A 57671-nucleotide genomic window follows, 5' to 3' on the forward strand; every position below is an offset into this window, starting at 1 on the left:
ACCAGCGACGCGAGACCTCGCACCCCCCTTTCGCGCCCGGTCTCGGGTGTGCGCGGCCGCGCACACGCGGGCCACAACAGGGCCGCGAACACCCAGCGCCGCAGGCGCTGGAAAACTAGCACCGTGTGATGATGGACGAGTGAATTTCTGGTCAGCGCCCCATGTCGAGGTTCCCGTACACGCGACCGTGACCCTGCCCGGATCGAAATCGATCACGAACCGGGCGCTCATCCTGGCCGCACTGGCCGACGGTCCGTCCACCATCACCGGTGCGCTGCGCAGCCGGGACACTAACCTGATGATCGCCGCGTTGCGCGCGCTCGGTGCGGACATCGAGGGCGCGGGCGACACGTTGACCGTCACCCCGGCGCCGTTTGGCGGCGGCACGGTCGACTGCGGGCTCGCGGGCACGGTGATGCGCTTCCTGCCGCCGGTCGCCGCCCTGGCGTCGGGCGATGTCGCGTTCGACGGTGACGAACAGGCCAGGATCCGACCGCTGCGCACGATCCTGGACGCGCTGCGCTCGCTCGGCGCCGATATCGACGGCGACGCACTGCCGTTCACCGTGCACGGCAAGGGCGCGCTGCGCGGCGGCACCGTGACGATCGACGCGTCCGGATCGTCGCAGTTCGTCTCGGGCCTGCTGCTGTCGGCCGCGCGCTTCGACGAGGGCCTGGTGGTGCACCACGACGGCAAGGCGCTGCCCTCGATGCCGCACATCGAGATGACGGTGGAGATGCTGCGCCGCGCCGACGTGCGGGTGCAGGCGCCCGCGGACAGCTTCAAGGCGCAGACCTGGACCGTGGAGCACGGGCCGATCCGAGCCGTGGACTGGGAGATCGAGCCGGACCTGTCCAACGCCACCCCGTTCCTGGCCGCGGCCGCGATCACGGGCGGCACGGTCAGCATCCCGCACTGGCCGCGGCTGACCACCCAGCCGGGCGACGTCATCCGCGAGATCCTGGTGCGGATGGGCGCGGAAGCGCGGATCTTCGACGGCGTGCTCACCGTGCACGGCCCCGACCGGCTCGCAGGCATCGATATCGACCTGCACGACGTGGGCGAGCTGACGCCGACCGTCGCCGCGCTGGCCGCGCTGGCCGACTCCCCGTCCGTGCTGCGCGGCATCTCCCATCTGCGCGGTCACGAGACCGACCGGCTGGCCGCGCTGTCCACCGAGATCAACCGCCTCGGCGGCAAGGTGACCGAGACCGAGGACGGACTGGAGATCGTGCCCACCGAACTGCACGGCGGCAAGTGGCATTCCTACGCCGACCACCGGATGGCCACGGCCGGAGCCATTCTCGGCCTGCGGGTACCCGGGATCGAGATCGAGGACATCGGGACCACGGCCAAGACCTTGCCGAACTTCGTCGCGTTGTGGGAGCAGATGCTCGACCCCGCGCTATCCGACGAAGGAGCGGCGCACTGAGTCGGGGGCGACGATCAGCGGCCAGCTACGACGAATCCGATGTCCGGGTTCGTCCGGGGCGCAGTTCCCGTCCGCGCACCAAGACCCGTCCGCAGCACAGCGACGCCGAGCAGGCCATGGTGGTGGCGGTCGACCGGGGCCGGTGGGGATGCGTCCTCGGCGGCGATCCGGATCGCCGCATCGTCGCGATGCGCGCCAGGGAACTGGGCCGCACTCCGATCGTGGTCGGTGACCAGGTGGACGTGGTCGGCGACCTGTCCGGGCGACCGGATACCCTCGCGCGCATCGTCCGGGTCGCCGACCGCCGGACGGTACTGCGCCGTACCGCCGACGACACCGATCCGTTCGAGCGCATCGTGGTCGGCAACGCGGAGCGGCTGTTCATCGTGGTCGCGCTCGCCGACCCGCCTCCGCGCACCGGCTTCGTGGAGCGCGCCATGGTCGCCGCGTACGCCGGTGGGCTGCAACCGGTTCTGTGCTTGACCAAACACGATCTGGCGGCCGATTCCGAATTCGCCGCCGCTTTCGACGATCTCGACCTCACCATCGTCTACGGCGGCATCGACGATCCGCTCGATCCGGTACTCGATCTGCTCACCGATCACCTCACCGCGCTGATCGGCCACTCCGGCGTGGGCAAGTCCACTCTGGTGAATCGCCTTGTGCCGGAGGCGGAACGGGCCGTGGGCGAGGTATCCGGGGTGGGCAAGGGAAAGCACACCTCCACTCAGTCGGTCGCGCTCCCGCTACCCGGCGGCGGCTGGGTCATCGACACGCCGGGCGTGCGGTCGTTCGGCCTGGCGCACATCACGCCGGACGACGTGATCGCCGCCTTCACCGACCTCGCCGACGCCATCGAGGACTGCCCGCGGGGCTGCACCCATCTCGGTCCGCCCGCCGATCCCGAATGCGCGCTGGACCAGTTGCCGGGCAAGGAGCACCGGGTGGCCGCCATCCGCCGCCTGCTGGTCGCCCTGAACTCCAACGATCCCTGGTAATCGCCTCGGCCGTCCGAGACTCAGTCGAAAAGCCGACCGATCATCGCGCTCTGCCCACTTTGCAGCACATGCGCGGCGGTCAGCGGAATCCAGAAGCACTCCAACTTCGTCGGCGGGGCCAGGCCGTCGTGGTCCTCCTGACTCGCCCACCGTTCGGGTGTGGTTCGGTGTAATGCGAGCTGGAAGAAGTGACGCCGGTGCGTCTCGAAACGATTTGGGCGGACGTCGAATTGGTCTCTACCGAGTTCGCGGACCACCGTGAACTCGGTCAGCCCCGTCTCCTCACACGCTTCCCGGAGGGCAGCGTCTGCCGGAGACTCGCCCGCCTGGATGCTGCCCGCGGGAACCTGAATCCCGACTTCCTCCCAAGAGAACTCGGTGTGGCGGAACACCAGCAACTTCTCGTCCCGAACGATGTAGCACACAACTTTCTCTCGCCGGACACGCGCAGACACGACGGTAAAATCCCCCTTGCGAAGACGCTTCGGCATACGGAAAACAACGAAGGCGCCCAGGAAAACCCTGAGCGCCTTCGTAATTCAGCGGATCAGTGACGGCGGCGCGACTTCGGGCCGCGACGGCCCTTCGCCTCCGCGCGGGCGGCCTCGCGGCGCTCGCGACGGGTGGGCTGCGGACCACCGTCCACGCCGTACTCCTCGGTGTCGCTGTGCACCGCGGCTCGGCCGCCTTCGTCCGGGCCGGAGTAGCTGAAACCGCGCGGGGCGGTGTCGTCGATACCCCTGGCGCGCAGGGCCGCCGGCGCGGCGTGCCCGTTGGCGACCGGAGCCTCCTCGGTGGGCAGCGGACGCGGGGCGGTCGTCGCTCCGACGGGCGAACGAAGACCCTGGCCGACGGCGACGCCTTCCGGCTGCGGTTGCTGCACCTCGACCTGCAGGTTGAACAGGAAGCCGACCGACTCCTCCTTCAGTCCCTCGAGCATGGCCGAGAACATGTCGAAGCCCTCGCGCTGGTACTCCACCAACGGGTCGCGCTGGGCCATCGCGCGCAGGCCGATGCCCTCCTTGAGGTAGTCCATCTCGTAGAGGTGCTCACGCCACTTGCGGTCGAGCACGGAGAGCAGCACCTGCCGTTCCAGATTGCGCATGCTGCCCTCGCCCGCCAGACCGTCGATCTCGGCCTCGCGGCGCTCGTAGGCGTCGTGCGCGTCGTCCAGCAGCGCCTCGAGCAGCTCGTCGCGCGTCAGCTCGCCCGCCTCACCGATCTCGGTCTCGCCGGTGAGGTCCCGGTAGTCCAGGCTCACCGGGTACAGCGTCTTCAGCGCCGTCCACAGCTTCTCCAGATCCCAGTCCTCGACGTAGCCCTCGGCGGTGGCGCCGTCCACGTAGGCGCTGACCACGTCGGTGATCATGCTCTGGACCTGGCCCTCCATGTCCTCGCCGCGCAGGATCCGATCGCGCTCGCCGTAGATGACGGTGCGCTGCTGGTTCATCACCTCGTCGTACTTGAGGACGTTCTTGCGGATCTCGAAGTTCTGCTGCTCGACCTGCGTCTGCGCGCTCTTGATGGCCTTGGAGACCATCTTCGCCTCGATCGGCACGTCGTCGGGCAGGTTCAGCCGCGTCATGATCGCTTCCAGCGCGGCGCCGTTGAACCGGCGCATCAGCTCGTCGCCCAGCGACAGGTAGAAGCGGGACTCACCCGGGTCGCCCTGCCGGCCGGAGCGGCCGCGCAACTGGTTGTCGATGCGGCGCGACTCGTGCCGCTCGGTGCCCAGCACATAGAGGCCGCCCGCCTCGCGCACCAACTCGGCGTCCTCGGCGGTCTGGGCCTTGACCTGGTCCAGGGTCGGCAGCCAGGCGCGCTCGTACTCCTCCGGCGTGTCGACCGGGTCCAGCCCATGCTTGCGCAGCAGGATGTCGGCGATGATGTCCGGGTTGCCGCCGAGCACGATGTCGGTACCACGACCCGCCATGTTCGTCGCGACGGTCACCGCGCCCGGACGGCCCGCCTCGGCGATGATCTCCGCTTCCTTCTCGTGGAACTTCGCGTTCAGCACGTTGTGCGGAATGCCGCGCTTGGTGAACTGCTTGGACAGGTACTCCGAGCGCTCGACGCTGGTGGTGCCGATCAGCACCGGCTGGCCGTTCTCGTGCCGCTCGGTGACGTCGTCGACCACGGCGGAGAACTTGGCCTCCTCCGTCTTGTAGATCAGGTCGGACTGGTCGGCGCGGATCATCGGCTTGTTCGTCGGGATGGGCACCACGCCGAGGCTGTAGATCTGGTGCAGCTCGGCGGCCTCGGTCTCGGCGGTACCGGTCATGCCGGACAACTTGTCGTAGAGGCGGAAGTAGTTCTGCAGGGTGATCGTGGCCAGGGTCTGGTTCTCCGGCTGGATCTCCACCCCTTCCTTGGCCTCGATCGCCTGGTGCATGCCCTCGTTGTAGCGGCGGCCGACCAGGATGCGGCCGGTGAACTCGTCGACGATGATCACCTCGCCGTCGCGGACGATGTAGTCCTTGTCGCGGGTGTAGAGCTCCTTGGCCTTGACGGCGTTGTTCAGGTAGCTCACCAGCGGCGAGTTGGCGGCCTCGTAGAGGTTGTCGATGCCGAGCTGGTCCTCGACGAACTCGACGCCCGCCTCGTGCACGCCGATCGTGCGCTTCTTGATGTCGACCTCGTAGTGCAGGTCCTTCTTCAGCAGCGGCGCGATCCGCGCGAACTCCGCGTACCACTTCGACGAGGCGTCGGCGGGCCCGGAGATGATCAGCGGGGTGCGCGCCTCGTCGATGAGGATGGAGTCGACCTCGTCGACGATGGCGAAGTTGTGCCCGCGCTGCACCAGGTCGTCGAGCGAGTGCGTCATGTTGTCGCGCAGGTAGTCGAAGCCGAACTCGTTGTTCGTGCCGTAGGTGATGTCGGCGTTGTAGGCCACCCGCCGCTGCGCGGGGCTCATGCCGGACAGGATCACGCCGACCTCGAGGCCGAGGAAGCGGTGCACGCGGCCCATCCACTCCGCGTCGCGCTTGGCCAGGTAGTCGTTCACCGTGACGACGTGCACGCCGTCGCCGCTGATCGCGTTCAGATAGGCGGGCAGCACACAGGTGAGGGTCTTGCCCTCACCGGTCTTCATCTCGGCGATGTTGCCGGTGTGCAGCGCGGCGCCGCCCATGATCTGCACCTTGTAGTGCTTCTGGCTGAGCACCCGCCAGGACGCCTCCCGCGCGACGGCGAACGCCTCGGCCATCAGCTGGCCGAGCGGATCGGGCTCGCCGTCCTCGACCATCTCGGCGTACCGCTCGCGGAACTCGTCGGTTTTGGCCCGTAGCTCCAGGTCGCTGAGGTCCTCGTACTCCGGTTCGAGGGCGAGGACCTGGTCGGCGAAATGCGAGAGCCGCTTGACAATGCGACCCTCACCAATCCGTAGCAACCTCGTCAGTGTCAGCGCAGGCACGGGTCTCGTCAGTCCTCTGGTCGGTGTGTCAAATCGTGTCGTCGGCCCCCGGGCCGGTGCGGCCCACGCGGTTGCGCGGAATCCGCTGCATGCCCCATGGTAATGGTCTGTTGGATGTGCAGCGCCTGCGGCGCTGCGTGGACCTGCCGCGAAGTGATCGCGCCCGGCTGGAGAAGGTGTCCGCCGGGCGACCCGGATGGTTCGGCCATGCGTCCCGCTCCGCCCTGTGATCGAATCGGTTCGCAGAACTCGAGTCGACCAGCGTGTCATGGACCCCCGGCGCGGAAAAACGTGTACGGAGTTCATCAGAAATGCCACAACGGCCGGGCCAACGGTTGATGCGGCAGCACAATGAAGCGGGGGGCGGCATCGGGAAAGGAGTACCGGGCAGCGTGATCACGAGACTGACGCCGCAAGACACGGCCTTCTACCGGCTCGAGTCGAGTAGCAACCCGATCCATATCGGCTCTCTCGCGATCGTGCGGAACACCGATCCCGGCGACAGCTCGGGCAGGCCGATCCTGGATTACGACCGGCTGGTCGATCTGGTCGAGAGCAGGCTCTCGCTGGTACCGAGATACCGGCGCAAAGTGCGGGAGATCCCGCTTTCGCTCGGGCGGCCGGTCTGGGTCGAGGACAGCCGTTTCGACATCACCTACCACATCAGGCGTTCGGCGCTTCCCGGCCCCGGCACCGACGAACAGCTGCACGACCTGGTCGCCCGCCTCGTCTCCCACCCCTTGGACCCGGCCCGGCCGCTGTGGGAGATGTACCTGATCGAACGGCTGTCCGACGGCCGCTGCGCCATCTTCACCAAGACGCATTCCGCCCTGGTGGACGGGGACACCGCGCTCGAGATCGGCCATGTGATCCTCGACGCGGGGCCCGCTCCCCGCGAATTGGCCTGCGACGACTGGATCGCGCCGCGCGAACCCGGTGAAATGGAACTGCTGGTCGGCGCGCTCGCCCACCTCGCCGCACAGCCGCGCAGAGCCCTGGAGGTCGCCCGGGACGCGAGCGCGGGCGCGTTCGCGGTGGTCGGGACGGCGGGCAAGGCGGTCGAGTCGGTGGTCGCCGCCGTGCGCACCGCGGCGACCGGCGCGCCCGCCAGCCCCCTGAACACACGTACCTCGCGGAACCGGCGCTTCGACGTGGTGCGCACCGACCTGGCGGATTACCGGACGATCCGCAAGCGGTTCGGCTGCTCGACCAACGACGCCATCCTCGCCGTGGTCACCGGCGCTCTGCGCAACTGGCTGCTGTCGCGCGGGGAAGCGCTCACCGAGTCCACCACGCTGCGAGCTGTGGTGCCGATGTCGGTGTACGTCGAGGGAAACGAGGGCGATCAGACGCACTCGGCGAGCGAGGTGTCGTCGTTCCTGATCGATCTGCCGGTGGGCGAACCGAACCCGGTGATGCGGTTGTCGCACATCGCGCACGCCTCTGAACTCAACGGTCGTCAGCGGCGCGGCGTCCGCGCGCGTACGCTCGTGCACCTGGCCGGTTTCGCTCCGGCCAGCCTGCATGCGATGAGTGTGCGAGCGGCGAGTACGTTCGCAGAACACACGTTCAATCTGGTGATCACCAACGCGCCGGGTCCGCAGGCGCCGATGTACATCGGCGGCGCGCGGATGCTGGAGATGTACCCGGTGTCGCCACTGCTGCGCAATCAGGCGTCGAGTATCGGGATCACGTCCTACGACGGGCGTGTCTTCTACGGTCTCAACGCCGACCGCGACGCGATGGCCGACATCGGCGTGCTCGCCACGGCGGTGCGCGATTCCATGGAGGAGATGCTCGGTGCCTGCGTCTGATGAGAAGAAGCTGCGGGTCTACATCCCGGCTACGGTGCCGATGCTGCGCGATCTGGTCGGCAACCGTGAGCTGGCCCCCGTCGGCGGGACCGCGTTCGCGGTGACGCCCGCGCTGCGCGAGGCCTACGCCTCCGGCGACGACGAGGAACTCGGCGAAGTCGCCATGAACGAGGCCGCGCGCGCCTCGCTGCGACTGCTGGCCGCCGAACGCGAGGCGATCGGATCGGAGGACTCCGACGACGAGGCCGCGCCGGTGGCGGGCGGTAACCCGGTTTACCGCCGTGCGGTGATCGCCGCCGACGTGACCGGCGCGAAGCTGCGGCCGGACCTCGACGACGCGGTGGTCCGGCTGGCGGGCCCGATCGGCTACCAGCAGATCGCCTCGGTGCACGTCGACCTGGCCGACGCCGAATCGCAGGTGGCCAAGGCCGTCGACGTGGTGGACGCGGCCGATCTCGGCGACACCGACGCCGAGTTCGTCCTCGGCGACGCCGAGGACCACCAATTGGCCTGGTACGCGGCCCAAGAGCTGCCATTTCTGCTCGAGCTCCTCTGAATCGCCGCGGCGGGCCCGCCACCGACCTGCCGCCGTAACCTACGATGCCGTAACCTTGCTGGCGAGGCCTCCGATCGGCGAGACGGCGGCCCGCGCATCCGACGACAGGGAGACCAACGGCAGCGATGGGTTCGAAAATTGGGAGCTCCGTGCGAAGCGTCCGTGCGTGGCTGGAGGCGCCCGCCGCGAGCGTCGCCGAGCGCGGCGGCAAGCTGAACGTGCTGCGCGGAGCCGTTGCGCGCGTGACCACACCTCTGCTGCCCGACGACTATCTGCACCTGGCCAACCCGCTGTGGTCGGCTCGCGAGCTGCGGGGACGCATCGTCGAGGTACGCAAGGAGACCGCCGATTCCGCGACGCTGGTGATCCAGCCGGGATGGGGCTTCGACTTCAAATACCAGCCCGGCCAGTACATCGGCATCGGCATCCTGGTGGACGGCCGCTGGCATTGGCGCTCGTATTCGCTGACCTGTCCGCCGAATTGGTCCGACCCCGGCCACAGCGGCAAGCGGCTGATCTCCATCGCCGTGAAGGCGATGCCGGAAGGCTTCCTGTCCAGCCACCTGGTCAGCGGCGTGCCGGTCGGCACCGTCGTCCGGCTCGCCGCCCCGCAGGGCGGTTTCGTACTGCCGTATCCGCCGCCGGAGAAGGTGCTGTTCCTCACCGCGGGCAGCGGCATCACGCCGGTGATCGCCATGCTGCGCGCGATGGACCGCCGCGAGGTGTTCACCGACGTGGTGGCCCTGCACTCCGCGCGCACTTCCGACGACGTGATGTTCGGCGCGGAGCTGGGCGCGCTGCGCGACCGCAATCCCGGCTTCGACACCCGCCTGCATCTCACCGCCGAGCGGGGCAAGTTCGCCCTCGCCGATCTCGACACCGAGATCCCGGACTGGCGCGAACGCCAGACCTGGGCGTGCGGCCCGGCCGGAATGCTCGATGAGATCGAGAACCACTGGCGCGACGCGGGGCTGTCGGACCGGCTGCACGTGGAGCGCTTCGAGATCGAACGCTCCGCGGTCGGTGCGGGCGGCACGGTCACCTTCGGCAAGACCGGTCGCAGCGTGACGGCCGACGGCGCGACCAGCCTGCTCGAGGCCGGTGAGTCCGCCGGTGTTCAGATGCCGTTCGGCTGCCGGATGGGCATCTGCCAGACCTGCGTGGTCACCTTGAGTTCCGGACACGCGCGCGACCTGCGCAACGGTGAGGAGCGCCGCGAAGGCGACAAGGTGCAGACCTGCATCTCGGCGGCGGCGGGCGACTGCACCCTGGACGTCTAGTCCGGCAGGTACCCTCGAGGTGTATCGAGTAGGGAAAGGACCCCGGTGGCTATCACCGACATCAATGCGTTCGCGCATCTCACGGCGGCCGATATCGAGACACTGGGGCAGGAACTCGATTCCATCCGGCGTTCGGTGGAGCTGTCGCGTGGCGAGCGCGACGCGAAGTACATCCGGCGCACGATCGCGGCGCAACGCGGTCTCGAGGTAGCCGCCCGGGTGGTGCTGTTCGGCAGCCGCAACCGCTGGGCCTGGCTGGCAGGCACCGCGATGCTCTCGGTGGCCAAGATCATCGAGAACATGGAGCTCGGGCACAACGTCAGCCACGGGCAATGGGACTGGATGAACGACCCGGAGATCCACTCCAGTTCGTGGGAGTGGGACATGACCGGCCCCTCCGCGCAGTGGCGCCGGGCGCACAACTACTCCCACCACACCTACACGAATGTCCTCGGCAAGGACGAGGACCTCGGTTTCGGCATCCTCCGGATGACCCGGGACGAGCAGTGGCGGCCGATCCATCTGGTGCAACCGCTGGCGAACCTGCTGCTCGCCGCCACCTTCGAGTGGGGTATCGCGCTGCACGACTGGAGTATCGAGAAGGAGCTGTCGGACACGCCGCGCTGGGAGATCGCCTCCGGGCCGAACGTGGAGTTCGCCCGCAAGATCTGCCGTCAGGTAGCCAAGGACTACCTCATCCATCCCGCGCTGACGGGCCCGGCGTTCAAGCACACGCTGAAGGCCAACGCGATGGCGAACCTGGTGCGCAATCTGTGGGCGTACGCGGTGATCTTCTGCGGGCACTTCCCCGACGGCGCGGAGAAGTTCACCGTCGAGCAGCTGGAGAACGAGACCAGCGGCGAGTGGTATCTGCGCCAGATGCTCGGCAGCGCGAACTTCGAAGCGGGGCCCGCCATGGCGTTCATGAGCGGCAACCTCTGCTACCAGATCGAGCACCATCTGTTCCCCGACCTGCCGAGCAACCGGTATCAGGAGGTCGCGGTACGGGTCCGCGAGCTGTGCGACAAGTACGACCTGCCCTACACCACCGGGTCGCTGGGCAAGCAGTATCTGCTGGCCTTCCGCACGATCCACAAGCTGGCCCTGCCGGACCGGTTCCTCAAGGCCACCGCCGACAACGCGCCGGAGACGTCGTCCGAACGCAAGTTCGCCGGTATCACGCTGCCGTCGCTCGGGGCGGAGTCCACGCACTGGCTGCGCGTCGATCCGGAGACCGGCGAGCGGCGCGGCCTGCGTTCGGCGCTGCACGAGGCGAAAATCGTGCTTCGGGAGAAGGCGCGGCAGGAGAAGGAGATGCTCCGCGAGGCCAAGGCGGCCCTACAGGAGAAGGCCGAACACGAGCGGCAGGTGCTGCGCGAGGCCAAGGTCGCATTCCAGGAACGGGCCCGTCAGGAACAAGCGGCGCTGCGCGAAAAAGCGAAGCGGGACAAGCGTTTTCGCTTCCCGCGCAGGGCGCGCTAACCTACCATTCGACAGCCGGGATCGCAATAAGGTATTTGACACATCCGTGCGGCGCACCTCGCAACCTACGGTTTCGTAACTTACGGTAAAGTAACCCGCATGGCGATCTCGGATGTCAAGGAATATGCGCACCTCACCGAGGCCGACGTGGAAGCACTCGGCGCGGAATTCGACGCGATCCGGCGGGAAATCGAAGCCTCGCGCGGCGCACGCGACGCGAAGTACATCCGCAACGTCATCCGGTTGCAGCGCGTTCTCGAGATCAGCGGCCGCGCGGTGCTCTTCGCGAGCCCGAAGCGCCCCGCGTGGCTGGCAGGCGTCGCACTGCTCGGCACCGCCAAGATCATCGAGAACATGGAGATCGGGCACAACGTCATGCACGGGCAGTGGGACTGGATGAACGATCCGGAGATCCACTCCAGCTCGTGGGAGTGGGACAACACCGGCGCGGCCAAGCACTGGAAGCACACCCACAACTACCTGCATCACAAGTACACCAACGTGCTCGGCATGGACGACGACATCGGCTACGGCCTGCTGCGAGTGACCCGCGACCAGCGCTGGAAGCCGTTCAACCTGGGCAACCCGGTCTACAACCTGCTGTTGCAGCTGTTCTTCGAGTACGGCGTCGCCATCCAGCACCTGGAGCTGGGCAAACTGGTGGCGGGCCGGTACAAGCCCGGCTCCCCCGAACGGGCCGAGTTCGAGCGCAAGCGCGACGAGGCGCTCACCAAGATGGGCAAGCAGGTCCTCAAGGACTACGTGGTCTTCCCCGCCCTCACCGGTCCCGCGTTCTTCTCCACGCTGAAGGCCAACCTGGCCGCGAACGCGATCCGCAACGTCTGGTCCAACGCGGTGATCTTCTGCGGGCACTTCCCCGACGGGGCGGAAAAGTTCACCAAGGCCGACATCGACGGCGAAACGCACGGCCAGTGGTACCTGCGCCAGATGCTCGGCAGCGCCAACATCTCCGGCGGCCCGGTCATGCACTTCATGACCGGCAATCTGAGCCACCAGATCGAACACCACCTGTTCCCCGATCTGCCGAGCAACCGGTACGCCGACATCGCCGTGCGGGTGCGCGAGCTGGCCGACAAGTACGACCTGCCCTACACCACCGGCTCGCTGCCGGTGCAGTACTTCAAGGCGTGGCGCACCATCCTCAAACTGGCGTTGCCGAACAAGTACCTGCGGGCCACCGCCGACGATGCGCCCGAGACCGCCTCGGAACGCAAGTTCGGGGGCCACACCGCCGCCTCCATCGATCCGGTGACGGGCCGCCGCCGCGGTCTGCGCACCGCGCTCGCCGAGGGACGGCGGCGGCTGGCCCAGCGCCGCGTGTCCGCGGCACGCTGACTTCCACTCCCGCCGCGCCGCGGTCGGTCGGCTACGCAGGAGACCACGCCGTGTGCGGTGAGTTCGCCGGGTTTGATTGACTCGGGCGGTGCATGCTGAAGTTCTGAGCGTCTACGAGGCCATCCGGCGCCGTCGTGACGTACGCGCGGAGTTCACCGGTGAACTCGTCGACGATGCGACACTGTGGCGGCTGCTGGATGCCGCGCACCGGGCGCCGAGCGTCGGGAATTCGCAGCCCTGGGATTTCGTAGTGGTCCGCGAGCCGGCGACGCTGCGCGAGTTCGCCGATCACGTGGCACAGAAGCGCATCGAGTTCCGCGACGCGCTGCCACCCGAGCGCGCCGCCGCCTTCGAGCCGATCAAGATCGAGGGCATTTCGGAGAGCGGTACCGGGATCGTGGTCTGCTACGACCACGATCGCGGCGGCCCGCAGGTGCTCGGCCGGGCCACGGTGCCCGAAACCGGTATCTACTCCGCGGTTCTCGCCATCCAGAACCTTTGGCTGGCCGCCACCGCCGAAGGCATCGGCGTGGGGTGGGTGTCGTTCTACGACCCCGGTTTCCTGTCCGATCTGATCGGCCTCCCGGAGGGCGTCCGCACGGTCGCCTGGCTGTGCGTCGGGCCGGTGCGCGAGTTCCAGCGCATTCCCGATCTGGAGCGCTTCGGCTGGCGCGCGGGCAGACCGCTCACGGACGCGGTGCACCGCGAGACCTATCGGGGCTGACCTTCCGCGCATCGTTACCCAAATGTATGGATCGTTCATGCTTCAATCGGATCCCCACTGGGTACGACAAGGGCGAAACTGTCACTTACGCAGTGCGCTTCATCGTGGTTTTCGTCCGTTCCAGGAGGTTTGTGCAATGGCCAATGTCGATGCTGTTCGGCTGTCGAGCGAGCTGGGCATCGATCTGGCACAGGCGACGTTGCGCCTGCGTCGGGAGGGCGTCCCCGGCGAGACCAAGCACCAGACCTGTCTGCGCATCCTCGCGGACGAGGGGCGCAAGCGCCGGGGCTTCCCGGGCAAGGCCTGAGAGAGGCTCCGGCAGGGCCCCTTATACGTCACCTCAAACGCGTTCGAGCACCGCCGATGCGCCGATGCCGCCCGCGGCGCAGATACCGAGCAGGGCCGCGTTCTTGCCCGTGCGAGCCAGTTCGTTGGCCATGGTGGTCACCATCCGCGCCCCGGTGGCGCCGAACGGGTGACCGAGCGAGATCGAGCCGCCGTGCACGTTCAGCTTGTCGGCGTCCACCTCGCCGACGGCGGCATCTCGATCCAGCCTTGTCTTGGCCCATTCGTCGCTGGCCAGTGCGGTGAGCACCGCCAAGGTCTGGGCGGCGAAGGCCTCGTGGATATCCACGAGATCGACGTCGGCCAAGGACATTCCGGCCTTCTCCAGCGCGCGTGGCATCGAGATGGCCGGGCCGATGAGCACCTGATCGGCCGGATCGACGCTCACGTAGCTCCACGACCGGAACGCCGCCAGCGGCCGATATCCGAGGGCGTGCGCTTTCTCTTCGCTCATCAGCAGCACCGCGGCGGCACCGTCGGTGAGCGGGCTGGCGTTGCCCGCCGTCACAGTGCCGTCGGCGGCGAAAACCGGTTTCAGCGCAGCCAGTTTCGCGACGCTGGTGTCGCCGCGCACCAGGCCGTCGCGCCGGATCTCCGTGTCTTCGGGCGTGCGGATCCGCAGCACCTCGTCGTCGAACCGGCCGGACTCGATGGCGGCCGCGGCGCGGTGATGTGAGCGGGCGGCGAACTCGTCCTGGTCCGCGCGGCTGACGCCGTGGATGCGAGCCATCTTCTCGGCCGACTCGCCCATCACCTCGCCGGTGGTGCGCTCGGCGATCCTGGGCCTGCTCGGTAGCAGGTCGGTGAACGGCGCCAAGCGCGCGACCGCGGACAAGTAGTCCTTCGGCTTCGGCTTGCCCAGCGCCAGCGGCGCCGCCGCGTGCACGACCTTTTGCGGCAGCTTGACCTCGGCGTTGGAGGTGGAATCGCTGCCGCCGGCGATCATGACGTCGTATTCGCCCCGCTCGATCGCGGCCGCCGCCGAGGTGACCGCCTGCAGACCGGAGGCGCAGGCCCTGGTCACGGTGTAGCCCTCACAGCCCGCGTCCAGCGGCAGGTCCAACGCGATTTCGCGGGCGATGTTCGGCGCCGCACCCGGCAAGATGACCCCGCCCCACACGATCGCCTCCACTTCCGCGCCGGGCAGCGCGGTGCGCTCCAGCAGTCCCCGGACCGCGGCGTCGGCCAGTGCGATGGAGTCCATCCGGGTGTATCCGGTGAACGCACGCAGGAACGGCGTGCGCGCACCGGACACGATCACAGCACGGCGAGCAGCTCTGGTGGCCATGCGATTTTCTTTCGAAAGCCTCGGACCACCAAACTTACTGCAAAGTAAGTTCACCGTCGACCCCCTTCGCCGACGGTGAACCCCCGACGCAGCGACGATCCCCTCCACCGTCGCTGAACCGGTCCGCCGCGCGCCGTTGCGCGACGAACCGAGACGCCCGTCCCGGCGAACGCCCCTGCCCGTCCCGGAACCGTCGGATGCACTCCGTCATCCGACGCAAAGAACCGTAACAAACTTTCGACTGATTTTCCAAATAGTTTCTATTGGTTTGCCTTCAGCCTCCCATCGGCTTACCATGAGCACACTATGCATAGCCCTTCGGAGCTGTCGCGGCAGAAGAGATTCGGGCGAATCATCAAAGAACGCCGGGACGAGCTCGGCCTCACCCAGCTACAGATCGGCGACCTCGGGGGACCTTCGGCGCCGACCATCAGGAAGATCGAGGACGGCGAGGCGACCATCAGCATGCAGACGCTGAACAAGCTCGACGCGCCGCTGCGATGGCTGCCGGGCAGTGCCGCACGCACCTACGCGGGCGGCGTACCCGCCGCCGACGAACCCGCGAACGCCGCGCGCGGCGCGGGCGACTCGGTGGTGGCGGGGCCGGACGCGATCCGCTTCGAAATCTCCGACCTCACCGGCCTTCTCGCGGCATCGGGCAGTCTCAACGACGCCGTCGAGCACGGCCGCACCACCGACCCGCAGGTGGTCGCCGCGATCGCGGAACTCAACCGGGTGGTCTCCAAGCTGTCGGCGCGATACGCGACCGCCATGCTCGAACGCAACGGTGGGCCGGGCAGGCAGTTGCATCCGCTGGTGGAAATGGCCTTCGCGCACTTGCTCGCGGTCCCCGCGGAGTCCAGCGACCCCGACGAGCTACAGGAACGCCGGTACCGCCGCTGGCTGGCCGGTCGATCGGAGGATATCGATGCAGCGACCGAAGCCCGATTCCGCGCACGCTGGCTGGCGGCCAACCTGGCCACGACAGCGGTTCGAAACGGCGAGTGACGAGGCAGCCATGACCGACCACGGATCGAATCGCCCGGAGCTGACCCTCAGCCACAAGATCAATCGGCTGTTCTCCGTCGTGCATCCGCGCAACGCACCGGAACGCAGCACCGAATCCGTCGCCGAGCAGATCGGCGAATTCCTCGGTCGCACGGTGCCGCCCGGTTACCTGGAGCGCCTGCGCGACGGCGAGTTCGACGACCGGAACGCCGGCGCCACAATGGATGTCGAGATCCTCGCGGCGGTGGCTCGCAGCTTCGGCGTGGCGGCCGACTATCTGCTCACCCGTGGACCGGCGGCGGACGCGATCGACCGGGAACTCGAACTCCTCGCCACCATGCGCGACGCGAACGTCGCCAGCGTCGCGCTGCGCGGTTCGAACATCGATCGGGCCATGCTCGCCAGGATCATCCAGAGCACGGAAGGATCGGTGCCGCCGAGTAGGTAGCATGCTTTCCTACATGGGCCACTGAGCTTTTGTAGGAGACCGATCACATGGCCATCCAGGCCCGGTTCCGGAGCTTGACCCGGGACCTCCCGATACCCCACCCATGGAATCTGCAGACCTACCTCGATGCCGTTGCGGCGCACCGTGGTCGCAGCATCAGCCTGTTGCCGATCGATACCGCGCTGCTCGCGGGCACTGGTTGCGGCACGGGCAGCGGCCTGTGGATCGCGAAGCAGGACAGCGACGTCATCGTCTACGGCGCGGACACCACCGAATGGCACGCCGAGCACATCATCGTGCACGAACTCGGGCACATGCTGCTCGGGCACGGCCCGGAGCAGCACCGACCCGGTGAGCCGCCCGCGGGCACGCCGACGGTGGCGGCGGTCGCCGACCTGCTGCCCTCGATCTCGCCCGAGTCGATCGCCCACGTGCTCGGCCGCACCGACTACGGCACCCTGCGCGAGCGCGACGCGGAGACCTTCGCCGACATGGTGATGCTGCACGCCATGCGTCCACCGCGTCGCGATTCGCTGCTGCACCGCACGTTCTTCCGCGACCGGCGGCGGTGAACTCGCCGATCCCCGCGCCGATCGCGATACCGCTGATCGGGTTCGTCGCGGTGGTCGTCCTCGGGCGGTTGATCGTGCTGCACCACGCCGCTGTCGACCGGCTGCTCAATCGAGCCTTGTTGTGGGGTACGGCCACGCTGGTCCTGCTCGAGCGCGGCGTCGCTCCGGGGATCGGCAGTCTGCTGCACCAGCTTTCGATGGTCACACTGCTGATGGAGGTGGCCGGTCTGTACGGTGCGGCCCGGCTGTGGTCGGGCGCCGACCCGGTCTCCGCATCGGCTCGGCAGCGGGTCTACGACCTCGCCGGACTGGTGGGTGGCGCGATCATCCTTACCGTCGGCACTCCGGCGCGACAGGAGGGCAGGCTGCTGGGGCAAGCATCGGACTGGCCGACGGTCGTGGTCTGGTCGATCCTGTGGCTTCCGCTGCTCGCCGCCGGTCGGCTGGCCTGGCGCGCGGCACTGCGCGAATTGCGCTCGGACGAATCCACCGCCGCCGAACGGATCGTCTACTCGACCTTGCTGGCGACGCTGGTCGTCGGTTCCGCGGGCCTGGTCGTCTCCGCCGTGCGGCTGGCGGCGCCCGGCACGGCCGCTGACCCGGCCATGGTGCGCTGGGCGGCACCGACTTTCGCCGCCTCTACGCTCGGCGCGGCGCTGCTCGCCGTGCCGCTGCTCGCCGGGCTGCGGGCCCGCGCGGGCTGGGACCGCGCCGGACGGCACTGCCGTCGCCTGCGGCCGCTGTGGCGCGATCTCACCGCGGCCGTGCCCGAGGTCGTGCTCGAGCCGGACATCCCCCTCGGATCCGAAGCGCGGCTGATCCGGATGACGGTGGAGATCCGCGATGCCCTCATGCACCTGCGGCACTACCTGCCCGGGGAGACGAGCGAACCGGACTACGTGGAACAGATCGTGCGGGCCATCGCCGCGAAGACGAACGGCGCGGCCGTGACCCCGCGGCAGTCCGGCCTGCCCGTGCGCCTGCCCGTCGGCGACATCGACTCGGATCTGCGGCTGCTGCTCGCGCTGGCCCGCCGCTGGCCCGCCGACGGCGCAGCGATGAAAATCTCCGGGCATCCGGCCGGTGAGCCGAATGCCCGGAGAAGTGGGGACGGGTGGTTTCCGTTTCGTCAGGCCAGGCGGATCAGGCCGTAGTCGAAGGCGTGACGACGGTAGACCACCGAAGGCCGGTCGGTCTCTTTGTCCTGGAACAGGAAGAAGTCGTGGCCGACGAGCTCCATTTGGTACAGGGCGTCATCGACGGACATGGGCGTCGCCGCGTGCTCCTTCGTGCGCACGATGTGGCCGGGACCCTCCTCATAATCCGGTTCCCGCTCTTGGTGCGCGTGGGCCGCGCCGGACTCGGCGAGCCGGTCGAACAGGGAGTCGTCCACCAGATCGGCAGTGGCCTGGGCGACCGACAGCGGCGTCTTGTCGCCGTAGTGCACCCGGCGCCGGTCCTTGGTGCGGCGCAGCCTGCTCTCCATCTTCGCGGTCACCGACTCGAATGCGGCGTAGAAGCTGTCCGCGCAGGCCTCGGCCCGCACGACGGGCCCCTTTCCGCGCGCGGTGATTTCGACGCGCTGACAGTTCTTGCGCTGACGACGGTTGCGCTCGTGGAACAGCTCGACGTCGAAGAGGAAGATCGACGGATCGAAGCGTTCTAATCGGGAGAGTTTTTCCGCGACGTAGATACGAAAATGATCGGGCACCTCGACGTTGCGGCCCTTCACCACGATGTCGCCGCGCGGCGCCCGTGGTCGTTCCGCAGTGGGTTGCTCGAGTGCTTCCTGGGTGCTGGGCTCCAGCACCGAAGCAGCGGGATCTTTCACTGAAGGTCGTGAAGAAGTCGTCACGCGTACCTCCCGGATCTGGCCGCACCGACCGATTCCAGTGCGGCGGGATTGAACCGTGCCGAACGACGATTGCTCGGCACTAGACGTCCGAGGCGCCACCTCCAAACTTGCGGTTCGGGTGTGTGTCCGCGACGCTAGTCCGCCGACGGGCTGATCGCCAGTGTTCACGCAAATTTCCCGGAGTCAAGCAGCGCAAGTAACCAGAACGCCACGTGTCGGCAACCCGGCGCGCTGTAGCGCGCGCACCGACTCGAAGGCCGTCGCACCGGTGGTCAGCACGTCGTCGAGCAGCACTACCTCGGCATTCGCCGGTACTCCCCAGTCCGCGGCGGGGCCGGGCGTCGTGGTCACCCGCCCATTCAGGTTGCGAGCGCGCTCGGCGGGTGTCAAGCCCACCGAATCGCGCACCCCTTGCCCCACTCGCAACACGGGCACCACTCGGCAGTTGGGCAGCCATCGGGTAGCTACCGACGCCGAGCGAAGCACCGGATCGCCGCCCCGGCGCCGTGCCGCCACCCGTCGGCTCGGCGCGGGCACCAGTACCAACGGAACACCCGGCGAACGCAGTTCGGCGAGCGCGCCCGCGAACGCCTCTCCGAGTGGCAGCGCCAGATCCCGCCGCCCCCGTTCCTTGGCGGCGAGCACCGCCCGCCGCGCGGGCCCTGCGTACGGCCCCAGCGCCCAGCACGGAATGCCCGGGTCGTTGCGCGGCCACACCCGCACCGGCGGACCGGCCAACGTGACGGCGCAGTCGGCGCACCAATCGGCTCCGGAACGTCCGCAGCCCGCACAGGCGGCGGGCAACACCAGATCGAGCAGGGTTCGCATCGACCGAGTGTGCGCCCGCCCCCTGACAGAATCGTTCGATCATGTCGACAACGATGCACCTGGCAAAACGTTATGCCCTTGCGGCGAAGTCTTTTACGCTGCGCTCGCGCGCTGCTCGAACCGCCATGCGCGCCCGCGCCGGATTCTTCCGAGTGTGAGCGAGTCTCCGCTGCGACGTGCGGCCAACCTCGCGTACTCGCGACAAGTCGCCGCTCAGCCGGGCAGGACGGGCGTGGCGTTCGCGCCCAGACCCGGCACCTCACGCCAGTAGGGCTGTCCTTGGTCCGGGGCGGAGGTCAGCTCCAGCACCGCGCGTGAGTCGGCGACGTACTGGTGGTCGGGGCTCGCGCTCACGGAGCGCACCGGGGCGGTGAGATTTTGCGACGTCAGCGGGGTCGGCTCCGAGCCGTCCACCGACACCGTGCTCACGGGGTCCACATTCCCCTCGCGCGCGATGATGATCGTGTCCGCGTCCAGCCAGTCCACCGACACCGCGGCCGTGCTGAGTCCGACACCGACGGGTACCGCCGAGGTCAGCGCCAGCTTCCCGTCCGGTTGGGGCGCGACGACCGCGACGTACACCCGGCCGTCGGCGATCATCGCCGCCCGCGCCCCGGTCCGGGAGATCCGGAGTTCGGTGATCGGTAGCCGGGGCGCCGTGGCCGAGGATGCCGCCGTCAACCTCGAGATGTCGACGTTCTGAATCGAGACGTTTCCGGTGCCGCGGTCGTTGACCGCGCGGATGACCCGGTCACCGTCGACCACCGCCCATGCCGCGCTGCCGTCCGCCGTCCACGAGGGCCGGGTGATGGTGAAGCCATCCGCCACCGGAAAAGCGTTGCCGCCGTAGGTGCCGACCATCAGGATCCGCGACGGCGCGCCCGGCGGTCGTCCGGCTTCCGCCACCGCGGCGACGAGCTGACCGTCCGCGGACAGCGTCGCCGACTGCAGGTTGTTCACTCCGCCGAAGTAGCCGGGAGCGGGAGCGATACCGCCGTTGTCGGCGATCTGCACCAGCCCGCCGCCGCGCAGCGCGTGCAGCCCGACCTGGTTGCGCGCGGCGGTCGCCGGATTGAACTGCTGCACGTCCGCCACGCTCCAGCCGTTCGCGGCGAAGCGCTCGTCCAGCGGCTTGCCGTCGGCCAACAGCAAGTACGGCCCGAGGATGTCGGCGCTGGACAAGGTGAGCACCACCTGCGCGGCCAGCAGTTCGCGCTCGCGCGGATTCAGCGCCGACGCGCCCGCGAAGTCGATCCGGACACCGCCGAGCCCGATGCCGACGCCGTCGGGATCACCGTTGGCCTTGGTGATCGCCCCGCGCAGCGCGATCGGCGGGGTCAGCTCACTGTGCAGCACCGACGCCAGCGCGGGCTGCGGCCCCTCCAGCAGCGAGCTGATCAATCGCTGGGTCAGCTGCGCTTTCGGCACCGCGAGCCAGCGCAGGTCCGGCACGGCCATATTGCCGCCCGGATCGATGAAGTACAGCGCGTAGCGGCGGTAGGACTTGAAGAACGCGGTGGAGTCCATGACCACGCCGTCGGGCAACTCGTCGATGCGCCACTCGCCGTTGATCTTGGTCAGCTCGATCTTGTTCTCGACGAACGGGATGTCGTCGTTGGGCCGGTACCCGCCGTCCGCGGACAGCTCGCCGACCTTGCGCGCGCGGATCAGATAGTTGGCCTTGTCCCCGGAACGCGACTCCCGCAGGGTGTCCGGTTTCTCGACGATGACCGTGCCCGCCGCGTCGTCCCACTGGGTGGAGGCCGCAGGGGTCATGTATTGCCTTGCGGCCAGATGCCGGTTGGCCGGGTCGGCGGTGGCCTGAAGAAAATCGCGCAGCAGCAGATCCGGATCGCGGTTGGCCAGCGGGGCCGGCGGGCCCTCGGAGGTGGGCTCACGATTGATGGTGCCCAGCGCCTCCGGCGCGGAGGACTCGGGGAGGCTGGCACAGGCGGTGAGCGGCACCACGACCGCGAGGACCGCCGCTGTCAGTACGGTCAGCCGCCGCTTCCGCGCAGATCCGACACGCATTCTCATGACTGTACGTCCCCCGGTTCGCGCGCCGCGCCGCCCCCGGTCTGCGCCGACTCCGATGCGGGCGATCCGTTCGACCCGGACGCGGGCGGCTCCTCGGCCGCGGCGCTGTCGGTGGGCGTCGCCGTACCGTCGGCCGCCCCTGGCGACTCGCTCACGCTCGGCTCCGCGGGCGCGCCGCCTTCGACGTCCGTGCCGTCCAGCTCATCGCTGTCGGTCTCGGCCGCCTCGCTCGCGCGCTCCGCACGCACGCCGACCGGATCGGAGGTGCCCGCGTGCGCGCCCTGTGGCGCGGCGTCGGTCACCTGCGCGGCGCCCGGCTCGGCGGCGACCGGCCGCGCCGTATCGGTCGTGTCGCGATCGGCGGACGGTTCCGGCTCCACCACGTGCATCGTCTTGCGCGCGGGCTCCAGCGGAAGCGGGCTCGGACCGAGCTTCTTACCGCGCACCAGCGGCAGCGTCAGGCGGAAGCTGGCGCCGATCCCGACCTCACCCCAGGCTTCGAGTCTGCCTTCGTGCAGGTTCGCGTCCTCCACGCTGATCGACAGACCGAGGCCGGTGCCGCCGGAGCGGCGCATGCGAGACGGGTCCGAACGCCAGAACCGGTTGAAGACCAGCTTCTCCTCGCCGGGGCGCAGGCCGACGCCCTGGTCCCGCACGACGACGGCGACCGCGTTGCTCTCGACGTCGCCCCGCATCCGGATCAGCACCGGCTTGCCCTCGCTGTGGTCGATCGCGTTGGCGAGCAGATTACGCAGCACCCGCTCCACCCGGCGCGGATCGACCTCGGCGACGAGCGGATCCTCCGGCATGTCGCTGATGATCTCCACCCCGGCGTCCTTGGCGAGGTGGCGCACGGTCGAGATCGCGGCCCGCGCGCACATCCGCACGTCCAGCGATTCGACCTGGAGTTCGGCGACGCCCGCGTCGTGCCTGCTGATCTCCAGCAGGTCGTTGAGCAGGCCCTCGAACCGGTCCAGCTCGTTGACCAGCAACTCGGCGCTGCGGGCCAGGGCGGGGTCGAGGTCGTCGCTGCTGCCGTGGATCAGGTCGGCGGCCATGCGCACGGTGGTGAGCGGTGTGCGCAACTCGTGGCTGACGTCGGAGGTGAACCGGCGCTGCAGATTGCCGAATTCCTCCAGCTGGGTGATCTGGTTGGACAGGCTCTCGGCCATCTCGTTGAACGCCTGAGCCAGCCGAGCCATGTCGTCCTCGCCGCGGACCAGCATGCGTTCCTTGAGCCTGCCGTCGGCGAACCGGCCGGCGATCCTGGCCGCGGAGCGAATCGGAAGCACCACCTGCCTGGTGACCAGCGCGGTGATCGCGGCCAGCAGGACCAGCAGCACGATGCCGCCGACCAGCATGGTGCCGCGCATCAGCGACAGGCTGCGTTCCTCGTTGGCCAACGGGAAGATCAGGTAGATCTCCAGGGTCGGGACCTCGGCGCTCGGGCTGCCGATGATCAGCGCGCGACCGCTGTAGCCATCCGCGTCCTCGACGGTGGCGAACTGGTAGCTGACCTGGTTGCGCTGCACGAACCGGCGCAGCTCGTCGGGCACCTCCTGGATCGGGCCGCGAGGGATCTGCTGCGGCGGCATCCCGCCGATGACGCTCAGCGCCGAGACGAAGCTGCCCGCGGCGCCGGTGGACTGGCCGCTGCCGCCGCGATTGGACAGTGCGTTGCGAGCCTCTTCCAGCCGCTGCGGTTGAGCACCGATGTCGTGCACACCGGCCAGCTGGCTCTCCACCGTGTTACGCGCACGGTCCATCTCCTCGACCGCCGCGTTGATCTTGGCGTCCAGCAGCCGGTCGGTGATCTGGCTGGTCAGCACCACACCGAGGATCGTGATGACGATCAGCGACAGCGTCAGCGTGGACACGATGACGCGCAACTGCAGCGAACGACGCCATAGGTGGCCTAGGGCAATGCCGACCGCTTGGAACCAGGCCACCACCGGAGCCAGCGATCGTTCCAGACGCGCGAAGACGCCATGGATCACGGCGGTCCGGCCTTGTAACCGACACCGCGGACGGTCAGCACGATCTCCGGGTTCTCGGGATCCTTCTCCACCTTCGCCCGCAACCGCTGCACGTGGACGTTCACCAGGCGGGTGTCGGCGGCGTGCCGGTAGCCCCAGACCTGCTCGAGCAGGACCTCACGGGTGAACACCTGGCGCGGCTTGCGGGCCAGGGCGACGAGCAGGTCGAACTCCAGCGGCGTCAGGGAGATCTGCGCGCCACCACGGCTGACCTTGTGCGCGGGCACATCGATCACGATATCGGCGATCGACAGCAGCTCGGCGGGCTCCTCCTCGGTGCGGCGCAGACGAGCCCGCACCCGGGCGACCAGCTCCTTCGGCTTGAAGGGCTTGACGATGTAATCGTCGGCACCGGACTCCAGACCGAGCACGACGTCGACCGTGTCGGTCTTCGCCGTGAGCATCACGATCGGAACTCCGGAATCGGCCCGCAGCACACGGCACACGTCGATGCCGTTCATGCCGGGCAGCATCAGGTCCAGCAGCACCAAATCGGGGCGGATCTCGCGAACCGCCGCCAGGGCCTGTGTGCCGTCGCCGACCACGTGCGGGTCGAACCCTTCCCCGCGCAAGACGATCGTGAGCATCTCAGCGAGTGCCATATCGTCGTCGACGACCAGAATCTTCGGCTTCATAACTACTATGTTGTCATCTCCCAGGCCAGGATCGGGCCGCCACGCCAACACTGGTGCGAACCCGCGGCACAACCAACCTTATCGACCAACGATTTCGGCGATGCGCGCGGCCAGCGTAGCCGGACCGTCCTCGGATCGGTATGTCCACCAGGGTCCGCGCCAGTCGCGTTCGGCCAGCTCACGGTACACCGCGCCGGTGCGATGCTGCAGACCGCCGTCGCGTTCGTAGGCGTCGAGCGCGCGTCCGGCGTCGAGTTCGCCACGCCTGCGGGCACGCTCGGCGGCGAGCTCGGTGGGCACGTCCAGCAACACTTGCAGCGCGGGCTCGGGCAGAGCGAATCTGCCGAACTCCAATTCGCCCACCCATGACACGATTTCGCCGTCCGCCGACTGCCCCAGCCGGGCGGCCGAATAGGCGGCGTTGGAAGCGACATAGCGATCGAGTAGCACAACATCGTTGTCGGCCAACAGTTTCGACAGCTCGTCCGCGGCGTCCGCGCGGTCCAGCGCGAACAGCAGAGCCATGCCGCTGACCGAGCCCGCGAGGTCGCCGTGCGCGCCGCGCAGCGCCTCGGCGGCCAGATCGGCGTGCACCGAGACGCGGTAGCGCGGGAAGGCCGTCGTCGCGACGCGCAGTCCGCGACCACGCAGATCGGCGACCACCCGCTCGATCAGCGTCCGCTTACCGGCGCCGTCGAGTCCTTCGACCGCTATCAGCACTCCCATGACCAGGCACACTACCCCGCCTCACACCGGACGCCCACAGCGGCTGACCAGCGTGGATGCCGGGCGCTGCGAGCGGGCGCGAGGTGGCGGGCGCCGGTGTCCCGCCGACCGTCGACGGGACACCGGCAGCTCGTTCAGTAGCGGTAGTGATCCGGCTTGTACGGGCCCTCGACGTCGACGCCGATGTACTCGGCCTGGTCCTTGGTGAGCTTGGTCAGCTCGCCGCCGAGCGCTTCGACGTGGATGCGCGCGACCTTTTCGTCCAGGTGCTTCGGCAGCCGGTAGACCTCGTTGTCGTACTCCTCCGGCTTGGTCCACAGCTCGATCTGCGCGATCACCTGGTTGGAGAAGCTGTTCGACATCACGAACGACGGGTGGCCGGTCGCGTTGCCGAGGTTGAGCAGACGCCCCTCCGACAGCACCAGGATCGAGCGGCCGGATTCCTTGAACGTCCACAGGTCGACCTGCGGCTTGATCGTCAATTTCGTTGCGCCGGAACGCTCCAGCGCCGCCATGTCGATCTCGTTGTCGAAGTGACCGATGTTGCCGAGGATGGCCTGGTCCTTCATCGCCTTCATGTGGTCGAGGGTGATGATGTCCTTGTTGCCGGTCGCGGTGATGACGATGTCGGCCTCGCCGATCGCCTGCTCCACGGTCACCACGTCGTAGCCGTCCATCAGCGCCTGCAGCGCGTTGATCGGGTCGATCTCGGTGACCTGCACCCGGGCGCCCTGTCCGGCAAGCGATTCCGCGCAGCCCTTGCCGACATCGCCGTAGCCGCAGATCAATATCTTCTTGCCGCCGATGAGCACGTCGGTGCCGCGGTTGATGCCGTCGATCAGCGAGTGGCGGGTGCCGTATTTGTTGTCGAACTTGCTCTTGGTGACCGAGTCGTTGACGTTGATCGCGGGGAACACCAGTTCGCCCGCCGCCGCGAACTGGTAGAGCCGCAGCACGCCGGTGGTGGTCTCCTCGGTGACGCCGCGCACCGATTCGGCGATCTTGCTCCACTTGCCGCGGTCGGACTCGAAGCGCTCGCGCAGCAGGTTCAAGAAGACCTTGTACTCGGCGGAGTGGTTCTCGTCCTCCGGCGGCACCACGCCCGACTTCTCGAACTGCGCGCCGCGCAGCACGAGCATGGTGGCGTCGCCGCCGTCGTCGAGGATCATGTTGGCCGGCTCGCCCGGCCAGGTGAGCATCTGCTCGGCGGCCCACCAGTACTCCTCCAGGGTCTCGCCCTTCCAGGCGAACACCGGGGTGCCCTTCGGCTCCTCGACGGTGCCGTTGGGGCCGACGACCACGGCGGCCGCCGCGTGGTCCTGGGTGGAGAAGATGTTGCAGGAGGCCCAGCGGACCTCGGCGCCGAGGCTGGTCAGGGTCTCGATCAGCACCGCGGTCTGCACGGTCATGTGCAGCGAGCCGGAGATGCGCGCGCCCTGCAGCGGCCGCACCTCGGCGTACTCACGGCGCAGCGCCATCAGACCGGGCATCTCGTGTTCGGCCAGACGGATCTCTTTGCGGCCGAAATCGGCCAGCGACAGATCCGCCACCTTGTAGTCGATGCCGTTGCGGACATCGGCGGTCAACGACGTGCGAAGTTCTGAGGTGGTCATCAGCCTCTCCTGGTTCGGCAAGTACCGAGGCAAGGCTAGTCGCTCACGACGGGGTGCGGTTTACGCGGCCGTCCCTCCCACGGGCGGACCGGCCTCGGACTCGGCTCACGCCGTGACGCCGCGGGCCGCCAGGATGCGATGCCGCTTACGCGGCTGAATGTTCGCCAGTGTGATGTCGCCGCCGTAGTGGGCGAGGACGCGGCCGTCCATCATCCGCCGCCACAGCGGCGGGACGGCGGCCAGCACGATCATGGCGGCGTAGCCCGCGGGCAGTTGCGGGGCCTGCTCGGAGGTGCGCAGCGTCTGGTAGCGGCGGCCCGGGTTGGCGTGGTGATCGCTGTGCCGCTGCAGGTGGAACAGGAAGATGTTGGTGACCAGGTGGTCGCTGTTCCAGCTGTCGCGCGGTGAGCAGCGGGCGTAGCTGCCGTTCGGGCGGCGCGCCCGCAGCAGGCCGTAGTGCTCGACGTAGTTCACCGTCTCCAGCAGGCCGAAGCCGATCACGGCCTGCAACAGCAGCCAGGGCAGCACCTGGTAGCCGAACGCCGCGACCAAGGCGCCGAACAGCCCGAGCGTCATCGACCAGGCCTGCAGGATGTGGTTCTGCACGCTCCACCAACTCTTGCCCTTGCGTGCGAGCCGCTCGCGCTCCAAGGCGATCGCCGAGCGGAAACTTCCGGACACGCTGCGTGGCAAGAACTCCCACAGCGACTCGCCGAGGCGCGCGCTGGCCGGATCCTCCGGAGTAGCCACGCGCACGTGATGGCCGCGATTGTGCTCGACGAAGAAGTGCCCGTATCCGGACTGGGCGAGCGCGATCTTGGCCAGCCAGCGCTCCAGGCGCTCGACCCGGTGCCCGAGCTCGTGGGCGGCGTTGATGCCGATACCGCTGACGAATCCGAGAGTGGCGGCCAGACCCAGCTTGTCGACCACGCTCAGTTCGTCCCCGGCCCACATGTAACTCGCGATCACCAAGCCGATCAGCTGCACGGGGAGCATCAGATAGGTGCACCACCGGTAGTACCGGTCGTTGGAGAGCCGCTCGTAGTCCTCGTCCCTCGGATTGGTGCCGTCCACGCCGATCGACCAGTCCAGCAGCGGGATCACGATCAGCACGATGATCGGGCCGATCCACCAGAAGACATCGAGTCCGGTATGCAGCACCAATTGCGATGGCAGCAACGCGGACGCAGGCGGAAGCAAGCCGAGAACCCACAGATGGCGTTTGGAATCGGGCGATCCCACCGATTTGCCAACCGTTTGCACTTTTGCCCCACTCAAAGAAGACCCGGACACCGTCGACTGAGAATACTTGTTGGCTTGCCGTCCGTTACACCCATGCCGTCGGTTGAAACCCGATCGCTATTACAAGCCGCGCAGTCGGTTTTCAATGTGCTGCATATGCGCCAGTCGCGAGCTGGTTGCTTGCCCGGGCTCAGCTCCGCACGCGCGCGGCGAGGATCGCTTCGACGTAGGGACTCAGCAGCGCGCTCAATTCCGCGGGCGCGTCCCGCCCCGGCCCGGGCGGAGTGGGGATGTAACTGAGGGCGACCCGCACCAGCGCGTGCGCGATGACGTCCGATTCGGCCTCCGTCGACGCCACCCAGCTGTGCTGGAAGGCGCGCGACAGCCGCTCGGTCGCGTGCTCGAGCAACGGCCCCGCGTCCAGGGTGATCAGGCGCAGCAGATCCAGCTTCACCTCACCCGCGACCAGCGACTGCACCAGCGGGTCGGAGGCCGCGTCGAAGAAGAAGTTCGCCATGCCGTCGCGGAACGCCGCGCGGACGTCACCGACGTTGCCGTTGATGGCGGCGTCGACGTGATCGACCAGGAAGTCGGCCAGGCGCAGGGCGTAGGCCTCGGTGAGGCCTCCGCGTGAACCGAACTCGTTGTACAGGGTCTGCCTGCTCACGCCCGCCCTGGCGGCGACGTCGCCGAGCGTGATCTTGGACCAATCCCGCTCGGTGAGCAGCTCGCGCATCGCGTCCAGGACCGACGTCCGCAGCAGGTCCCGCGCGGCCTCCTGGTAGGGAATCCTGGTTCCGGTGCGCGGCATACCCGCGACACTGTCACGGGCGCCTGCCGCAGTCAAAATCTCACGACCGTTCGATTTCGACCATGAAGAAATCCGCCTTGGCGGCGCCGCAGTCCGGACAGGTCCAGTCGTCGGGAATGTCGTCCCAGCGGGTTCCCGGCGCGATGCCGTCCTCCGGCCAGCCCTCGGCTTCGTCGTATTCGAAGCCGCACTGGATGCATTGATAGAGCTTGTACTCGTTCATTTCGTGGCCCCTATCGGTTCGAAGTCGATTTTCTCCCGCACGCCGCAATCCGGGCAGCACCAGTCTTCCGGCACCGTCTCCCACCGGGTGCCCGGCGGGAAACCCTCGTGCGGCTCACCTTTCGCCTCGTCGAAGACGTAGTCACAGACGGGGCAGCGATACGCGCTCACGCCGCGTCCTTTCCGGCAGCGTTTTCCGCCCGACCCGAGCTATAGCGCGCCAGCACTTTCTCCCGCTTGCCGGGATCTATGTTGGCCCGGGTGATGTCACCGTCATAGTGCGCGAGCACACGCTTGTCCATGACGCGACGCCACAGCGGCGGGAAGTAGGCGAGCATGATCATGCTGGCATAGCCGCTCGGCAGGTTGGGCGCGCCGTCCCAGCTGCGCAGCGTCTGATAGCGACGGGTCGGATAGGCGTGATGATCGCTGTGCCGCTGCAGGTGGTACAGGAAGATATTGGTGACGATGTGGTCGCTGTTCCAGCTGTGCACCGGGGCGGGCCGCTCGTACCGGCCGCTCGCCGTGCGCTGCCGCACCAGGCCGTAGTGCTCCAGGTAGTTGACCGCCTCCAGCAGGCTGAATCCCACCACGGCTTGCAAGATCAGGTACGGCAGCAGCTCGATGCCGAACACCGCGACCAAGGCCGCGAACAGCACCGCCGACATCAGCCAGGCGCTGAGTACTTCGTTGCGCAGGCTCCACGGCTTCTTGCCGAGGCGGTCCAGCCGGGCCTTCTCCAGCTGCCAGGACGACTTCAGGCTGCCCCATACCGTGCGCGGCCAGAAGGCCCAGAACGTCTCGCCGACACGGGAACTCGCCGGGTCCTCGGGCGTCGCGACGCGCACGTGGTGGCCGCGGTTGTGCTCGATGTAGAAGTGCCCGTAGAACGACTGGGCCAGTGCGATCCGCGACAGCCAGCGCTCCAGGTCCACCTTCTTGTGGCCGAGTTCGTGTGCGGTGTTGATACCGATGCCGCCGATCATGCCGACCGTGATCGCCAGCCCGATCTTGTCCACCAGGTGCAGCCCGCCATCGATGCCGAGCCAGCTCACGTTGTCGGCGGTGATCAGATAGGCCGCCATCACCAGCGTGGCGTATTGGAACGGCAGGTACAGGTAGGTGAGGTAGCGGTAGTACTTGTCGTTCTCCAGGTACTCCATCACCTCGTCCGGCGGGTTGTCGCCGTCCGGGCCGAAGAAGATGTCCGCGATCGGGATCAACACGTAGACCAGGATGGGTCCGAGCCAGAACGGCACCTGCGCGAGGCGATGCCAGCCCAACTCGTTCAGCCCCCAGATCAGCGGCAGACCGATGATGAACAGGCCGGCCGGAGCGAACAGGCCCCACAGCCACATGTAGCGCTTGCGATCCCGCCAGGCCGGCACCTCCACCGGCTGAGCGGACACGTCCGCGTGCGTCGACATCGTTGTCTCCATTCCCGAAGGGCACGCCACATGTGACGTGCATTACCTCACTTCTGGACGATATACGTACATTTGTCACATGTCTAGACAAATCACGCATTTTGTAAACGCGCCTCCGGGTCCAACGAACCGAGCCCCGGCCGGAGACAACTCCGCCCGGGGCTCGGCGTGGGATGAAGGGACCGGCTCAGCGCAGCAGCACGTCGGCGTCGGCGGGTAGCGCGTTCACCGGCCACCAGCGCAGGTCGGTGGATTCGTGGCTGCGTACCGGGATCGCGCCCGCGGGGGCAGTGATGCGGAACAGCAGGTCGAGGTGTCTGGTGGGAACACCGAGCGAGCAGGTGATCGGATGCGCCTGGGCGCCGTAGAGCCCTGGTTCCAGCCGTAGGTTCGCGATGCCGGATTCCTCGGTCGCTTCGCGCAGCGCGGCGCCCGCGACCGTCTCGTCCCGCTCTTCGCAGTGGCCGCCGAGCTGGATCCAGCGTCCGACTCGCGGGTGCAGAGTGAGCAGCACCTCGCGGCCGTCGTGGGAGAAGACGACCGCGGAGGCGGTGATGTGGCCCGGCGCGTGCTCACGCAGGCAACCACGCGGGGCCGAACCGAGGAAGGCCAGCATCGCTTCCCGCAGCGATCGCTCCGGATCTGTTCCGGGACACCAGGTCTCGAGTAACTCGGTGGCCGAAGCGTGCAGCGACTCCGCGCTCACCGGCGACACTCTCGCACTGCGGAGTCGAGGCGCTTCACAGCTCGACCAGCCCGGATCCCGCGCCCGCGGGCTGCCGCGGGGTCGGCTCTTCGAGCGGATGACCGATGGCGATGGCGCCCAGCGGACTCCAGTCCTCGGCCACGCCCAGCACGTCCCGGGTGATCTCGGGGGCGAAGATCGTCGACCCGATCCAGCAGCTGCCGATGCCCTCGGTGGCCAAAGCGACCAGCAGGCCCTGCACCGCCGCTCCCACCGCGACCGTGAACATGGTGCGTTCGTTCGCTCGCCTGCGCTCGTCCGGGTAGTCGTGCGCGCCGTCCGGCACACAGAACGGAATGATCACCTCGGGTGCGTCGAACAGAATGCGCCCACGCGCGACCCTGCGCTCGATCCGCTCCGGCGGCAGGCCGTCCGCGGTCAGATCGGTGCGCCATTTCTCCGCCATCGCCTCGAGCAGACGAGCGCGCAGCTCCGGCGTGCGCAGCCACACGAACCGCACGGGACGGGTGTGGTGCGGTGCGGGCGCGGTCAGCGCGACCGACACGGCCGAGCGGATCAGTTCGGGATCGACCGGCACGTCGGCGAACTGGCGAATCGAGCGACGCAGGAGAATCGCCTCCTTGCGACCGCGTTCGATGGCCTCCGCGGTGCCCAGCCAGAACAGGTCGTCGATGCCGCCGCGCAGGAGATCGGCGGCGCCCGATCCGTCGTCGACGATCGGCAGCCCGCGCACTACGGCGACCGGGACACCCCCGAGCTTGCCCTTGACCAGGTCCGCGGCGGCGGCCAGCTCGTCCGCCACGGCCACCTGGGTGACGAAGAGCTCGTTGCCCTGGCCGTCGACCGCGCCCGCGTAGTCGTGCAGCACCCGCAAGCCCGCGGCGCCGATGGCCGCGTCGGTCTGCCCATTGCGCCAGGCTCGGCCCATCGTGTCGGTGACGACCACCGCGACCGTCACGCCCAGCCGTTCGGCGAGCGCGGCCCGCAGCGCCTTGGCGCTGGCGTCCGGGTCGGTGGGCAGCAGCACGAGCTCCCCCTTCTCCACGTTCGAGCCGTCGACACCGGAGGCCGCCTGCACGATGCCCAGCTTGTTCTCGGTGATGAGGGTCCGGCCCTTGCGGGCGAGCACCCGCACCGCCTCCTGGTCGACGAGCCTGCGCCGGACCGCGTCGCGCTCCTCGGGGTCCAGCGGCGCTTCCACGATGCGTCCCTCGACCTTGGCGACGATCTTGCTGGTGACCACGAGCACGTCACCGTGGGCCAACCAGGGCGCGCAGCGGGCGATGTGCTCGGCGAGGTCGTCGCCGGGCCGGAATTCGGGCAGCCCGGTGACGGGCAGGATGCGCAGCTCTCCGGCCGCGTGGTCGGTCGGTGTGCTCACAGGGCGACTCCAGCGAGATCCAGCGCCTGACGCACCATTTCGGCGGTGGTCGGCGGGTCGGTCATCAACAACGGCACGCTACGCACCTCGACCCCGGGCACCTCGGCGGTGTCGGTGCTGTGGATCAGCCAGCCGTCCAGGATGCCGGTGGCGGAGCGTGCGCCGTAGTACCGGCCGATCGCCTCGGCCGTCGTCTCCACGCCGATGACGGAGAGGCACTCGTCGGCCATACCGCGCAGCGGCTTGCCGTCGATCACCCCGGACACGCCGATCACCTTCGCCGGAGTGGTGCGCAGCGCGCCCCGGATACCGGGCACGGCGAGGATGGCGCCGATGCTCACGACGGGGTTCGACGGCGCGAGGAGGACCACGTCGGCGGATTCTATGATATCGATCACATTTGGGGCAGGTTTGGCTTCATCGGCGCCAATTGTGGCGAATCCATGGGTGTCGATGTTCGCGCGGTAGCGAACCCACCACTCTTGAAAATGGATCGCGCGTCGTTCGCCAGGCTTGTCCGGATCCGACACCACGACATGCGTTTCACAGCGATCGTCGGTTGCCGGGATCAGTTTCACGCCCGGCTGCCACCGGTTGCACAGCGCCTCGGTGACCGTGGAGAGCCGGTATCCGGCGCGTAACATTTCGGTGCGGATGAGATGCGTGGCGATATCGCGGTCCCCCAAGCCGAACCAGTCCGGCTGGGCATGGTATTTCGCGAGTTCCTCCTTGGCGTGCCAGGTCTCGCCGACCCGGCCCCAGCCGCGCTCCGTATCGATGCCGCCGCCGAGGGTATACATGCAGGTGTCGAGGTCGGGGCAGATCCGAAGTCCATGCATCCAGACGTCGTCGCCGACGTTCACGATCGCGGAGACGTCCGCCTCGGGCAGCAGCTCCCGGACGCCCTGAAGGAAACGCGCGCCACCGACACCGCCGACCAGCACGGCGATCCGGGGTCCGTTGGCGAGCGTGGCGTCCGCTTGTTGTCCAGTCACATCCGCACAGCCTATGCGCTGACGCGAAGGCTCCCGTTCGCGGCAAATTTGCTATACATTTGCTATCGCAGATCACAAGAGCGACTCGGAATGCGGCTGCGGATAGTAACGGAATAGCGACGGCGGCTTGACCATCGCAGCGTCCGGCGTGTCTAATCACAGACATGTCATTCCGGGTTCGCGCGAGAGATCTACGCGCGAACAGCATTTCGAACAAGTGTTCGCATGGGTATGACAAGCTCGGGGACGTCCGCGGGACAACGTCGCGGGGTATGGCCGTCGGTATGCGTGTTGGTCCGACGGAAAGAATCATTCTGCGCTAACACACAGTGAGGAGGCGGAGCGATGGCCAACGAGATGGTCTCGCCGACCGATTCCACAGCAGGCGCAGCACGTGGCGTCTGCGCAGATAACGGCGGCTGGAAGGACCAAGAGGGGGGTGACGGAGTCACGGCGCCCCGGCTCAGCCTGGTCGTGACCGGCTTCGACGAGATGTTCGAATCCATCGAAGAGCAGTGGCAGGAGCGCGCCCTGTGCGCGCAGACCGATCCGGAGGCGTTCTTCCCCGAGAAGGGCGGCTCCACCCGCGAGGCCAAGCGGATCTGCATGGGCTGCGAGGTACGCGACGAGTGCCTGGAATACGCGCTGGCGCACGATGAGCGCTTCGGCATCTGGGGCGGCCTCTCCGAGCGGGAGCGCCGCCGCCTCAAGCGCGGCATCGGCTGACAGACATCCGCGATGCCCGGAGCCGCCGCCCACCGTGGCGCTCCGGGCACGCGCGACACGACCGGACAGTTCCCGACCGCCTCGATGCGGACGACCGGAGCCGACTGGCCTAGATTTTCTCTCATGGCACGTTCCCGTAAGCGTCGACCGCCGACCGCGCGGTCGGTGATCCGCCGCGGCCGCGGAGTGCGCGGACCGATGCTGCCACCCACTGTGCCCGCTTGGCGGACCCGAGGCCAGAAGTTCGACCGGCTGGTGCTGGAGGCGTTCGCCCCCTTGGACTCCCGCTGGCACGACCGGCTCACCAAGCTCGACATCGCGGTCGACGACGTTCCGAAAATCCGTCCGCTGCACCCCGATTCGGTCACCTGGCCGGACGAGGTCGTGGCCGACGGCCCGGTTCCCCTCTCTCGGCTCATCCCGGCGGGCGTCGACCGGCACGGGGCGGCGACCAGGGCGCGGGTGGTGCTGTTCCGCAAGCCGCTCGAGCTGCGCGCCAGCGACCCCGACGACCTGGTGGATCTGTTGCGCGAAGTCCTGGTCCAGCAGGTCGCGACCTACCTCGGCGTCGATCCGGACGTGATCGACCCGGAAGCGGAGTGAATCGCACCCATCCGAGGGGCGGCGGCTCTCGAATGCCGTTGCGGGGCAGGCGCGGGCGTGTAGGCCGGTCGCCGGCTGGGTACTCCGTGAACCCACGCCACGACGCACCGCTGATGTCGCGCACCGGCGGCCGTCGCCCGCGCGTTCGGCGCACGTCGTCCAGATCACCGCAGGGCCCGTCACGGCCCTGTGGGAGGTCGTGCTGCCCTCGTTCCGCGACGCACGGACCGAGATTCTTCAAGCGTGTCTGTCCCCATCGACGCGCCAGGGGGGTTACTCTCATCGGCGTGATTCCCATGCGTCGTTGCTGCCGACCAGGCTGCAAGAATCCGGCCGTCGCGACGCTCACCTATGTGTACTCGGACTCGACGGCGGTGGTCGGACCACTCGCGACGGTCGCCGAACCGCACTCCTGGGATCTCTGCGAAACGCACGGCTCACGCATCACCGCTCCGAAGGGCTGGGAACTGGTTCGCCACGAAGGCGGATTCTCCTCCAGCACACCGGACGACGACGACCTGACCGCGCTGGCCGAGGCGGTGCGGGAGGCGGGGTTGCGCCGCCGCCCACCGGAGCGCGAACAGCGTGGCTATCGCGACTACGCTCCCCCGCCGCCGCGCACCACACGAACGGGTCGCCGCGGCCATCTGCGCGTGCTGCCCGACCCGCCGTCCTGATCGGACGAGGACGGTGTCGGACCGGTCCGGCGCAACCACTAGGGTATTGGGCATGACAGTCGCCCGCTCTGCCGAACTCGTGAACGCGGTGATCAAGGCCTACGACGTTCGCGGTGTGGTCGGTGATCAGATCGACGCGGAATTCGTCAGGGACGTCGGCGCCTCCTTCGCACGGCTGATGCGCGCCGAGGGCGCGAACCGGATCGTCATCGGTCACGACATGCGGGATTCCTCCCCCGAGCTGTCGGCCGCCTTCGCCGACGGCGTGCTCGGCCAGGGCCTCGACGTGGTGCACATCGGCCTCGCCTCGACCGACCAGCTGTACTTCGCCTCCGGCCGCCTGGACTGCCCGGGCGCCATGTTCACCGCCAGCCACAACCCGGCCCGCTACAACGGCATCAAGCTGTGCCGCGCCAAGGCCCTTCCGGTCGGGCAGGACACCGGCCTGGCCGCCATCAAGAACGAGCTCGTCGACGGCGTGCCCGCGTACTCGGGCGAGCGCGGCAGCGCGACCGAATCGAACCTGCTCACCGAGTACGCCGACTTCCTGCGCGGCCTGGTCGATCTCGGCGATATCCGCCCGCTCACCATCGCGGTGGACGCGGGCAACGGCATGGGCGGGTACACGGTGCCCGCGGTGCTCGGCACGCTGCCCCAGGTGACGATCGTGCCGCTGTACTTCGAGCTGGACGGCACCTTCCCGAACCACGAGGCCAACCCGCTGGACCCGGCGAACCTGGTGGACCTGCAGAAGCTGGTCCGCGAGTCCGGCGCGGACATCGGCCTCGCCTTCGACGGCGACGCCGACCGCTGCTTCGTGGTGGACGAGAACGGCGACCCGGTGGCGCCGTCGGCGATCACCGCCCTGGTCGCCGAGCGCGAACTGGCCAAGGAGCCCGGCGCGGTGATCATCCACAACCTGATCACCTCCCGCGCGGTACCGGAGCTGGTGCACGAACTGGGCGGGACGCCGGTACGCACCCGGGTCGGCCATTCCTTCATCAAGCAGGAGATGGCAGCCACCGGAGCGGTGTTCGGCGGCGAACACTCCGCGCACTACTACTTCCGCGACTTCTGGGGCGCCGACTCCGGAATGCTCGCGGCGTTGCACGTGCTGGCCGCACTGGGCGAGAAGGACCGGCCGGTGTCGGAACTGATGGCGTCCTACGCCACCTACGCGGCGTCCGGCGAGATCAACTCCACCGTCGCCGACGCCGGAGAGCGGACGCTGGCCGTGGTGGACGCCTTCGCCGACCGGGCGCACTCGGTGGACCGGCTGGACGGGGTGACCGTGCAATTGGCCGACAACGCCTGGTTCAACCTGCGCGCGTCGAACACCGAGCCGTTGCTCCGGCTGAACGTCGAGGCCCGATCGGCGGAGGAAGTAGACGCACTCGTGACCGAGATCCTGAGCATCGTGCGCTCCTGACTGGAATAGTGGAATCACAGGCCTTGGATTCGCCCGACTCGGTCTCGGTGTGGCAGCTGGACCGGGTGGGCGCGGGGGCGGAAAAGACACAGCGCGATGAGGGGAGGTGGAACGCCCGATGATCGCTGGAACACCGGTGCTCGACCTCGACGATGCCGCTTCACTCGAAGCCGCCGACGCAGGCGGCGCCCTTCGCTCGGCCGCCTCTGGCGGCGCCCAGGTGCGCGCCACCGCGGCGGCCGTCGGTGAGGACGCGCTGGCCCGGCTGGCCGATCTGCGACCGCGCAGCGTGGTGCTGGTCTCCGGTTCCGGACGTGCCGCACGTGCCGCCGGACTGCTCGTAGCCGCGCTCGGCGACCGCGCAGGCCTCCCCGTCGTGCCCGCCGCCGCCCTGCCGCCGTGGGTGGGGCCGCTGGATGTCGTCCTGGTCTCCGGTGACGACGCGGGTGATCCGCGCCTGATCGACGCCGTCGACCGGGCGCTGCGTCGCGGCGCCGAGGTGGTCGTCGCCGCGCCGCACGAGGGGCCGCTGCGCGCCGCCGCGGCCGGACGCGCCGCCGTCCTGGAACCCAGGGTCCAAGTTCTCGGGTACAACCGCCTGTTGCGCTTCCTGGCCGCCGGAATCGCGGTTCTGCGCGCGGTCGACCCCCAGCGCACCGGCGCCGCGGTCCCGGAACTCGCCGACCTGGCCGACGTGCTGGACGCGGAGGCGCTACGCGACGGCCCGCACAACGAGGTCTTCCACAACCCCGCCAAGACGCTGGCCGCCCGGATGCAGCAGCGGGGCATCGTGCTCGCGGGCGATTCGCCCGCCGCCGCCGAACTGGCCGAGCACGGCGCCGAGGTGCTGTTGCAGTCCGCGGGCAAGGTCGCCACCGCGGTGGATCTGGCCGAGGCCGTGGCCGCGCGGACCCGGATGGCCGAAGCGGCAGGCGAATCCGCGCCCGACTTCGACCCGATGTTCCACGACGAGGAGTTGGACGGGCCCGCGCCCGTCGAGCGCGTCCGGGTGTTCGTGCTCAGCGCCGATCGCGACCGGGCGGCGGCACGCCGTCGCATCGCGGTGTTCGGTGGCGAGGGCGGGAACCTGGTGGACGCCGATCTGGTGAACGCCGACGTCGACCTGCTGCACACCGAGATGACCGACCCCGCCGCGCCCGCGCAGACCCATGCCGAGGAGTCCGCGCAGGCGAACGGCACCGAACTCGAACAGCTCGCGGTGCTCGCGCTGCGGCTGGAGATGGCCGCCGCCTACCTGCGGCTGCTCGGCTCGCGGACCGCCGCGGCCGACAGCCAGGGGCAGTACGGGGGAAGCTACTAGTGCACGAACTCGTTGGTGCGCTGCGCTCGTATGCCTGGGGCTCGCGCACCGCGCTCGCTCAGCTGTGTGGCAGGCCGGTGCCGTCGGCGCATCCGGAGGCCGAACTGTGGTTCGGCGCCCACCCGGCCGATCCGGCGCACGTGAAAACCGGTGACCGCACCACCTCGCTGCTGGAACTGATCGCCGCCGACCCGAGCCGGGAACTGGGCTCGGCCGCAGAACGATTCGACGCGAAGCTGCCGTTCCTGCTCAAGATCCTGGCCGCCGAGGAGCCGCTGTCGCTGCAGGCGCACCCGAGCACGGAGCAGGCGCGGGCCGGCTTCGCGCGGGAGAACCAGGCGAAGGTGCCGCTGGACTCCCCACTGCGCAACTACCGCGACGAGAACCACAAGCCCGAGCTGGTCGTCGCGCTGGACCGGTTCGAGGCGCTGGCCGGTTTCCGCGATCCGCACCGCACCGTCGCACTGCTGCGCGCACTGGCGGTGGACGGATTGCGCCCCTACTGCGAACTGCTTGCCGCGCAACCGGACAAGGCGGGCCTGCGCACGCTGTTCACCACCTGGATCACGCTGCCGCACCACGTGCTGACCACGCTGCTGCCCGAGGTGCTCGACGGCTGCGTGCGGTATCTGTCGGGCAAGGGCGCCCGTGAGTTCACGGCCGAGGCCCGCACGACCCTCGAATTGGCCGAGGCCTATCCGGGCGACGCGGGCGTGCTGGCGGTGCTGCTGCTGAACCGGGTGACCCTGGAGCCGGGCCAAGGATTGTTCCTCGCGGCCGGCAATCTGCACGCCTACCTGCGCGGGGTGGGCGTGGAGATCATGGCCAACTCCGACAACGTGCTGCGCGGCGGGCTCACCCCCAAGCACGTCGACGTGCCGGAACTGTTGCGGGTGCTGGATTTCGAGCCGATCGACTTGCCTGCCGTGCTACCCGAGCCCGCCGGTGACGGGTCGGTGCGCTATCGCACGCCCGCACCGGAGTTCGCGCTGCGCCGCTTCGACCTGGTCGCGGGTTCCGCCCGGGTGCCGCTGACCGCGGCGGGACCGGGCATCGTGCTGTGCACCGCGGGAACGGTGCGGCTGTTCCGGAACGACTCGTCGCTGGAGCTCACCCGGGGCGGCGCGGCGTGGATCTCCGCCGTGGACACCGATATCCGCGCCCAAGCGGTGGACGGCGACGTCCAGCTGTTCTGCGCGTCCGTCGGCGCGACCGGCTGACCGATCCGGAACGCCGGATTCCAGGTGTCCTAGTCTGTTCGCGGGTATCTCGAAAACAGAGAGGACATGCTTCCATGTCGGCTGGCGGTGGCAAGAAGGCGATCATCGCGGCGTTGTCCGCGAACGCGGGGATCGCCGCGGCGAAGTTCGTCGGTGCGGCGATCACGGGCTCGGGATCGATGCTCGCCGAGGCCGTGCACTCCGTGGCCGACATGGGCAACCAGGCACTGCTGCTGCTGGGCCAGCAGCGCGCCGCGAAGGAAGCCGACGAGCTGCACCCCTTCGGCTATGCGCGCAACCGCTACTTCTATTCGTTCATCGTGGCGCTGGTGCTGTTCACCCTCGGCTCCGGCTACGCCATCTACGAGGGCATCCACAAGATCCAGCATCCGGAGGAGCTGAGTTCGCCGATCGTGGCGGTGATCATCCTGGTGATCGCGATCGCGTTGGAGTCATACAGTTTCACCACCGCGGTGCGCGAGTCCGCGCCGCTCAAGGGTGACGCGAGCTGGTGGCGGTTCATCCGCAATTCGCGCAGCCCCGAGCTGCCGGTGGTGCTGCTGGAGGACACCGGCGCGCTGATCGGCCTGGTCTTCGCGTTCGCGGGCGTCGGCCTGACCATGCTCACCGACGATCCGGTCTGGGACGGCGTCGGCACGCTGGCCATCGGCGGGCTGCTCGGCGTCATCGCGATCGTGCTGATCGTGGAGATGCAGAGCCTGTTGATCGGCGAGGGCGCCACGCCGCAGGAGAACCGGCTGATCCGCGCGAACCTGGTCGACCGGACCCGCATCGACCGGGTGATCCACCTCAAGACGCAGTACCTCGGCCCGGAGGAACTGCTCGTGGCGGCGAAGGTCGGCGTCGTTCCCGGACTCGACATCGCGGCGATCGCCGGTGCCATCGACGAGGCCGAGGCCCGCGTCCGCGTGGCGGTACCCGCGGCGCGCGTCATCTACCTCGAACCCGATCTCTACCGCACCGAGCCCGCCACGAGTTAGCGACCGGCGACCGGGGCAGTCCTCAGCGATGCTGGAAAGCCGGGGTGCGTAAGAGGTCGAGCGGATCGGTGCGGATGTCGAAGCGGTCGCGCAGGGCGTGGCGCGCGGCGTGCAGCCCGCACATACCGTGGACCCCGGGGCCCGGGGGCGTCGCGGACGAGCAGAGATAGACACCGGGAATCGGTGTCGCGTATGGGTTCCAGCGCGGAGCGGGGCGGAAGGCGAACTGGCGCATGGTCATCGCGCCCGCCGAGATGTCGCCGCCGACGTAGTTGGCGTTGTGCGAGGGCATTTCGGCGGCGGTGATCACGTTCTCGGCGAGGATCAGATCGCGGAAACCCGGCGCGAACCGCTCGACCTGGCCGATCACTTCCTCGCTGACATCGCGGGTGGAGCCGTTGGGCACGTGTGCGTAGGTGTAGAACGTGTGGCCGCCCTCGGGCGCGCGAGTGGGATCGACCACGCCCGGCTGGATGGACAGCACGTAGGGCCTGTCGGCGTGTCGTCCCATGGCCACGGCGTGCTCGGCGGCCATGGCCTCGGCGCGGGTGCCGATCACGTGCACCGTTCCGGCCAGCGCGCAGCCCTCGGCTCGCCACGGCACCGGACCGGAAAGGGCGAAGTCGATCTTGCACGCCGCGCCGCCGTACCGGAAACGCCGGAGGCGCTTCGCGTACCGGGCGGGCAACCGATGCCCGGCGATACGCAGCAGTTCGGCCGGGGCGAGGTCGAGGAGAACGGCGCGGGCGCCGGCGAACTCGTCGATCGAGTCGACCCGGTGGCCGGTGTGCACCCGGCCGCCGAGACGTTCGAGTTCGGCGATGAGGGCGTCGGGAATCGCCTGACTGCCGCCGCGCGGAATCACCCAGCCTTCGACATGGGCCAGTGTGCCGAGCAACAGCGCCGCGCCCGCGGCGGTGACGGCGCGCGGGGGAATGATCGCGTGGGTGGCGATGCCGGTCAGCAGGGCGGGCGCGACCTGGTCGCGAAACCTGATGTCCCACAGCGGCGAGCCCTGCTCCAGGGTGCGCAGGCCGAAACGGATCGAGGTCGCGAGCCCGGACGGGATGCGGCGCAGATCCGACATCGCGATGTCGACCACGTCCGGCCAGTGCCGCACCAGCGGAGCGAACAATTTGCGCCACGCCGGGCCGTCGACACCGAGGTCGTCGACCGTCCGATCCAGGTCTCGCCAGGCCAGTCCGGCCACACCGCCGTCGAGCGGATGCGCGTAGGAGACCTCCGGTGCGAGCAACTCGACACCGTGCGCGGACAGGTCGAACGCGCGGAACAGCGGCGCGGCCGCCGCCATCGGATGCGCGCCCGCGCACAGATCGTGCCGGTAGCCGGGCAGAGTGAGTTCCGCCGTACGGGACCCACCTCCGGCCGTCGCCTCTGCCTCGTACACCTCCACGGCGAGCCCCGCCCGAGCCAGGATCACCGCGGCGGCGAGGCCGTTCGGTCCGGAGCCGACCACCACCACATCAGCCATACCCCCACGCTACCGGCGACGGGCATGCCGACACGGACGTCGGGCCCGCGCCGCGCCCACGGCGGCGAGCCGCGTCGTAGAGCGCCGGATTCGCCACCGCGAAGTCCGAGTAGGCTCGCGCGACCCGCGGCAGCGAGCCCGCGGCGCCCGAGGCTTCCGCGTGTGCCCGCCGCAGAACGGCGGTGAGCTGGGCGAACCCCTGCTCGGCGACGGCGGAGACGATCGCCGACTTGCCCGCGCTGACCGGTGGACTTCTCGTCGAGGAGCACCGTGTGGCCGACGGCGCGCGGACCGCGGCGGTATGACGGGCCGGTGCGATGATTTTCCGGCAGCTGCCCCGTCTGCACCATCGAACGCACGACGAGCAAGGAGATCGACCATGGCGACCAAGCCGCACGGCCCCGCGTCCTACTTCCCCTCTATCGAGGCCAAGTACGGCCGCACCATCGAAGAGTGGAAGGCCGCCATGCGCGAGACCGGTTTGACCGCACACAAGGAACTCGTCGAGTGGCTGAAGACCGAGCACGGTTTCGGGCACGGCCACGCCAATGCCCTCACCCAGCACCATCTGCACCCGGAGAAGTGGGAGGCGTGATCCCCGGACGCCACGAAGGGCCCGCAGATCCTGCGGGCCCTTCGTCGTGCGCACGCTATGCCTGGACCAGATCCTTGGTCTCGGATTCCTGCGCCTGCGCGGGCGTCCCGTGGTCGTCGTCGACCATGGTCCGCTCGTCGAACGGCAACTTGCGATCGAGCACTTCGCGCACCCGATCCACGTCGACGGTCTTGGTCCAGGTGCCGATCAGCACCGTGGCGACCGCGTTGCCGGAGAAGTTGGTCAGCGCCCGCGCCTCGGACATGAAGCGGTCGATGCCGACGATCAAGCCGACACCGTCGAGCAACTCGGGCCGATGACTCTGCAATCCGCCCGCCAGCGTGGCCAGCCCCGCGCCGGTGACGCCCGCAGCGCCCTTGGACGCGATGATCATGAACACCAGCAGCCCGAGTTGCTCGCCGATGGACAGCGGCTTGCCCATCGCCTCCGCGATGAACAGCGATGCCATGGTCAGGTAGATGGCGGTGCCGTCCAGGTTGAACGAATAGCCGGTGGGCACGACGACGCCAACCGTGGTGCGCTCGACACCCATGTGGTCCATCTTCGCGATCAGCCGTGGCAGCGCCGATTCCGACGACGAGGTCGCGACGATCAGCAGGTACTCCCGCGCGAGGTAGCGGACCAGCTTGAAGATCGACACCCGCGACACGCTCCACAGCAGCAGACCGAGCACGCCGAACACGAACACGACGCAGGTGAGGTAGAACGCGAGCATCAGCGTGCCCAGCTTCGCCACGGCGTCCAGGCCGGTCTTGCCGACCACGTTGGCGATCGCGCCGAACGCGCCGATCGGCGCCAGCCACAGAATCATCACCAGGATGCGGAACACGAGTTTCTGCAGCAACGCCACGCCGCGCAGGATCGGCTCGCCCGTCGTGCCCATGGCCTGTACCGCGAATCCGACCAGCAGCGCGACGAACAGCGCCTGCAGCACGTTGCCGGTGGTGAGCGAGGACAGCAGCGTGGACGGCACGATGTTCTGGACGAACTCCCAGGTACCGCCCGCGCTGTGCGCGGTATCAGCGAGGTTGTGACCGGCTTTGGCCGAATTGGCGATGTTCAGTCCCGCGCCGGGTTGCAGCAGGTTGCCGACGACCAGACCGATGCCGAGCGCGATGGTCGACATGACCAGGAAGTAGCCGATGGCCAGTCCGCCGACCTTGCCGACGGTGGCCGCCGCGCGCACCGAGCCGATCCCGAGCACGATGGTGCAGAAGATGACGGGAGCGATCATCATCTTGATGAGATTGACGAAAATGGTTCCCAGCGGGGCGAACGACTGCGCGGCGCCGGGCGCCAGCCAGCCGACGAGGACGCCCGCGACCACCGCCACGATGACGGACAGATAGAGCCAATGGGTGCGGTCGCGCCGCGTTCGAGTCGTGTCGCTCATAGCGAGGATTTCCCTTCGAAAGGTACCGACGCGAAGTGGCTCACGCCTTCCAGGCAGAATGATGGTCGGCCGGGTGATCCCGGTCACTGTTTGGTGCATTACGTTCAGCGGAGGCAGAGCTTGTGAGACGCGGTCGGCTCTCCCTCGCCGGGCAGGCGTTCGTCTTCCAGCTGGTCGTGTTGGCGGTGATGATCGGGATCGGCGTGGTGCTCGCGGTCCTGGACGCCAGGCACGACAGCGATGTCACCACCACCAGGGAGGTCACCGACGTCGCGGTGAGCGTGGCCGACGCGCCCTCGACCATCGACGCGCTGCACAGCGCGGACCCGACGGCGCTGTTGCAGCCGGTGACCGAGGAGATCCGGCGCGAGACCGGCATGGATTTCATCGTGGTCATGGCGCCGGACCGGACCCGCTACACGCACACCAACCCGGCGATGATCGGACTGCCGTTCAGCGGCAACATCGATCGCGCGCTGGCGGGCGAGACTTTCACCGAGACCTTCACCGGCACGCTCGGCCCCTCTATCCGAGCGGTGACTCCGGTCCAGGAGAACGGGCGGATCGTCGCTCTGGTCTCCGCGGGCGTGACCCGCGCGAAGATCGGCGACCAGGTCGCCACTCAGTTCCCGCTGATCCTCGGCGTCGCGGCGGCCGGGCTGGCGCTGGCCGCGGGCGGATCGTTCCTGCTGAGCCGCAGGCTGCGCAGGCAGACCCACGGCCTGGCGCCGGACGAGTTGCGCGCGATGTACGAGCACCATGACGCCGTCCTGCATTCGGTGCACGAGGGCCTGGTGGTGTTCGGCGCGTCCGGCGAGGATGCCGAGGTGGTCAACGACGAGGCGCGCCGTCTGCTCGACCTGCCCGCGGGCGACGTGCGGCGCAGCGACCTCCCGCTGTCGCTGCAACGAATGAGCTGGGGCTCCGTCCGCGACGAGATGCACGTGACCACCGACCGGATCCTGCTGGTCAACCAGGACACCGTGGAGTGGGAAGGCCGGGCGATCGGCACGGTGATGACCATCCGCGACCACACCGAGTTGCAGGCGGTGATGGGCGAACTCGATTCCGTGCGCAGTTTCGCGGCGTCGTTGCAGGCGCAGGCGCACGAGTCGGCCAACCGGTTGCACACCGTGGTCACCATGGTCGAACTGGGCCGCCACCGCGAGGCCGTCGAGTTCGCCACGGCGGAACTGGAGCTGTCCCAGTCGCTGATCGATCGGCTGTTCGCGGCGGTGGGCGCGCCCGCCCTGGCCGCTCTGCTGCTCGGCAAGGTGAACCAGGCCGCCGAACGCGGCATCGAGCTGACGATCACCGACGACACCGCGCTCGACTCGGTGGACCCGCTGTCCCCGCACGAAACGGTCACGCTGGTGGGCAATCTCGTCGACAACGCGATCGATGCGGCGGCGGACAGCACCTCCGGCTGGGTGGAGGTCACGCTGCGCTACCAATGGGCGGACGGCCCGGACGAGTCCACGCTCTACATCCGGGTCGCCGACAGCGGCCCCGGCATGTCGGCGGAGACGTTCGCCCGCGCGTCCCAGCGCGGCTATTCGACCAAAGCCGACCACCACGGGCTCGGTCTCGCGCTGGTCCACCGGCTGGTGGCCCGTCACGGGGGAAGCATCCACACCGAACGGGATCCCGAAAGCGCGGTCACCGTGACGATCCCACGAAAGGAGGCACGATGATCCGCGTGCTGATCGTCGAGGACGAGCCGCTGATCGCCGAGGCACACCGCGCCTACGTGGAACGTATCGCCGGATTCACACCCGTCGGCGTCGCCCACACCGGACGCGAGGCGATGCGCGCGGCGGCCGACGCCGCGGCCGAGGGCACGCCGATCGATCTGGTGCTGATGGACATCGGCCTGCCGGACGCCAGCGGCCTCGACGTCGCCGCCGCGCTGACCGGCCTGGCGCCGCGCCCGGATGTCATCGCCATCACGTCCGCGCGGGACCTGGCCATGGTGCGGACCGCGGTGTCGCACGGCGTAGTGCTGTATCTGCTGAAGCCGTTCACCTTTGCCGCGTTTCGGGACAAACTGGACCGCTACCGCGAGTTCCGCACCGCGCTCCCGGCCGGGGAGAGCGCCATCTCCCAGCACGACATCGACCGGGCGTTGAGCGCCCTGCGCACCCCCGACCAGCGTGCGACGACTCCCAAGGGCGTCGCGCCGCAGACCCTCGACGAGATCTCCCGCACCGTGCGCGCGGCCGAGGCCGAGGGCGTGACGGCCGCGGACACCGCGACCTCGATCGGCGTCTCGCGCATCACCGCATGGCGTTATCTGGAGAAGCTGGCCGACGACGGGTTGGTCGTCCGCCGCTCCGACTACGGCCGGGCCGGGCGCCCGAAGACCCGCTACGTCTGGAAGACCACGGGCTGATCAGACGACCGGCTCCGGTGCCTGCGCGCGCTGGCCGAGGTGCACCGGCATGCGCTCGTACCCGTGCAGGGTGAACAACGCGCGCCGCCGCAGCGGACCGTCGAGCCGCAGGTCGGGGAACCGCTCGAACAGGGCTTGCAGGGCGTGGACGCCTTCCATCCTGGCCAAGCTCGCTCCCAGGCAGACGTGCACGCCGCTGCTGAACGACAGGTGGTCCTTGGCGTTGTCGCGCCCGACGTCGAAACGCCCGGGATCGGCGAAGACCGCGGGATCGCGGTTGGCGCCCGCCAGCGACAGCACCACCGTGTTGCCCTCGCGCACTCGGATGCCGTCGATCTCGACGTCGGTCAGCGCGGTCCGCGCGGTGGTCTGCACCGGGGAGTCGAAACGCAGGATCTCCTCGACGGCGTTCGGCCACAACTCCGGCTCCTCGCGCAGCCGCTCCAGCTGATCCGGATGGGCCAGCAACTGCGCGACACCGTTGCCGATCAGGTTGACCGTCGTCTCGAAGCCCGCGCCCATGAGCAGGCTCGCGGTGGCCTTGAGCGCGTAGGAGTCCAGTTCGCCCGCGGCGACCAGGCTGCTGAGGATGTCATCGCCCGGCGCGCGACGCAACCGTTCGATGTGCTGGTCGAAGTAGTCGTTCATCACCTCCATGGCCCGCATCGCTTTCCGGTGCGCGCGCCAGGGGATGCCGACGTCCAGCAGCGGGGTCATCTGATCGCCCCAGTCCAGGAACAGCGCCTTGTCCTCGTCCGGGAAGCCGAGCATCTCCGAGATGATCGCGATCGGCACTTGGGCGGCGAACGAGCGGATCAGGTCCGCCGAACCGTGCGCGGGCAGATCGTCCAGCAGTTCCTCGGTGACCGTCTCGACGCGGTCGCGCAGCCTGCGGATCGCGCGCGGGGTGAAGGCCGAGGCCACCGGTTTGCGCATGGCTGTGTGCTCCGGCGGATCGATGACCAGCATCGACGGCGGCTCGACCGGATTCGGCGGCAAGGGGAAGCGCTCGGCGAGCTTCTGCAGCGGCTTGGGAATGTTGAAGCTCTCCGTGGTGCGCACCCCGAAGCGGCTGTCGCGCAGGATGGAGCGGCACAGCTCGTGGTCGAAGGTCGCCCACGCGATCGAGGTGCGCAACAGCCTCGTCTCGCCGCGCAGACGTTCGATCAGCGGATAGGGGTCGTCGAAGCCGGCCGGTCCGCCCATCAGTTCGGCGAACGGGTCACCGCGACGCGCCTGCAGGCGCAGGACGAGACGAGGCGCGCCCTGCACGGACAACCAGCGGAACCAATAATGTGGCTTCATAAGTCCAACCCCGTCGTCGTCGCCGATGAGTCCACCGTACGGAACCCGGCCCGCTTGTGGAACGTCCTCAGGTCGGATTCGGCGCTTATACCGTGGTAGGAGCCGCTCAGCCGCGCTGCGCGGTCACCCGCTCCGAGGCGACGCGCCGCTCGAGCAGCGCCGGGTCGGGGTTGACCACCTGCACCAGCGAAGCGCCCGCGGCCAGCACCGCGAGATATCCGTCGATCAGTTCGGCCGGGGTGTCCCACGGCGTGCTCGACAGCACGCGGTCGCCTTCGGCGAAGCCCTGGCGCATCGCCGATTTCCGTGCCTCGGCGAGCACCTCGGCGACCGGCATGCCGTCGAGCGCGACGCCGGCGCCGCGGGGCAGGAACTGGTCGCCGTGCACGCGCACCGAGGTGGCGAAGTCGGTGACGCCCACCGGCAGGTCGCGCACCGGCGAGCCCATGGCGTCCAGCGACAGGACCGCGACCTCGCCCGCTCCGTCGGCGTCGTCCAGGCGGTCCGGGGTGACCAGGGCCAGATCGGCGTCCCGGTCCGGATGCAGCACCACCTCGGTGCCCGCCCACCAGCAGCCCAGCAGCACCGCGGCGGTCTGCCAGTGCGCCGGGAGCAGGACGGCGACCCGCGCGCCCGGGCTCAGGCCGAACTCGTCGCGAATCAGGTTGGCGGTCTTGGCCGCCCAATTCGCCAGCGTCGCGCCGGACAGCTCGATGCGCGCGCCGGTGGCGTCGTCGTAGTAGGTGACGCGCGGGCCAGCGGGTTCGCGAGCGAGGATGGGATCGAGCACCGCTTCGGTGAGAGTGTGTGCCTGGTCGATGTCACGCATGGTTCAGTTCACGCATTTCGGTCCGTTCTGGCCTGCGTCGATCGGTGGAGCGGGCGGGACTGGTGTGGCCGCGGTCGACGTTCCGGACAGGTCGAACATCCGGCTCGCCGACGAGCCCGGACCAGAATAGTCGCTCGCCAGCACGACACTCACCGAATCCGGGGACAGAGCCGGATCGGCGAGCACCGTCAGCCCGCCGAGCGCCTTGGCGACCGCCTGCGCCTTCGGGCTGGAGGTGTCCGCCGCGAGCACGCGGCTGCCGGTGACGTGGCCGCCGCTGTAGTTGGACACCGTGCCTTGACGGAAGCCCTTGGCGCTCAACGTCTGCGCGACCTCGGCCGCGAGTCCGCCGATGCCGCCCGCGTTGTAGACGCTGACCGTCACGGTCGCGGGATCGAACCCCGGCTCGGCGTTGCGCGGGGCCGGGTCGCCGCCGACCAGCGAGGCGACGTAGGACTTGACCGCCTTGGGCTCGACCTTGACCACGGATTCACCGTTGCCGGTCTCGCCGTTGAGGTCGGCGACCGGAATGGTCTCGAATTTCACCTGCCCGCCGGACAGATCCTTCAGCCGCTGCAGGAACGCCAGCACGTCCCAGTCCTCGTCCAGCACGATCGTCCGGCCCACCGCGTCGCTGAGTTGCTGGAGCTTGGCCGGGTTGCCGAGCATCTTCGCGCTGAGCAATTGCTGCACCAGCTGGGCCATGAACACCTGCTGGCGCACGATGCGGTCGATGTCGCCGCGCGGCAGATCGTGGCGCTGGCGCACGAAACTCAACGCCCGCGGCCCGTCCAGGCGCTGGCGTCCGGCGGGGAACTTGGCGCCGGACATCCACTCGTCGACCGGGTTGCGCAGGCATACCTCGACGCCGCCGACGGCGTCGGTGAGCAGCGCGAAGCCGAGCAGGCTCACCTCGGCGTAGTGGTCGACGGTGATACCGGTGAGCCCGGCCACCGTCTTGATCAGCGCCTGCCTGCCCGCCTGGGTGGACCGCCGCTCCGCGTCGGCGTTCGAGACCCCCTGGTCGACGAGCTTCTGGAACTGGCTCGCCTTGGTCGCGCCGTAGGCGGAATTGATCTTGCCCATGCCGAGGCCGGGAATGCTGACGTAGGAATCGCGCGGGATCGAGATCGCGGTGGCCGAGCGTCCGTCGTTCGGCACGCGCAGCAGCACGATGGTGTCGGTGTTGGTGCCGACCTCGTCGCCCGCGTGCAGCATCGCGCGTTCGGCGTCCGACAGCGGGTTGCCGTGCGCGTCGGTACGACTGTCCACACCGACCAGCAGGATGTCCACCGCGCCGTCGCGACCGCCGCCGAGGCCGAGATCGCCGAGACGCTCGATGTCGGCCACCAGCCCGTCGACGCTGCGCCAGGCGAAACCGGTGAGCACCACCACGATCACGGCGGCGGTCACGGCGAGCGAGCGCAGCGGCCCGAAGGCCCGGTCGCCGGGCCCGGTCGCCCGCGACGCCGCCGATGTGCCCCTCCGCTGCGACAAGTCCGCATCCTCTCGCCGAAACTCGGTGTCCTGGCGACGCGTGCGCAACCGATCCGCCACCATGGTTACCGCTCGCCCCGCCCGGTTTCGGGATCCCCCGATAGCACAAGGCTATCGAACGGCAGGCGCGAACGGCCGTAACCGAGGACGTGGCGGCGTGCCAGACTTGCGGCCGTGACCGACCCCACCGCGCCCGACTCCACCGCGTCCGCTCGCCTCGTCGTCACGGGCGCGCACGGACAGGTGGGCCGGGAACTGCGTCGTCTCGCTCCGGCCGCCAGCGGCTACGGGCGCGCCGAACTCGACATCACCGACCCCGCCGCCGTACGCGCGGTGCTCACGCCCGGCGACGTGGTGCTGAACTGCGCCGCCTATACCGCCGTCGACCTGGCCGAAACCGAAACCGAGGCGGCGTACGCGGGCAACGCCGCCGGACCGGCCGTGCTCGCCGACGTCTGCGCCGACCTCGGTGCCCGGCTGATCCATCTGTCCACCGATTACGTCTTCCCAGGTACCCAGGATCGGCCGTACGACACAGCCGATGTGACCGGACCGACGTCGGTCTACGGGGAGTCCAAGCTCGCCGGGGAACAGGCGGTGCTGAGCCGCTGCCCGGACGCGCACGTGGTGCGCACCGCGTGGGTATACACCGGGCGCGGCGGCGATTTCGTCGCCACGATGCTGCGGCTGGAGCGCGAACGCGACACCGTCGACGTCGTCGACGACGAGGTCGGCTCCCCCACCTACGCCGCCGATCTGGCCGCCGCGCTGCTGGAATTGGCGGGCAGGCCGGACGCGCCGCGGGTGCTGCACGCCACCAACGCCGGGCGGGCCAGCCGATTCGAGCTCGCCCGAGCGGTGTTCGCCGGTGTCGGCGCCGATCCGGGACGCGTCCGTCCGTGCGACTCCTCCGCGTTCCCCAGACCCGCACGCCGCCCGGCGTTTTCGGTGCTCTCGCCGCGGGCCTGGATCGACGCCGGGCTCACGCCGCTGCGGGATTGGCGGACCGCACTGGGAGACGCGCTGGCGCGGCAATCCGATTGAGGCGTACCTCCGCATTCATTCCGGTCATGCGGGCCGATGGACCACACCCGGCTCCGCCCACCAGGCGTACCCCGCCTTCGCCGGGGCATGCCGAGCCATCGACGGGCGGGTTGAACTGCGCGCGTTGGGCCTACCTCCGCCGTTGCTCCGACCACGGGCAGGCTGTCGACCGATGGCGTCCGGCTGCGCCCCTCGCGCGTACTCCGCCTGCGATCGGGCCATCGAGGCACAGCGCCCCGCCGCGCGGGCCGGGCGGGCCTCCGGCCGAGCGCGGACCATCTACGCACGACGCCCGCTCGCGCCCGTCCGGCATCCTCCACCTCGGCTGGGACCGAGCGCGAGCCATCGACGAACGGGTTGCGGCTGCGCCCGTTAAGGTTGGCTGTCGTGAGTGAATCCGAATCCGCCGCGCCCGCGGGCCTGGCCGTCGTCACGGTGACCTACTCGCCGGGTGAGCACCTCGAGCACTTCATCAGCACTCTAGCCGGGGCCACCGCCGAGAAACCTCAGGTGATCCTCGCCGACAACGGGTCGGTCGACGGTGTGCCGGAGCTGGTCGCCGAGGCCAATTCGCACGTGCGGCTGCTGCGCACCGGCGGCAACATCGGTTACGGCGGCGCGATCAACCGGGCGGTCGCGGAGATCGATCCGGCCATCGAGTTCGTCGTGATCGCCAACCCGGATATCCGCTGGGGCACCGATTCCATCGACAAACTGCTCGCCGCCGCCAAGCGCTGGCCGCGCGCGGGCGCGCTCGGTCCGCTGGTGCTGGAGCCGGACGGCAGCGTGTACCCGTCGGCCCGCCGGGTGCCCGGCCTGCTCGACGGCGCCGGACACGCGATCCTGGGCACGGTCTGGAAGTCCAACCCGTGGACCCGTCGGTACCGGCAGGAGAACGAGGAGATCTCCGAGCGAGCCGTCGGCTGGCTGTCGGGGTCGTGTCTGCTGGTGCGGCGCGCGGCGTTCGACTCGATCGACGGTTTCGACTCGCGCTACTTCATGTACATGGAGGACGTCGACTTCGGCGACCGGATGGGCAAGGCGGGTTGGCACAACGTTTTCGTGCCGGACGCCGAGGTAACCCATGCCAAAGGTCACGCGGCGGGCCGCCATCCCGAAGTGATGCTGCCCGCCCACCATGCCAGCGCCTACCGGTTCCAGGCCGACCGGCATCCGCACTGGTGGCAGGCTCCACTGCGGTTGGCGCTGCGGGCCGGACTTGCGGTCCGCTCGCGGATTGCGGTTCGATCTGCCCTGCGCCAGCAGGCGCGCGACGCCGGGTAACCGGCGACGGCGGCGAGAAACGACCTTGTGAACAGGGGAGCTTGATGGCAGGAAATACAGGCACCGACGCGGTGATCCTGGTCGGCGGGCAGGGCACGCGGCTGCGGCCGCTGACCCTTTCGGCGCCCAAGCCGATGCTGCCGACGGCCGGGCTCCCGTTCCTGACCCATATGCTCGCCCGTATCGCCGAGGCCGGGATCACGCACGTGGTGCTGGGCACGTCGTTCAAGGCCGAAGTGTTCGAGGAGCACTTCGGCGACGGCTCCGAGCTGGGCTTGGAGATCGAGTACGTCACCGAGACCGAGCCGCTCGGCACCGGCGGCGCGATCCGCAACGTGCTGCCCAGGCTGCGCGCGGACAACGTGATGGTGTTCAACGGCGACGTGCTCGGCGGCACCGACCTCGGCGCGGTGCTCGACACCCACGAGTCGACCCGCGCCGACGTGACGCTGCACCTGGTCCGGGTCAGCGACCCGCGCGCGTTCGGTTGCGTGCCCACCGACGAGGACGGCCGGGTCACCGCGTTCCTGGAGAAGACCCAGGATCCGCCGACCGATCAGATCAACGCCGGGTGCTACGTCTTCCGCCGGGAGTACATCGAGAAGATCCCGGCGGGGCGTCCGGTGTCGGTGGAGCGCGAGGTGTTCCCTGCGCTGTTGACCGAGGGCGCCCGCGTCCAGGGGTACGTCGACGCTTCCTACTGGCGCGACATGGGCACGCCCGAGGACTTCGTGCGTGGCTCCGCCGATCTGGTGCGCGGCATCGCGCCCTCCCCCGCCCTGCCTGGGCAGCGCGGTGAATCGCTGGTGCATCCCGGCGCGGGTGTCGCTCCGGGTGCAGTGCTCATCGGCGGCACGGTCGTCGGCCGCGGCGCCGAGATCGGTGCGGGCGCGCGCCTGGACGGCGCGGTCGTCTTCGACGGCGCGGTGATCGAGGCGGGCGCGACGGTGGAGCGCACCATCATCGGCTTCGGGGCGCGCATCGGCCCCCGCGCGCTGGTCCGCGACGGCGTCATCGGAGACGGCGCGAACATCGGCGCCCGCTGCGAACTGCTGCGCGGAGCTCGCGTCTGGCCCGGCGTGGAGATTCCCGACGGCGGCATCCGCTTCTCCACCGACGTCTGAGGCGCTCGCCGGGTGCCGCGATCGACCAGGCACCCGGCGGCGGCGCGATCGGGCTGGTGTCGCCGCCACTTCCGGTGCTTGCCGACGGCGCGGACGACCCGAATTCGCGTGCTGCGCGAAGAACGTCTGCTAGGAGAACCCGACGGCCTGCTGTCCCCAGGCGGTGTGCAGGTCGCGGTCCGGGTCGTCGACCACGCGATCGACGCCGTCGATGAGCAGTGTGGCGCGGGCACCCAGGCGATACGGCCGCCAGTGTTTGGAGCCGTCGAGGGCGGCGGGGACGCCGTGCGCGGCGAAGGCCAGCCAGCGGCGCATCACGCGCCCGGAGACCTCCATGGCCGCTTTGCGGCCGCCGAGCCAGAAGGTCGGATCGAGGTTCAGCGTCCCGAAATTGCCGAAGACGTAAGGCAATTCGGTGGCGTGACCGGCGCCGACACGGGCGGCCCTCAGCATCGGGGTCGCGTAGTCGAAGCGGTACATCCACGTGGGCGAGTGCTCGGCGTGACCGTCGGCCACCCAGTGCGCCGGCATCCGGAACGCCGCGTCGGTGGACATCGCCAGCGCCCCGCGCGCCTTTTTCAGGTCCGGGTAGGCCGAGGTGATCTCGGCGATGCGCTCCGCGGACATCTCCGGGTGGCTCGCCGCGACGTCGCGCAGCATCGCGTTCACCGCGTCCGGCGTCACCGGCATGATCGGCGAGCGCAGCAGCCGGAACAGCGACGCCTCGTCCTTGTTGGTGCCGATGATCAACGGCACCCGGTGCGACTGTCCGCGCTGGAACCGGTCGATCGGGTAGCCCGGCAGCACATCGCCGTCCACCACGGGCGCGGCCGCAAGTCGCCCCGGCTCCTTCAGCGGTATCTCGTCGAGCAGGACGCCCGCCGCCCCCACGATCCGCTCGATCGGGCAGTCCAGCAGCTCCTCGGCCCTGGTCGCGGGCAGCTCGATCAGCTCGAGGAACCGCTGCGCCACCGTCGCGGCCCGTTCCTGCCCGAACACCGTCGTGGCGGGCGGGCTCTGCGCGATCGCCCGGTGGAACAGCCCGGCGGCGCGGGGGGCGGTGAGCAGCGCGGTGACGCAACCCCCGCCGGAGGACTCGCCGAAGAGCGTGACGTTGCCGGGATCGCCGCCGAACGCGGCGATGTTGTCGCGCACCCACTCCAGTGCGGCGATCTGGTCGTGCAGGCCGAGGTTCGGCGCGAAGTCGCCGCCGAGCGAGGACAGGTCGAGGAAGCCGAGCGCACCGAGCCGATAGTTGACCCCGACGACCACGACGTCACCGGCAGCGGCCAGCTTGCGCCCGTCGTAGATCTGCTGCGCGGCGGTGCCCAGGCAGTACGCGCCACCGTGCAGCCAGACCAGCACCGGGCGCGGCTCGGTGTCCGGGCCACGGGCGGGATCGCCCGTCTCCGGCCGCGGTGACCAGACGTTGAGCCACAGACAGTCCTCGCCCATGGTCAGGCCCGAGTCGACGGGGACCATGGTGCCCATCGTCTGCGGCGCGATCTGCCCGAAAGCGGTGCAGTCGCGCACCCCCTCCCAAGGCTGCGGGGGCCGTGGCGGAGCGAATCTGGCCGGACCGGTGGGAGCCGCCGCGTAGGGGATGCTGCGCCAGACCGAAACCGGCCCTTCGCGCACACCACGCACGTCGCCGTAGGCCGTTCGCGCAATGGGCTCGGCCGAACCGTCGGGACCGGGCACCGCCTCGGAGAACTGAGCGCGCATCGCAGACCTCCTCATACTTCTTTTTCGAGAGTACGTCGAAGATCGGTACGAGAGCGTCGCGATGCCGTGACATTGCCGCGTCGACTCTCATTCATCCGCTGTTCAGGCCCCTGACCGAGGCGGCGGTGTCGAATCGGTCACGGCGAGCGCCGGAACCCACCGCCACCTGGGATAGCCAGGAGAATGCTCCTGCTGTCACGGTGGCGCGGGGTCAGGTCGCGGCCTCCGATTCCCGGTCACCGACCGACGCCGTGTCGTCGCCGACATACGCGGCCCACAAGCGGCGATACGGCCCGTCCTCGCCGAGCAGTTGCGCGTGCGTGCCGGTCTGCAACAGCCGCCCCTCGCCCACCACCGCGATGAGATCCGCGTCCGCGGCGGTGGCGAGCCGGTGCGCGACCACGATGGTGGTGCGCCCGGCGGTGAGCACGTCCACCGCGGCCCGCACCCTGGCCTCGGTCGCCAGATCCAGCGAGGCGGTGGCCTCGTCCAGGATCAGGATGTCCGGCTCGACGAGCTGCGCCCGCGCGAGCGCGAGCAGCTGGCGCTGGCCCGCCGACATGCTGCGTCCGTGGTCGCCGGTCGGCTGGTAGTACCCGTGCTCCAGCGCGGCGATCATCTCGTGCGCGCCGACCGCCCGCGCCGCCCACTCGATGTCGGCGGGCGTGGCCTCCGGCTTGCCGTAGGCGATAGCCGCGCGCACGGTGTCGCCGAACAGGAACGGTTCCTGCGGGACCACGCCGAGCCGCTTGCGATACTCGCGCAAGCGATAGTCGCGCACATCGACGCCGTCGACCAGCAACGCCCCCTCGGTCGGGTCGTAAAACCTGGCCAGCAGCTTCACCAGCGTCGACTTGCCCGCGCCCGTCTCGCCGACCAGCGCCACCTTCTGCCCCGGCTCGATGCGCAGATCGATGCCGGAGAGCACCGGCTCGGCGCGGGTCTCGTAGGTGAATCCGACTCCGCGCAACTCGATCGCACCGTTCAGGCGGGTCACCGGACGCGCGTCGGCGGCGTCCGGGGTGGCGACCGGCGTGCGCAGCAGTTCGCTGAGCCGATCGACGCCGACCACGGCCTGCTGGTAGCTGTCGAAGACCTGGGACAGCTGCTGGATCGGCGCGAACAGCAGATCCACGTAGAGCAGGAAGGCGATGAGCGTGCCCGCGGTGAGCACGGCCTCGCGCACCTGGTGCACGCCCACCGCGAGCACCGCCGCCGTGGCCACCACGGACATGAACTCGATGAACGGGAAGAACACGGCCATCAGGATCTGGCTGCGCAGGCGCGCGTCGCGATAGTCCCAGGACCGCCGCTCGAACTCGGCGCGGTTGCGCTCCTCGCGCCGGTAGGCCTGGGTGACCTTGATGTTGTCGACGTTCTCCTGCAGGTAGGCGTTGACGATGCTGACCCGCTCGCGTGCGAGGTTGTAGGCGGGCACCGACGCGCGCCGGAACGCCGCCGTCGAGATCACCAGCAGCGGGAGCAGCGCGAGTACCACCAGCGCCAGCCGCGCGTCGATGACCAGCAGTGCGATCACCACGCCCGCGATGGTCACCGTGCTGGTGAGCGCGGTGGCCAGGCCGGTTTGCAGGAACGCAGAGAGCCCGTCGACGTCGGTGGTCATCCTGGTCATGATCCGGCCGCCGAGTTCGCGCTCGTAGTACTGCAAGCCGAGCCGTTGCAACTGCGCGAAGGTCTTCACCCGCAGGCCGTACAGCAGCCGTTCGCCCGCGCGACCGGTCACCCGCACCTGCGCGACGCTGATCGCCCAGTCCACCGCGACCACGAGCAGCGCGAGCGCCGCCGCGACCAGCAGCACGTCGTGCGCGCCGGCCAGGACGCCGTGGTCGATGCCGTAACGCACCAGGAAGGGAATCAGCACCTGCGCCAGGGCGTCGAGCCCCACCAGACCGAGCCCGGCCAGCAACGGCGCCGCGAACGGCCGCAGCAGCCGCGGCAGCGAGAACTCCGGATCCGGTGTGTGCGAGAAGGATTCGGAGACCTCCGGTTCGCCGGTCAGCGCGGGAAGGCGGTCGATCAGCTCCTGCACGTCACCGCTGGGCGGCGCGGCGGCGAGCATCCCCGGCCCCGCCGCCCGGCCCGCTCCGGCTGGAGCACCGGCGGCACGCTGGGAGAACGCCTTCGCCACCTGCTCCAGGGTGCGGGCGCCGTCATCGTCGTCCTCGGCGGGCTCGACCCACAGCGGGGAGGTCGGCGCCTCGGGCCGAGCGAGCCCGGCGTCCACGCCGATTCCCGTCACCTCCGGCGGGGTGAACAGCGCGCGGAACAACTCGCCGGAGTGTTGCAGATCGCGCAGCGTGCCCAGTTCCGCCACCCGTCCGTCGTCGAGCACGGCCACCCGGTCGGCGAGCGCCAGGGTGGACAGGCGATGCGCGACGACGATGGTGGTACGCCCGCGCACCTCGGCCGCGATTCTGGCGTAGATCTGTTCCTCGACCTGCGCGTCGATGGCCGAAGTGGCGTCGTCGAGAACCAGGATGGGCGCGTCGGTGAGCAGCGCGCGGGCCAGCGCGATGCGCTGCCGCTGCCCGCCGGACAGCCGCTGCCCGCGCTCGCCGATCCTGGTATCCAGTCCCTCGGGCAGCGTCTGCACGAACCCGTCGGCCGCGGCGAGATACAAGGCGTGCCAGACTTCTTCGTCCGTGGCCGCCGGGCGTCCATAGGCCACGTTGGCCCGGATGCTGTCCGCCATCAGGTGGGTGTCCTCGAACACCATCGCCACCTGGTCGCGGGCGTCGGACAG

General features: G+C 69.1%; 52 protein-coding genes (1 of these 52 running past the window's edge). 27 read left to right on the forward strand and 25 right to left on the reverse strand.

From position 1 onward, the window contains the following. Positions 1-139: 139 nt before the first annotated feature. Both aroA and rsgA read left to right on the forward strand, forming a co-directional pair. Complete coding sequence (gene aroA, locus ACWEH3_RS21975; protein WP_450020768.1) at positions 140-1432, forward strand: 3-phosphoshikimate 1-carboxyvinyltransferase; 1293 nt, start codon at positions 140-142, stop codon at positions 1430-1432. Between the two features lie 116 nt (positions 1433-1548). Beyond that, on the forward strand, positions 1549-2430 hold the full coding sequence (gene rsgA / locus ACWEH3_RS21980; RefSeq protein ID WP_450020770.1) for a ribosome small subunit-dependent GTPase A: 882 nt from the start codon (positions 1549-1551) through the stop codon (positions 2428-2430). Positions 2431-2450: 20 nt separating this feature from the next. Here rsgA and ACWEH3_RS21985 read toward each other — a convergent pair whose 3' ends face one another. Beyond that, positions 2451-2855, reverse strand: a complete 405-nt coding sequence (locus ACWEH3_RS21985) for an NUDIX hydrolase (RefSeq protein WP_450020772.1) — start codon at positions 2853-2855, stop codon at positions 2451-2453. Positions 2856-2977: 122 nt separating this feature from the next. Continuing rightward, positions 2978-5842 (reverse strand): preprotein translocase subunit SecA, encoded by a 2865-nt coding sequence (gene secA, locus ACWEH3_RS21990; RefSeq protein ID WP_450020774.1) that lies wholly within the window; start codon positions 5840-5842, stop codon positions 2978-2980. Positions 5843-6234: 392 nt separating this feature from the next. On the opposite strand from secA, the gene ACWEH3_RS21995 reads away from it, so the two are divergent. From ACWEH3_RS21995 to ACWEH3_RS22025, 7 genes are all read left to right on the forward strand, one after another. Further along, complete coding sequence (locus tag ACWEH3_RS21995; RefSeq protein WP_450020776.1) at positions 6235-7656, forward strand: WS/DGAT/MGAT family O-acyltransferase; 1422 nt, start codon at positions 6235-6237, stop codon at positions 7654-7656. Positions 7657-7666: 10 nt separating this feature from the next. Further along, positions 7667-8212 (forward strand): DUF6912 family protein, encoded by a 546-nt coding sequence (locus ACWEH3_RS22000; RefSeq protein WP_450020864.1) that lies wholly within the window; start codon positions 7667-7669, stop codon positions 8210-8212. Between the two features lie 125 nt (positions 8213-8337). After that, entirely contained in the window at positions 8338-9492 is a 1155-nt protein-coding gene (locus ACWEH3_RS22005) for a ferredoxin reductase (RefSeq protein WP_450020778.1), read from the forward strand. Positions 9493-9537: 45 nt separating this feature from the next. Beyond that, positions 9538-10974 (forward strand): fatty acid desaturase, encoded by a 1437-nt coding sequence (locus ACWEH3_RS22010; RefSeq protein ID WP_450020780.1) that lies wholly within the window; start codon positions 9538-9540, stop codon positions 10972-10974. A 99-nt stretch (positions 10975-11073) separates the two neighbouring features. Next, on the forward strand, positions 11074-12330 hold the full coding sequence (locus ACWEH3_RS22015; RefSeq protein WP_450020782.1) for a fatty acid desaturase family protein: 1257 nt from the start codon (positions 11074-11076) through the stop codon (positions 12328-12330). A 103-nt stretch (positions 12331-12433) separates the two neighbouring features. Continuing rightward, complete coding sequence (bluB, locus tag ACWEH3_RS22020) at positions 12434-13054, forward strand: 5,6-dimethylbenzimidazole synthase (RefSeq protein WP_450020866.1); 621 nt, start codon at positions 12434-12436, stop codon at positions 13052-13054. Positions 13055-13190: 136 nt separating this feature from the next. Further along, positions 13191-13361 carry a hypothetical protein gene (locus tag ACWEH3_RS22025; RefSeq protein WP_450020784.1) on the forward strand — a complete coding sequence of 57 codons (171 nt, stop codon included), beginning with the start codon at positions 13191-13193 and terminating at the stop codon, positions 13359-13361. Positions 13362-13394: 33 nt separating this feature from the next. Here ACWEH3_RS22025 and ACWEH3_RS22030 read toward each other — a convergent pair whose 3' ends face one another. Further along, the gene (locus tag ACWEH3_RS22030) at positions 13395-14687 is read right to left on the reverse strand and encodes an acetyl-CoA C-acyltransferase (protein WP_450020786.1); all 1293 of its coding nucleotides are present in this window, start codon (positions 14685-14687) and stop codon (positions 13395-13397) included. Positions 14688-14993: 306 nt separating this feature from the next. On the opposite strand from ACWEH3_RS22030, the gene ACWEH3_RS22035 reads away from it, so the two are divergent. The 4 genes from ACWEH3_RS22035 to ACWEH3_RS22050 are packed head-to-tail and all read left to right on the forward strand — an operon-like array spanning position 14994 to position 17869. Continuing rightward, positions 14994-15695, forward strand: coding sequence for a helix-turn-helix domain-containing protein (locus ACWEH3_RS22035; protein ID WP_450020788.1), 702 nt, complete (start codon positions 14994-14996; stop codon positions 15693-15695). Positions 15696-15705: 10 nt separating this feature from the next. Further along, positions 15706-16143, forward strand: a complete 438-nt coding sequence (locus ACWEH3_RS22040; protein WP_450020790.1) for a hypothetical protein — start codon at positions 15706-15708, stop codon at positions 16141-16143. 47 nt (positions 16144-16190) lie between these two features. Beyond that, a complete protein-coding gene (locus tag ACWEH3_RS22045; protein WP_355077130.1) occupies positions 16191-16715 on the forward strand; it encodes a hypothetical protein in 525 nt (174 codons plus the stop codon). Further along, positions 16712-17869 carry an MAB_1171c family putative transporter gene (locus tag ACWEH3_RS22050; RefSeq protein WP_450020793.1) on the forward strand — a complete coding sequence of 386 codons (1158 nt, stop codon included), beginning with the start codon at positions 16712-16714 and terminating at the stop codon, positions 17867-17869. Before ACWEH3_RS22045 ends, ACWEH3_RS22050 begins: the two co-directional genes overlap by 4 nt. Here the strand turns inward: ACWEH3_RS22050 and hpf are convergent. From hpf to cofD, 15 genes are all read right to left on the reverse strand, one after another. After that, complete coding sequence (gene hpf, locus ACWEH3_RS22055; protein ID WP_450020868.1) at positions 17845-18453, reverse strand: ribosome hibernation-promoting factor, HPF/YfiA family; 609 nt, start codon at positions 18451-18453, stop codon at positions 17845-17847. The two genes, ACWEH3_RS22050 and hpf, sit on opposite strands and share 25 nt — an antisense overlap. A 300-nt stretch (positions 18454-18753) precedes the next feature. Then, positions 18754-19398 (reverse strand): ComF family protein, encoded by a 645-nt coding sequence (locus ACWEH3_RS22060; RefSeq protein WP_450020795.1) that lies wholly within the window; start codon positions 19396-19398, stop codon positions 18754-18756. Between the two features lie 213 nt (positions 19399-19611). Continuing rightward, positions 19612-21429 (reverse strand): MtrAB system accessory lipoprotein LpqB, encoded by a 1818-nt coding sequence (gene lpqB, locus ACWEH3_RS22065; RefSeq protein WP_452358377.1) that lies wholly within the window; start codon positions 21427-21429, stop codon positions 19612-19614. A gap of 2 nt (positions 21430-21431) precedes the next feature. Beyond that, positions 21432-23432, reverse strand: coding sequence for an MtrAB system histidine kinase MtrB (mtrB, locus tag ACWEH3_RS22070; RefSeq protein WP_450020799.1), 2001 nt, complete (start codon positions 23430-23432; stop codon positions 21432-21434). After that, positions 23429-24106, reverse strand: a complete 678-nt coding sequence (gene mtrA / locus ACWEH3_RS22075) for an MtrAB system response regulator MtrA (RefSeq protein ID WP_039800350.1) — start codon at positions 24104-24106, stop codon at positions 23429-23431. Before mtrA ends, mtrB begins: the two co-directional genes overlap by 4 nt. A gap of 78 nt (positions 24107-24184) precedes the next feature. Then, a complete protein-coding gene (locus ACWEH3_RS22080; RefSeq protein ID WP_450020801.1) occupies positions 24185-24832 on the reverse strand; it encodes a dTMP kinase in 648 nt (215 codons plus the stop codon). Positions 24833-24966: 134 nt separating this feature from the next. After that, positions 24967-26445: an adenosylhomocysteinase gene (gene ahcY, locus ACWEH3_RS22085; protein WP_450020803.1), complete on the reverse strand. Its 1479-nt coding sequence runs from the start codon at positions 26443-26445 to the stop codon at positions 24967-24969. A 105-nt stretch (positions 26446-26550) separates the two neighbouring features. Then, positions 26551-27687, reverse strand: a complete 1137-nt coding sequence (locus tag ACWEH3_RS22090; RefSeq protein ID WP_450020805.1) for an alkane 1-monooxygenase — start codon at positions 27685-27687, stop codon at positions 26551-26553. Positions 27688-27877: 190 nt separating this feature from the next. Next, complete coding sequence (locus tag ACWEH3_RS22095; RefSeq protein WP_450020807.1) at positions 27878-28498, reverse strand: TetR family transcriptional regulator; 621 nt, start codon at positions 28496-28498, stop codon at positions 27878-27880. Positions 28499-28538: 40 nt separating this feature from the next. Beyond that, a complete protein-coding gene (locus ACWEH3_RS22100; protein WP_355077147.1) occupies positions 28539-28721 on the reverse strand; it encodes a rubredoxin in 183 nt (60 codons plus the stop codon). Further along, positions 28718-28891, reverse strand: coding sequence for a rubredoxin (locus ACWEH3_RS22105; protein WP_450020809.1), 174 nt, complete (start codon positions 28889-28891; stop codon positions 28718-28720). The genes ACWEH3_RS22100 and ACWEH3_RS22105 overlap by 4 nt, the downstream gene beginning before the upstream one ends. Further along, positions 28888-30147, reverse strand: coding sequence for an alkane 1-monooxygenase (locus tag ACWEH3_RS22110; RefSeq protein WP_450020811.1), 1260 nt, complete (start codon positions 30145-30147; stop codon positions 28888-28890). Before ACWEH3_RS22110 ends, ACWEH3_RS22105 begins: the two co-directional genes overlap by 4 nt. A gap of 187 nt (positions 30148-30334) precedes the next feature. Then, on the reverse strand, positions 30335-30853 hold the full coding sequence (locus ACWEH3_RS22115; protein WP_450020813.1) for an NUDIX hydrolase: 519 nt from the start codon (positions 30851-30853) through the stop codon (positions 30335-30337). Positions 30854-30887: 34 nt separating this feature from the next. Then, positions 30888-32234, reverse strand: a complete 1347-nt coding sequence (locus ACWEH3_RS22120) for a coenzyme F420-0:L-glutamate ligase (RefSeq protein WP_450020815.1) — start codon at positions 32232-32234, stop codon at positions 30888-30890. Further along, positions 32231-33229: a 2-phospho-L-lactate transferase gene (gene cofD / locus ACWEH3_RS22125; protein ID WP_450020817.1), complete on the reverse strand. Its 999-nt coding sequence runs from the start codon at positions 33227-33229 to the stop codon at positions 32231-32233. The genes ACWEH3_RS22120 and cofD overlap by 4 nt, the downstream gene beginning before the upstream one ends. Positions 33230-33721: 492 nt before the next feature. Between cofD and ACWEH3_RS22130 the strand changes: the two genes are divergently transcribed. From ACWEH3_RS22130 to ACWEH3_RS22160, 7 genes are all read left to right on the forward strand, one after another. Beyond that, positions 33722-33955 (forward strand): WhiB family transcriptional regulator, encoded by a 234-nt coding sequence (locus ACWEH3_RS22130; protein ID WP_029901515.1) that lies wholly within the window; start codon positions 33722-33724, stop codon positions 33953-33955. 123 nt (positions 33956-34078) lie between these two features. Then, entirely contained in the window at positions 34079-34558 is a 480-nt protein-coding gene (locus ACWEH3_RS22135; protein ID WP_168434228.1) for a metallopeptidase family protein, read from the forward strand. Positions 34559-34854: 296 nt separating this feature from the next. Further along, on the forward strand, positions 34855-35235 hold the full coding sequence (locus ACWEH3_RS22140; protein ID WP_039800382.1) for a DUF3499 domain-containing protein: 381 nt from the start codon (positions 34855-34857) through the stop codon (positions 35233-35235). Between the two features lie 52 nt (positions 35236-35287). After that, a complete protein-coding gene (locus tag ACWEH3_RS22145) occupies positions 35288-36664 on the forward strand; it encodes a phosphomannomutase/phosphoglucomutase (RefSeq protein ID WP_450020819.1) in 1377 nt (458 codons plus the stop codon). 118 nt (positions 36665-36782) lie between these two features. Continuing rightward, positions 36783-37985: a tobH protein gene (locus tag ACWEH3_RS22150; protein ID WP_450020821.1), complete on the forward strand. Its 1203-nt coding sequence runs from the start codon at positions 36783-36785 to the stop codon at positions 37983-37985. Further along, positions 37985-39205 (forward strand): mannose-6-phosphate isomerase, class I, encoded by a 1221-nt coding sequence (gene manA / locus ACWEH3_RS22155; RefSeq protein ID WP_450020823.1) that lies wholly within the window; start codon positions 37985-37987, stop codon positions 39203-39205. The genes ACWEH3_RS22150 and manA overlap by 1 nt, the downstream gene beginning before the upstream one ends. Positions 39206-39279: 74 nt before the next feature. After that, positions 39280-40206 carry a cation diffusion facilitator family transporter gene (locus ACWEH3_RS22160; RefSeq protein ID WP_450020825.1) on the forward strand — a complete coding sequence of 309 codons (927 nt, stop codon included), beginning with the start codon at positions 39280-39282 and terminating at the stop codon, positions 40204-40206. 22 nt (positions 40207-40228) lie between these two features. On the opposite strand, the gene ACWEH3_RS22165 is transcribed toward ACWEH3_RS22160, so the two are convergent. Beyond that, complete coding sequence (locus ACWEH3_RS22165) at positions 40229-41698, reverse strand: phytoene desaturase family protein (protein WP_450020827.1); 1470 nt, start codon at positions 41696-41698, stop codon at positions 40229-40231. 182 nt (positions 41699-41880) lie between these two features. On the opposite strand from ACWEH3_RS22165, the gene ACWEH3_RS22170 reads away from it, so the two are divergent. Together ACWEH3_RS22170 and ACWEH3_RS22175 are read left to right on the forward strand one after the other, a co-directional pair. Further along, on the forward strand, positions 41881-42003 hold the full coding sequence (locus tag ACWEH3_RS22170) for a hypothetical protein (RefSeq protein WP_450020829.1): 123 nt from the start codon (positions 41881-41883) through the stop codon (positions 42001-42003). A 74-nt stretch (positions 42004-42077) separates the two neighbouring features. Then, the gene (locus tag ACWEH3_RS22175) at positions 42078-42293 is read left to right on the forward strand and encodes a DUF4287 domain-containing protein (RefSeq protein WP_450020831.1); all 216 of its coding nucleotides are present in this window, start codon (positions 42078-42080) and stop codon (positions 42291-42293) included. 55 nt (positions 42294-42348) lie between these two features. On the opposite strand, the gene ACWEH3_RS22180 is transcribed toward ACWEH3_RS22175, so the two are convergent. Further along, positions 42349-43707 (reverse strand): cation:dicarboxylate symporter family transporter, encoded by a 1359-nt coding sequence (locus ACWEH3_RS22180; protein ID WP_450020833.1) that lies wholly within the window; start codon positions 43705-43707, stop codon positions 42349-42351. A 188-nt stretch (positions 43708-43895) separates the two neighbouring features. Here ACWEH3_RS22180 and ACWEH3_RS22185 point away from each other — a divergent pair, with 188 nt between their 5' ends. Continuing rightward, positions 43896-45401, forward strand: a complete 1506-nt coding sequence (locus ACWEH3_RS22185; RefSeq protein WP_450020870.1) for an ATP-binding protein — start codon at positions 43896-43898, stop codon at positions 45399-45401. Then, positions 45398-46099 (forward strand): response regulator, encoded by a 702-nt coding sequence (locus ACWEH3_RS22190; protein WP_450020835.1) that lies wholly within the window; start codon positions 45398-45400, stop codon positions 46097-46099. The genes ACWEH3_RS22185 and ACWEH3_RS22190 overlap by 4 nt, the downstream gene beginning before the upstream one ends. Here the strand turns inward: ACWEH3_RS22190 and ACWEH3_RS22195 are convergent, their stop codons facing one another. The 3 genes from ACWEH3_RS22195 to ACWEH3_RS22205 all read right to left on the reverse strand — a co-directional run bounded on the left by ACWEH3_RS22195 (position 46100) and on the right by ACWEH3_RS22205 (position 49793). Continuing rightward, positions 46100-47404: a cytochrome P450 gene (locus ACWEH3_RS22195; RefSeq protein WP_450020837.1), complete on the reverse strand. Its 1305-nt coding sequence runs from the start codon at positions 47402-47404 to the stop codon at positions 46100-46102. A 106-nt stretch (positions 47405-47510) separates the two neighbouring features. Beyond that, entirely contained in the window at positions 47511-48233 is a 723-nt protein-coding gene (locus ACWEH3_RS22200; RefSeq protein WP_450020839.1) for a TIGR03089 family protein, read from the reverse strand. Positions 48234-48236: 3 nt separating this feature from the next. Continuing rightward, on the reverse strand, positions 48237-49793 hold the full coding sequence (locus tag ACWEH3_RS22205) for an LCP family protein (protein ID WP_450020841.1): 1557 nt from the start codon (positions 49791-49793) through the stop codon (positions 48237-48239). 111 nt (positions 49794-49904) lie between these two features. On the opposite strand from ACWEH3_RS22205, the gene rfbD reads away from it, so the two are divergent. The 3 genes from rfbD (at position 49905) to ACWEH3_RS22220 (ending at position 53182) form a co-directional block, all read left to right on the forward strand. Further along, entirely contained in the window at positions 49905-50774 is an 870-nt protein-coding gene (gene rfbD / locus ACWEH3_RS22210) for a dTDP-4-dehydrorhamnose reductase (protein ID WP_450020843.1), read from the forward strand. 387 nt (positions 50775-51161) lie between these two features. Next, complete coding sequence (locus ACWEH3_RS22215) at positions 51162-52058, forward strand: glycosyltransferase family 2 protein (protein ID WP_450020845.1); 897 nt, start codon at positions 51162-51164, stop codon at positions 52056-52058. Positions 52059-52102: 44 nt separating this feature from the next. Beyond that, positions 52103-53182 (forward strand): mannose-1-phosphate guanylyltransferase, encoded by a 1080-nt coding sequence (locus tag ACWEH3_RS22220; protein WP_450020847.1) that lies wholly within the window; start codon positions 52103-52105, stop codon positions 53180-53182. Positions 53183-53311: 129 nt separating this feature from the next. On the opposite strand, the gene ACWEH3_RS22225 is transcribed toward ACWEH3_RS22220, so the two are convergent. Beyond that, positions 53312-54907 (reverse strand): carboxylesterase/lipase family protein, encoded by a 1596-nt coding sequence (locus ACWEH3_RS22225; RefSeq protein ID WP_450020849.1) that lies wholly within the window; start codon positions 54905-54907, stop codon positions 53312-53314. A 211-nt stretch (positions 54908-55118) separates the two neighbouring features. Continuing rightward, positions 55119-57671: the 3' portion of an ABC transporter ATP-binding protein gene (locus ACWEH3_RS22230; protein WP_450020851.1), read on the reverse strand. Its footprint extends 1221 nt past the window's final position; the window shows 2553 of its 3774 coding nt (coding positions 1222-3774); its start codon lies off the right edge, out of view — the gene reads right to left on this strand; its stop codon occupies positions 55119-55121.

The sequence above is a fragment of the Nocardia sp. NPDC004718 genome, from assembly GCF_053601535.1.

Coding starts and splice junctions, on each gene's coding strand:
- rsgA (WP_450020770.1), top strand. CDS start 1,549: ATGGTGGTGGCGGTCGACCGGGGCCGGTGGGGATGCGTCCTCGGCGGC.
- ACWEH3_RS22200 (WP_450020839.1), bottom strand. CDS start 48,233: ATGCGTGACATCGACCAGGCACACACTCTCACCGAAGCGGTGCTCGAT.
- mtrA (WP_039800350.1), bottom strand. CDS start 24,106: ATGAAGCCGAAGATTCTGGTCGTCGACGACGATATGGCACTCGCTGAG.
- lpqB (WP_452358377.1), bottom strand. CDS start 21,429: ATGCGTGTCGGATCTGCGCGGAAGCGGCGGCTGACCGTACTGACAGCG.
- ACWEH3_RS22140 (WP_039800382.1), top strand. CDS start 34,855: ATGCGTCGTTGCTGCCGACCAGGCTGCAAGAATCCGGCCGTCGCGACG.
- ACWEH3_RS22135 (WP_168434228.1), top strand. CDS start 34,079: ATGGCACGTTCCCGTAAGCGTCGACCGCCGACCGCGCGGTCGGTGATC.
- ACWEH3_RS22080 (WP_450020801.1), bottom strand. CDS start 24,832: ATGGGAGTGCTGATAGCGGTCGAAGGACTCGACGGCGCCGGTAAGCGG.
- ACWEH3_RS22095 (WP_450020807.1), bottom strand. CDS start 28,498: ATGCCGCGCACCGGAACCAGGATTCCCTACCAGGAGGCCGCGCGGGAC.
- ACWEH3_RS22045 (WP_355077130.1), top strand. CDS start 16,191: ATGGCCATCCAGGCCCGGTTCCGGAGCTTGACCCGGGACCTCCCGATA.
- ACWEH3_RS22185 (WP_450020870.1), top strand. CDS start 43,896: ATGATCGGGATCGGCGTGGTGCTCGCGGTCCTGGACGCCAGGCACGAC.
- ACWEH3_RS22225 (WP_450020849.1), bottom strand. CDS start 54,907: ATGCGCGCTCAGTTCTCCGAGGCGGTGCCCGGTCCCGACGGTTCGGCC.
- ACWEH3_RS22110 (WP_450020811.1), bottom strand. CDS start 30,147: ATGTCGACGCACGCGGACGTGTCCGCTCAGCCGGTGGAGGTGCCGGCC.
- ACWEH3_RS22005 (WP_450020778.1), top strand. CDS start 8,338: ATGGGTTCGAAAATTGGGAGCTCCGTGCGAAGCGTCCGTGCGTGGCTG.
- ACWEH3_RS22175 (WP_450020831.1), top strand. CDS start 42,078: ATGGCGACCAAGCCGCACGGCCCCGCGTCCTACTTCCCCTCTATCGAG.
- ACWEH3_RS22150 (WP_450020821.1), top strand. CDS start 36,783: ATGATCGCTGGAACACCGGTGCTCGACCTCGACGATGCCGCTTCACTC.
- ACWEH3_RS22205 (WP_450020841.1), bottom strand. CDS start 49,793: ATGGTGGCGGATCGGTTGCGCACGCGTCGCCAGGACACCGAGTTTCGG.
- ACWEH3_RS22220 (WP_450020847.1), top strand. CDS start 52,103: ATGGCAGGAAATACAGGCACCGACGCGGTGATCCTGGTCGGCGGGCAG.
- ahcY (WP_450020803.1), bottom strand. CDS start 26,445: ATGACCACCTCAGAACTTCGCACGTCGTTGACCGCCGATGTCCGCAAC.
- ACWEH3_RS22130 (WP_029901515.1), top strand. CDS start 33,722: ATGTTCGAATCCATCGAAGAGCAGTGGCAGGAGCGCGCCCTGTGCGCG.
- ACWEH3_RS22025 (WP_450020784.1), top strand. CDS start 13,191: ATGGCCAATGTCGATGCTGTTCGGCTGTCGAGCGAGCTGGGCATCGAT.
- ACWEH3_RS22015 (WP_450020782.1), top strand. CDS start 11,074: ATGGCGATCTCGGATGTCAAGGAATATGCGCACCTCACCGAGGCCGAC.
- ACWEH3_RS22145 (WP_450020819.1), top strand. CDS start 35,288: ATGACAGTCGCCCGCTCTGCCGAACTCGTGAACGCGGTGATCAAGGCC.
- ACWEH3_RS22190 (WP_450020835.1), top strand. CDS start 45,398: ATGATCCGCGTGCTGATCGTCGAGGACGAGCCGCTGATCGCCGAGGCA.
- ACWEH3_RS22040 (WP_450020790.1), top strand. CDS start 15,706: ATGACCGACCACGGATCGAATCGCCCGGAGCTGACCCTCAGCCACAAG.
- ACWEH3_RS22165 (WP_450020827.1), bottom strand. CDS start 41,698: ATGGCTGATGTGGTGGTGGTCGGCTCCGGACCGAACGGCCTCGCCGCC.
- ACWEH3_RS22195 (WP_450020837.1), bottom strand. CDS start 47,404: ATGAAGCCACATTATTGGTTCCGCTGGTTGTCCGTGCAGGGCGCGCCT.
- ACWEH3_RS22035 (WP_450020788.1), top strand. CDS start 14,994: ATGCATAGCCCTTCGGAGCTGTCGCGGCAGAAGAGATTCGGGCGAATC.
- ACWEH3_RS22160 (WP_450020825.1), top strand. CDS start 39,280: ATGTCGGCTGGCGGTGGCAAGAAGGCGATCATCGCGGCGTTGTCCGCG.
- ACWEH3_RS22060 (WP_450020795.1), bottom strand. CDS start 19,398: ATGCGAACCCTGCTCGATCTGGTGTTGCCCGCCGCCTGTGCGGGCTGC.
- ACWEH3_RS22180 (WP_450020833.1), bottom strand. CDS start 43,707: ATGAGCGACACGACTCGAACGCGGCGCGACCGCACCCATTGGCTCTAT.
- ACWEH3_RS22030 (WP_450020786.1), bottom strand. CDS start 14,687: ATGGCCACCAGAGCTGCTCGCCGTGCTGTGATCGTGTCCGGTGCGCGC.
- ACWEH3_RS22100 (WP_355077147.1), bottom strand. CDS start 28,721: ATGAACGAGTACAAGCTCTATCAATGCATCCAGTGCGGCTTCGAATAC.